A 57,671-nucleotide genomic window follows, 5' to 3' on the forward strand; every position below is an offset into this window, starting at 1 on the left:
GGGTTTGCGGGGACTTCCCGGCCGTGCCGGGCCAAAGACCGCAGCCGGGACAGAGCGGATCGGGCAGGAGGGGGAACGTCCGTATGTGCAGGGTCTTCAGGTCGAGGCGCGACACCTGCGGCAGGGCCCGGTCGGCGGGTCCGGCGGCGGGCGGTACGGCGTCGGGGGTGCCCAGGACCGCGGCGTACAGCGCGGCCACGGCGTCGTGCGTGTGGTCGGTGAGCAGCGGCCACTCCCCCACGGGCCGGGGGCCGTCGGGGCCGCCGGTCTCCAGGGCGTCGCGTTCGCTGCGACTGCGCAGCCGCTGCCAGCGCATCGCGAGGCAGCGTCCGCAGGCGGGCGCGGTGCCGTCGCCGCCCCAGGGGCCGACGAGTACGGCGGAGGCGGTGAGGTGGACGCGTGCCCCGGGCCGGTCGGCGGCCCAGGGGTCGGGGGCGGCGCGGTCGCCGAGGGTGGCGGCGGCGTCGGTGGCGCCGATCGGGACCACCTGGAGGGTGCCGGGGCCCAGACGGTCACCGAGGGCGGACTGCAGCACCGCCCGCGCACGGTCCATCGCATGCGGCAGCGGTGAGGACGGCCGGGGCGGCTGCTGCCGCGTGCCGGTGGTCATGAGGCCTTGGTCCAGCGGAAGGTCCGGAGCGCGACGGCACCGAAGACCAGGGCGAAGACAGCGAGGCCCGTGCAGCCGATCGCGATGTCGGAGGAGTCCCCACGGCCGGTCAGCGCGTGGGACACGGCGTCGTTGAGGTAGCGCAGCGGCATGACCAGGGAGACCTTCTGCAGCCAGAGGGGCATGGCGTCCATCGGGAAGAAGGATCCGGACAGGAAGGCCATGGGCAGCATCAGGAAGTTGGCGACGGCCGCGACGGACTCGGGGGTGTTGGCGAAGGAGCCGATGATCACGCCGAGCAGCAGGAACGTCGTGATGCCCAGGGTCATCACCGGGATCAGCAGGGGCCAGCCGGAGGCGGGCTCCAGGCCGAACAGCGGCAGCATCGCCACACCCACGAAGAGCAGCGACTGGACGAGGCCGACGACGAGGGCGAGGACGTAGCGGGAGCCGATGACGGCGGACAGCGGGGCCGGGGACATCCGGATCAGTCGCAGGATGTCGTCGGTACGCCACTGCATGAGGGTGAACGCGATGCCGAACACGGCGGCGTTCGCCACACCCCAGGAAAGCACGCCGGCAGCGGTGTAGGAGATGTAGGACAGGCCGCTCTGCTCGACGTCCTGGCCGCGGAAGATCAGGCCGAAGACCACGAGGAAGAGGAGCGGGAAGGCGAAGGTGAAGAAGAGGGTCGTGCGGTCGCGGACCTGGGCACGGTAGCCCGCCGCGGTCAGTGCGGTGTACGCGCTCATGCCTGCTGCTCCGATGTCTTTGCGTTCCGGCCGGGGGTCTGCCGGGCCTGGGTGAGGCGGGCGGTGAGGTCGAGGTAGACGTCCTCCAGGCTGGCGGAGCGGGTCTGCACGCCGTCCAGTCCGATGAGGCGGTCGACCGCGCTGAGCACCCGTCCGGAGGTCCGGGTCTCCAGGACGAGGGAGCCGCCCTGGACGGTGACGCGGTCGACGCCGGGTATGGCGGCCGCCGCCTGTTCGTCGAGCCTGCCCAGCGGCAGCAGCAGCCGGCTGGGGGTCTCGGAGGCGTCGACGAGGTTGTGCGGGGAGTCGGTCACGGCGATCGCGCCGTCCACGAGGATGGCGATGCGGTCGCACAGCGCTTCCGCCTCGTCGAGGTGGTGCGTGGTGTAGACGATGGTGCGGCCCTCGGCCTTGAGTCCGCGCAGCACCTCCCACAGGGCGCGGCGGGCCTGCGGGTCGAGGGCGGCGGTCGGCTCGTCCAGGAAGATCAGCTCGGGACCGTGGACGAGCGCGGAGGCGATGGCCAGGCGCTGGCGCTGGCCGCCGGAGAGGCTCTCCACCTGTACGTCGCGGTGTTCGGTCAGCCCCACCGAGTCCAGGGTGGCGTCGACGGTGGCACGGGACACCCCGAAGAGTGCGGCGACCGTGCGCAGGTGTTCGTGCGCGGTCTGCCGCACGAAGAACGCCGAGGACTGCGTCTGCACGCCGAGGCGGGGCAGCAGCGTGGTGTTGCGTGGCCAGGGGGACTCGCCGAAGAGGGCGACCGAGCCTGAGTCGGCCCGGCGCAGCCCCTCCATGATTTCCACCAGGGTGGACTTGCCTGCCCCGTTGGGGCCGAGGAGGCCGAAGAACTCCCCGCGGCGGATCTCCAGGGAGACGTCGTCGACGGCCTGCCGGTCTCCGTACCGCTTGGAGACCCCCACCACTTCGACGGCGGGGGACGGGGTGGTGCCTTCGGGGGGTGTGGCTCGCATGGCCTGTACCTCACTCATATGGTGCGCGGGTCCTTCGGGTCGGGTGGTGGGGCGCGGCCGGCTCATCGGAGCAGCAGCAGGAGGGCCGCCGTGCAGGTGCCGGCCGTGGCGAGGAGGATCAGGGCCGCCGATCCGATCCCGTACGCCATGTAGACGCGGCGGGCCCGCCGGGGGTAGGCGGCAGCGGCCTGGGCCCCGGTCCTGCCCCGACGCAACGCCAGGTACACGCGGGTCTCGGGGGCCAGGTGGGCGATGCCCAGGGCGTGGCCGAGCATGCGATAGCCGTCCAGCGGCGGGAGCGGGACGAGGTTGCTGAGTCCCTGGACGCTGCCGAGCAGCAGCAGACCGGCCAGCAGCGGACGGGTGGGGTCGTCCCCCGGGAGCAGCAGCCACCACAGGGCGAAGGGCAGCAGGAGCAGCAGGTTGACGTAGGCGCCCGCGCCGGCGACCACCTGCTTGGCGCGCCGGCCGGGCAGGAACAGGTAGTTGTCGACCGTGCAGTAGAGCATCGCGGCCGGGAACCTCCAGCGCAGTCCGATCTCGGCGACGTGGCCGCCGTAGTGCTGGGCGGCGACGCCGTGGGCCAGCTCGTGGAGGGTGATGCTGAACCACAGCAGCAGGGCCACCGCGGCCAGTGCGAGGGGTCTGCGGACCAGCTCGACCATGCCGTCGAGCAGTTCACCGGCGTGGAGACCGAGCACCGCCAGCATGGCCAGGACGGCCGCCAGCAGCGGCAGCTGGACGGCGGGGTGGAGCAGCGGCCGCAGGACCCGGTGCAGCCGCGCGGTGGTCGCGTCGGCGTCGGCGACCATCCGCCGGGTACCGCGCCAGAGGGTGCCGGTGCGGGGCGGGGCCGGTGGGGCGGGCGGTGGGTCGGGGGCGCCGGACAGCAGGCCACGCGCGCCGAGGAGCCCGAGCAGCCGGTTCCAGTTGTCCTCGGCGAGGCGGCGGCCGAAGTGGGCGGCGTACGCGGGGCCGATGTCGTCGAGGTTCCGTGTCCCGTCGAGCCGGGCGATGACGAAGTGCTCCTTTGCACCCACCTCGAACGCGGCGCCGCTGCCCGGGTGCTTGATCAGGTGCACGGTGCGGGGGCCGCGCAGCAGGGGCGGGCTCAGCATCACCCCCTCGCGCAGCGCGGGCCGGTAGGCGCGGGCCGCCGCTCGGGCACCTGCCGGTGGTGCGGCGGGCGGGCCGGGGGCGGCCGGCCGGCCGGGGGCGTCGGTCATGCGTGCGCCCCTGTGCCGTCGGGACGGGGCGCGGTTCCGGTCCCGGCGGCATCTGCGTCCCGGAGCACCTGGCCGAGGACGAAGGACAGATAGGCCTCGTCGCGGATCGTCACATGCAGCCGGTTGTTGGTCATGTGCATGTACGGGGACAGCAGCCGGGGCAGGACCGCGGGCACATGGGTGAGCGTCTCCAGCGGGACGGCGTCCTGCTGTTCGGCGCGCTGCTGGCCCGTGTCCTCGCGGGCGGGCCCGTCCCACGCCGGGAAGGCGAGCTCGCCACGGGTGGCCAGGTCCACCACGCGTGCGCGCAGCTCCAGGCAGTGGGCGGCCCAGCCCCGCAGGAACGCGGGCAGCCGCTCCGGCTCGCCCACGGAGACGGCTGCGTGGATCTCGGCGAACCGGCGGCCGAGTGAGGGCGCCATCTCGGCGTAGTTACGCTCGTACTCCTTCGATCCGATGAACCCGGTGCCGGGGAAGGCCCGGTGCCAGAACTCGTAGTAGCCGTCCAGGTAACCGGCGAGGCGGTCCTTCTCCGGCAGGAAGCAGCTCGCCATCACCATCATGAGCTGGGCGGAGGTGCCGAGCAGCACGGTGCGCAGGTGCAGGTTCATGGTGCGGAAGGCGTCCATGACCAGGTCGCTGGAGTGCCGGAAGTGCCATTCGGCGAGCTCGACCCCGGCGGGCCCGCCGTACTTGGCGTACTCGGGGGCGTAGGCCTCGTACGAGAAGGAGTTGTTCGGCCGCAGATTCATCCGGCCGTCCTCACCCATGTACCGGCCGCGGTCCTCCCCGGGGAACTCGATGTCGAACAGGGCGTTGTAGAAGTCCTTGAGGAAGCCCGAGTCCACCTCGTACAGTGCGGGACGGGTACGGAGGAACGCGCCGAGCGCCTCCTCGGTCCTACGGCGCACCTCGGGTGCGGCGGCGGCGCTCGCCGGCCGCAGCCGGAGCCGGACGTGCGGGCCCTCCAGCCAGTAGTTGATGAAGAAGTGGCCGGCCAGCAGCCCTTCCTCCGTGAGCCGGTCCACCAGCGGGCGGACGCAGTCGACCAGCATCGGCCGGGGGCTGGCGGCGTAGAAGACGTGCAGGGCGATCCACTCCCCGTCCGGCCGGCCGGGGGCCGGGTGGGCGGGGCGGGGCGAGGTCAGTTCCGGCATGTCGGGCCATCCTCCGTGCGGGAGCGGAAAGTGAAGGTCTCCACGGCCAGTTCGGCCACATGGCGGCCTCGCGCCGAGGTCAGATGCAGCCCGTCCTCGGCGGGGAGCATCTCGCGCAGGACCACCCGGGTGCCGGGCTCGCGCGCCACGAGGGCGTCGAACGCCGTCAGGGAGAGGTGGCTGGCGAAGTCCACGTAGGCCGGTTTGGCTCCGAGAGCCGCCCGGCCGTCCCGGATCACGGTGGCGAAGACCTGGTCGGGCAGCCGGTGGCTGCGCCGCCAGCGCTGCCAGTCCAGGTACCACTCCTCCTCACCCGTTCCGGGGCGGCGGACCGGGAGCGCCGACGCCTCCGCCGTCCAGCTGCGGCGGCTGATCACGATGTCGCCGTGGCGCACCCGCGGCCGGTGCGTGACGCCGTCCACGGGATCGCTCTCCGGGACGCCGCCCCAGACGTTCGAGGGGGCCATGGTGCTCGGCGAGAGGAGCAGAAGGGTGCGGGGGATCTCCGGCAGGGCCAGGGGCACGAGATAGCCGAGATAGACGGGGATGACCTCGCACTCCAGCCTGCGCGAGCGCAGGACGAGGCGGTCGGCCTTCTCCTCGTGCTCCAGACACAGGTCGTCGAGGTGGATCCGGCTGTCCTCGGGGACGGTGGCCGTCTCGCCGGGGCAGACGATCTGGTAGTCCGTCAGGCGGCCGTGCAGGTTGAGGTTGCTGGTGACCGGTCCGCCGGTCAGCTCCGCGAACACCGCCCCCCGGGGCTGCCGGGCGCGGATCTCCGCACGCAGCAGACCGGAGAGTCCGGGCGCCGCGGGTGCCTCCGCGTCACCGGGGCCGTCGTACACATGGGTGAAGCGGCTGAAGGGGAACGCCACCCCTCCGTAGGAGCGGTTGAGGACGACCAGGGACTCACCGGCGTGGCCCGGGGCGGGACGGGCCAGCTGGATGTGGTGGCTCTGCGCTGTGAAGTCCGGGCTGAGGGGCTCGAGTTCACTGGCTACCGAGGCGAGGAGCTCCTCGGGAAGCCTGATCTCCGCGGATCCGTCCGCCTCCTCCCACAGCGTCCGCATGCCGGTGACGAAACGGCGGCGGGCGTCGTCAAGGGTCCTGAGCGCGGGCTGGCCCAGCCAGTTCTCCTCCGGCACGTAGGTGCCGTCCTCGTCGAAGGCGGCGCGCTTGGAAGTGAAGGAGATGTACTGGTCGAAGAGGTCCTCGTGGAAGTCGTGGACGAGGCCGAGCAGGTCGTCGCACCGGCCGCCGCGCCCGTACCGGGCGACGAAGAAGCCCCGCAGGGTGATGCGCTGGGGCAGCGTCATGTCGAACATCGGCAACACCCCCTCGACCGCTCGCAGTGCCCGCCCCGTCGTACCGGTCAGCACGCCGGGACCACAGACCAGGTCGTCCCCGGCGCTGACGTCCTCGTACAGGAGAGTCTGCGGGAGCGCGGGCTCCGGCGCGGCCAGCTCCCGCTGAGTGGCCAGGAGTTGCTCGCGCAGGGTGCGCAGCAGTGTCCGCCGCTCGTCGACCCCGGCGGCCGGGTACGCCGCCAGGCAGGCGGCCGGACCGTCCAGGCTCCGGGCCACCCGGTCGGCCCAGGGGGCCTCCAGCGCGCGCAGGGCATGCTGGAAGGAGCCCAGCGGGTCCGGGGTGTGCACATCGGTGCGCAGGCAGGGCACCTGCACCATGCCGAGCTGGAGCAGGGCCGCGGCGTAGCGTTCGCACTCGGTGCGTTCGGCGCCGTGCTCGGCCTGCAGCCAGTCGACGAGGTCCCGGTGGCGAAGGTCCGTACGGCCGTCGAAGAAGCCGAGGAGCCGCTCCAGGGTGCCGCTGCTGCGGAGGTAGAAGAGCCGGTCGCGCACCGAGTCGAAGGTGACGGCGGCGCTGTCGTCGCCCGTCGTCACCCACTGCCGGACGTAGCGGATACGGTCCTCGTCGCGGCCCCAGCCGGGGGACAGCACGACGGGCAGGTCCTGGCGGCGTACGGGGTCCGCGAGGATCAGATCGGCCAGCCGGCCGAGGGCGACGACGTTGAGCCGCACATGGCTCGTCCAGTCCTCACCGGTCCGCAGTGCGGTCCGGCCGTCCGCCGGGTCACCGTCGAAGGTGCCCAGGGCGACGGCCGTGAAGGTGCTGAACGGGCTGGTCTTGCACGCCGTCCGGTAGAGGTAGGCGAGCGCGGAACGTTCGATCTTCCGCATCCGTTTGCCGTCGGTGCCGGTGTCGCGCAGATAGGCGTCGAGCCGGCTGTCGAGCGTCGGCGAGGCCAGCAGCAGTCCCGGTCCGAGGCGGTCCCCGGCCAGGAGTGTGCGCAGTTCGCCCCGGGCGGTGCGCAGTTCGGCGGCGAGCAGCCCGGCGCCCCGGTCGCGGAGTTCGGTGAGACCGGCGCGGTCGCGAAGCCATGCGGCGGTCCGGGCGCCGGCCACCTCGTCGAGGCCGGACACCAGGCGTACGGCGGCGGCGGGGTCGGCGGGCAGCCGGTTGTTGAACACCTGGCGGCGCAGCGCGAGCAGCGCCCTGCGGGCGTCGCCACCGACGGCGTCGGCGGCCTCGACGAGGTCGTGCAGCAGATCGCTGAGGGCGGCGCCGCCCGCGAGCAGGCGCTCCTGCCCGTCCAGGACCTCGTCGGCCCAGCGGCGGGTGCGGACGCAGCGCAGACCGTGCACGCTCTCCACGGGCAGTCCGGCGGCACGGAGCACGAAGCGGCGACCCGGCTCCCATGTCACGGCGGGAGGAGGGTCATGGGGCGCGTCGGGACCGGACGAGGCCGGCGTGTGGGATGTCGTGAGTGTCATCGGAAGTCTCCCGGTCAGGCGATCTCGTGGTGGAAGTCGGCGGGCCGGGGGCGCTCGTGACCGAGCGGCATGATCAGCAGGGGGGCCTCGTCACCGTCCTCCAGGCCGAGCTTCTCGACGAACGAGATGTTGTCGAAGCCGAGGGCCACCCCCGCGCCCAGGTCCAGGGCCGCGGCTGCCACGTAGAAGGTCTGCGCGACGGCGCCCGCGGTGCCGACGGCCAGCCGGTAGCCCCGGTCCCCGACCGCGTCCAGGACGGCCGTGGTGCGGACGGTCGGCACGAGGACGACGCCGGCCTGCTCCAGGTTGTAGTTGGCCAGGAAGTAGTTCTCCTGGAGGAACGCCCCCTGCGGGCCGGGCTCGACCAGCCGCAGGTCGCCTACGTCCGGGTCGTAGGCGTACGCGCCCGGCTCGATGCCCGCCACGTGGTTGACGAAGGCGTAGAGCGTGGCCAGCCGTACGGTGCCGGCCGGGTCGGCGTCGCCGCACAGGGACGTCGCCGCACAGGCCGCCAGGACCGCCGAGAGCTGTGCGGGGGTGACCGGGCGGGCCGCGTCGAAGCGGCCGAAGCTGCTGCGCCGCCCGCGCAGCGCCCGGCGTACCGGCATCTCCGGGAAGGCCGGGGCGGGCAGCGCGGCGCGGGTCCCTCCGGCGGGCACCGGGAGGGCCGCCGCGGCGGCGAGGGCTCCGGGGGCGGGGCGGTCCGCGGCACGCTCCACGGTCGCGGTGTGCATGTCGAGCACGGTCGGGAACTCCAGCACCGTGCGGGAGCGCTCGATGTCCCGGTGCCGGACGGCCGGACGGTGCCCCGGGCCGGATGCGGCGGACGGGGGTGCCTGGTGCGCGGGCCCGTCCCAGTGCAGCGGGACGACGGCGAAGATGCCCTCCTCCTCACCGGCCACGCCGAGCAGGCTGTTCAGCCGGGGTTCGTCGAACCACAGCACCGGTGCCGTCCGCAGGCCGCGGGCACCCGCCCAGATCCGCCAGGTCTGGACGAGGGTCCCGAGGTCGGTGGAGACCACGTGGTACGAGAAGCTGTTGTACTTGAACGCGTTCTGCCAGTACTTGACGCCCAGGACCAGGTACTGGTCGGTGTCCAGCGCCTCGGCCGGCGCGTCAGGTCCCAGCGCCTCGCGTACGCGCCCGGAGACATCACCGGCCAGCAGCCGCTGCACGGCGTGACGGTGGACGTCGTAGTAGTGGATGCCCGGGGTCAGCGGCCCGGACGGGCCGGAGACCCAGTAGATGCTGACCGGGTAGAGCCCGCCGCCGCCGGCCGTGCCCCGGGACCAGTTGGCGTGGGTGTAGAACGGCAGGCCGGACAGGTCGCTGTTGGCCTGGACGCCCAGCCGGCGGCCGGTCAGCCCGTAGGAGTCCTTGAGCATCGCGGACAGCAGCGGCACAGTGAATCCGGACGGACGCGCACCGCCGTCCGCGTCGCCCGGGGCCGCCGGGAGCAGCCCGCGGGCGGCCGGGGGGTCGGCGAGGTCGTCGCCGTCCGGCAGGGGGTAGGACTCGACCCCCGGGTAGAACTTTCCCTTGCGGGGGCCGTCGGCCCAGTCGGGGACGAAGTCGGCGGGTTCCATCGGGATCCGGCCGCGGTGCATGACGGCGTTCGCGTACTCGTGGGCGTACCCCATGGGGTCTCCCCTTTCGGATGGGCGGTCGGTACGGACGTCCGTCACGGGAACGGGTGCGGGGCCGGGTTGAGCCCGTCCGCGGTCAGGTCGGTGTCGCGCAGCCCTGCCTCGCGCAACGCGGTACGTGTCCGGGGCATGTGCCGGGCGCGCTGCCGGGACCAGCCGAAGTCGATCGGGACGAGGCCGGGCACCAGCACCTTCACGGTGTGCAGGCCGAGGGCGCGCTGCTCGGGCAGCGTCTGGTCCACGACGACCACGTCGAACCCGGCGGCGGTGACGGCGCCCACCGCACGCAGCAGATCCTCCCGCAGATCAGGACTGACGGGGGCGCCCTGCGCGTCGGGCCACCGCAGGGCGGCGACCTCCACCCTGGGCTGCGGATCCGGCTGCCGCAGCAGGAAGTCGGCGTGCTCGCCCATCTCCGGGACGCCGTAGACCAGCGGGTGGTCGTGGAGGCTGGTGACCTGGTCGAAATCCTTGGCCAGGGAGCGCAGCCGGGTCTCGTCGCGCCGGGTCCGGCCGACGAGGTTGACCGAGTCGGTGGCGATCTCGCAGAGCGCGGAGTCCAGGGCCGACTCCGGGTCGAGCCCGGCGCCCGCACCGAAGCACATGCGGCCGACGCCTCCGTCGAGGCGTTCGGCGACGGCGGTGACGACGGGGACGGGGAAGCTGATCCGGGTGTCGAAGAACCGGGCCCGGTAGCCGTACATGGCGAGACGGTCCACCATGTGCCGGGTGCCGGGGCGGGCGCTGGTCGCCGGGTCGATCTCGGTCAGCGGCACCTGCCCGTACCAGGCGAGCAGGAACGCGTCCCGTTCGATGACCTCCATCAGCCCGAAGTAGACGGCTTCCTCCGAACTGCCGCCGGACGCGCAGCCGTTGGAACTCTCCTGCACGAACCGGTTCTCCAGGCCGGGTGCGTGGTAGTAGGCGAGGATCTCGGGGACCGGGCGCGGCGCGGCGTCGCGCAGCGACCAGCCCCACACCCAGGGGATCTCCCGGTCGGGGGTGAACGGCCGCACCCGGGGGTTGGCCCGGTAGAAGTCCTCGGCGTACAGGCCCGTTTCGCGGGGGTCGACGGCATCCGGGCCGAGGTCGTCCAGGGAGGCCACGAGTCCCGTGGTCCGGCCCCGGGCGCGCATTCCGGCGTAGCGCTCCAGGCCTTCCAGGACGCCGATGCGCAGACTGTGTGCGTAGGTGTCAGCGTGGCCGCCCCAGAAGGTCTCGCGCAGGTAGGCACCGGAGCGGGTCGAGAAGCAGCCGACCGTGGCGGAGGTCGTGGTGGACGCGATGTCGCAGATGACGGACGGTCCGAGCGCGCCCCAGTGCGGGTTGGCGAAAGCGTCCACGGGCAGGTGGTGGTCCTCGACGCGGCGGACCCGGAAGGCTCCCGGCCGGTACTTGGGCGCGGGCAGCAGGGTGAGCGCGGCGCCCTCGGCCGTGTCCGGTCCGGGCGCGCCGCAGGCGGGGCACTCCGGGTCGGGCACCAGCGGGTGACGTCGTACGGTCATGGCGTCCAGGTCCAGCAGGTACACCTCGGGGTAGAGGGATCCGGTGCCCGCCGGCTGTGCTGCCTCCTCGGCGAGGGCCGCCATCAGCGCCGCCACGGCGGTGGCGGCGAAGGGGGTGGCGTAGGGCCAGGGGGCCACCGACCAGGTGTCGGAGCCGAGTTCGAGCCCTTCGCGCAGGGACACGGAGCGGACCCCCTGCCACCGGCGCTCCAGGCAGGTCCCGCACCCCGTGGCCCGCCCTGCGACGGGCCACGGCCCGACCAGCACCTGACGCCCGTACAGGCGGACCGGTACCTGGTCCCCGGGTGCCGCGGGAGCGGTGTACGCGTCCCGGACGCCCAGAGCGCCCACCGTCATGGCGGGGACCGGCCCGGTGCGGACCTCGTCCAGGGCTTCCCGGAGGGCCCCTGCGAAGCGGCGGGAGCACTCCGCCCTCGCGGCCGCCTGCCGGGGCGGGTCCGTCTGTCCGGGCCGCCGGTCCGTGGTCTCAGCGGGCATCGGTGGCCGCCGTGAGCAGGACGCGGACGGTGTGGATCCCGGCGGTGGGCAGGTCCGCGGCGTGCGTCGGGACGACGAGCGCGTCCCGTCCGCCGGCGGCGAGGCGTTCCAGGAGCCGTGTCCAGTCCACGGGCTCCCCCGGCTCCGCCGCGGCGGTCCCCGTGACGGGGATCAGCGCGGCGTCGAGGTCGCGCAGCAGCGGGTCGCCGGTGTCGGGCGCTCCCAGGCCCTCGGCTGCCAGCTGCACCTGGCCGAGCAGGTCGCGCACGGCGTCGACGGCGGCGGCACCGAGGTCCAGGGCTGCGCCCACGGCCCAGTGCGAGGGCGCCTCGTCCCCGCCGGTCCGGGCGAGGACGACGGACGCGCCGGAGTGCGTACGCTCCCCGAGGTCGAACAGGCCGACGGTGATGCCGAGATGGCCTGCGGACCGCAGCAGGAAGGTCACCTCGGGGTCCTCGCCGAAGGCGGAGGGCGGGATCTGCGCCGTGTACCCGGCTCCCCTCACGGCCCGTCGCAGGGCGTCGTGGGCGAGCGCCGACAGCAGGCCCGAGGCGGCGGCCTCCGGAAGGTCCGCCCCCGCGCCCGCACCGGCCCGCGTCGGCTCGAACCGGCGGTCGCGGTTGTCCGGTCCGAACGGGCGTACGGCCCCGGCGGGGACCAGTACCTGTTCCTTCGTCACGAGCGAGGTGGCGAGGGCCCACGCGGTGGTTCCTTCACCGCCGGTGCCGGACGCGATCGTCAGCGCGGCCGGGCGGACGACGGGCAGCCGGCCGGCGAGGCCGGCGAACGTGCTCCCCTCGGGCGCGGGGGCGGCGGGCACCACGTGCTCGGCGTACACGACGGCGGCGGCGTTCAGCGCACGCAGCCGGGCCCCGGCGGTGTGGTGGATGTCGAAGGCACTGATGGTCCGGGTGCCTTCCGGCCCCAGGCCCAGCACGAGGGAGCCCACCTTCAGGGGTGTCTGGATCAGCGGTTCGTCCGCGTACCGGGTGAAGACCCCGGCGTGCGGGCGGACGAGCGCGGAGCGGCGCTCCAGCTCCGCGAGGGGGCCCTGGGCCGCCTCGTCGTCGGGGGCGGTGGCGACCGTCGGAAGGAACGCGGGGCGGGCCGGGGCCGACGCCAGGTCGACCGGCTCCGGCCCGTCCGCGGGAGTGCTGTCGGTGCAGAACGGGCAGCGCGGGTGGGGCAGCAGCGGCTCCGAGGCGACGTCGAAGGACGCCATGTCCTGGATCAGCAGCTGTCCACGGGTCTCGGCCGGCAGCGCACCGGTGACCAGGCGGAACACCTCGTAGCCGAGCAGGTTGCCGAGCATCGCGGCGAGGGGGCCCGCGGGCTGCTCACCCGAGGTCCCGGTGCCCAGCGCCAGGCCGCTCCACAGGTCCGCGGCGGCCGCGCTGTCCCCTGCGCCGCCCAGCCTCAGGGCCGCACAGGACCAGCAGCCCGCCGTATCCGGCGTCATCACCGGCCCGACCACGGCCTTCCGGCCGAACGTCCAGGCGGGGAGCAGCGTCCGGCCCTCCGGCACCCCCTCGCGCAGCAGCGGCAGCACGGTCCCGGGGACGTCGGGGCCGGAGGCGGCCACGACGACGTCGTATCCCTCGTACGCCGCCCAGCCGGGCAGCGCCGAGGCGGCACCCGGGAGCAGGGTCATCTCGACGGGGCAGTCCCGCTCCGCGAGCTCCGCCGCCTCCTGGTGGATCGCCGTGAACTCCTCGGGCGTCACACTTCCGGAGCCGTCCGCGAGAGCGGAGTCGTAGGCGACGGCCGCGCAGCCGTTGCGTATCAGGGACAGCACGCACCAGCGAGCGGCGGGGCCGTCGCCGAGGACGGCGATCCGGGTGGCGCGGAAGCGCGCGAACCTGGCCTCGGCGCCGTCGGCGTAGTGGTCGACGTACGCGATCTGCTGCGCGAAGCGGGCGGCGACGGCGGGCACGGTCACCAGGGGGACGGACGCCTCGTCCGATGCCGGGACCGGACGGGCGAAGCCACGCGCGTAGAGCGCTTTCACGAGTTCGCCCACCATGGCCTTCTGGCGTTCCCCGAACCCCTGGCAGATCTCGTCGACGGATCTGCTGCCGTCCAGGTGCGGGACGAGCAGAGTGGCGAACCGGTAGGCGGACGCGGAGGTGAGCTGGAAGCCGCCGTCGGCGTTGTGGAAGATCACACCGCCGGGTGTCTGGGTGAACAGGACGTCGCGGCGGACCCGGGGCCTGGTTCCGGCGGTCTCTGCGTACGGTGTCGTGGCCATGCGTGCGTCACACCTCTTGGTCTGTGGTCGGACGGGCGGCCCGGGGTCCGGGCCTGTACACGGGGCGGTGCGGGCAGTGCGGGAGCCGGCGGCCGGTCAGCGCAGGGCGGCCGGGGGCCTGTCGCCCGCCGGCCGGCTCTCCTCGCGGCGGGGCGGGCGGAACACGGTGGGCTGGTGCGCGGACCGCGGCACGGCACCGCGGGCGTGCGCCCGCACGAGTTCGTGCATCCGGAAGGCCCCGGGCAGGCCCTCCTCGAGCATGCCCGCGTCGAGGAGCCGCTCCATCACCGCCTCCGCCGTCTCCTCGGGCAGGCCGAGGACATCGGCGGCCCGCCTGGGGGTCAGGGGGTCATGGACCGTCGCCCCCAGCCGCAGGTGGGCGTCGGCCAGCGAGGAGGACAGCCGGTTCAGCGCCTCGTCCAGAATGAGCGGCACGGACATGCGGGGGTCGTCGGCCAGCGTCAGCCGGGCCGGCAGATCGTGCCGCAGCCAGTCCACGCAGTCGGCGATCCGCAGCCGGGGCCTGGTGAGCAGACGGGCGGCGGCGATCCGCAGGGCGAGCGGGAAGTGCCCGCACAGGGTGGCGAGTCGCCGTGCCGCCGACGGCTCGGCACCGATGCGCTCGCCGCCCAGCACGGCGGTCAGCAGCGCGTGCGACTCCTCAGGGTCGAGGGCTCCGAGCCGGAACACGGCGCCGCCGTGGGTGGCGACGAGCGCGGCCAGCCCCATCCTGCTGGTCACGATCGCGGCGCCGCCCGCGTTGGCGGTCAGCAGCGGGCGTACCTGGTCGGGGTGGACGACGTCGTCGAGGACGAGGAGGCGGCCGCGCCCCTCGCCGGGCCGGGCGGGCAGGGCACGGCGCAGTTCCGCGGCGGCCTCCCGTGCCGGGAGCGCGGTGCCGTCCGGGCGGGTCAGTGACAGCAGCAGGCAGCCCTCGGGATAGTGGTCGCCCACCAGGTGCGCCGCGTGCAGGGCCAGGGCCGTCTTGCCGATGCCGGGTGCCCCGGAGAGCACCACGATCGACGGGCCGGAGGTCCGCGCTCCCGTCAACAGGCTCACCAGCGCGCCGACTTCGCTGTCGCGCCCGGTGAAGCAGGGCACCACCGGCAGCGGGGCGGCGGCGGGCGGCGCGGCAGCCGGCTCCCGCGCCGCGCCCCCGGCCGGGTCCTCCGGGGAGGAGTCCCTGAGGGCCGGGAGAGCGGGCGGCGCGAGGGACACGGGGGCGCGTCCCTCGTCGAGGGCACCCAGGTCCTCACCGCGCAGGATCGACCGTTCCAGCCGCTGCAGATCCGCCCGGGGGTCGACGCCCAGCTCCTCCCGGAGGTGCCCTTTGATCCTGCGGTACTCCGCCAGGGCCTCGGTCTGCCGGCCCGTCCGGTACAGGGCCAGCATCAGCTGCTCGGCAAACCGCTCGTGGGCGGGGTATACGCGCGTAACCTCCCAAAGATCGACCAGCGTCTCGCGGCAGCGCCCGTGCTCCAGCTCGATGTCGCAGACCCTCTCCAGCACCCGCAGCCGCTCCTCCGCCAGCCGCGGCACCTCGTCGCGGTGCAGGAGGTCGGACGGGACGTTGGCGAGCAGCGGACCCTGCCACAGCGCGAGGGCGGCCCGCAGCGTGTACAGCTCGGACTCCTCCCCCGACGCGGCCGCACGGTCGACGAGCTGACGGAAGTGCAGCAGGTCGAGCGTCTCGGCGTCCGCCTGGACGCGGTAGCCGCCGGCGACCGCCGTGACGGCCTGGTCCTCGATGCCGTACTTGGCGAAGATCCGGCGCAGCCGCAGGACGCAGCTCTGGAGTGCCGCCTTCGCCGTGGCGGGCTGCTCCTCACCCCACACCACGCCACGCAGGTGGTCGGTGGAGACCACCGAGCCGGGACGGATGAGCAGCGCGGCGAGCAGGGCGGTCGGCTTGGAGGGCGGGAGCACGACCACGTCCCGCCCGTCGGTGATGCTCAGGGGCCCGAGCAGTTGGAATCGCACCGTCGTCCGCCCTTCCTCCCTGTGGTCCTTCACGGCCCGGTCGACTCGCACGGGTGCACGCCTACTGCCAGCCGAAGTCGTGGGGACCGTGGCCGGGCCGGGGCACGTCGGGGCGGGCCGGCGTCTGGGGCGGGCCGGGGACGGTGCGCGAGGCCGAGACGCGCACGTCCGCGGCCGGAGCGGGCACGACGACGAGGGCGACGAAGGCGGAGCCGGTCAGCATCAAGGCCCCGAGGGCCAGACAGGAGGCGCGGTGAGCACGGAGCATGTGAGGAGCCCTTCCAACCATCTGTGGGGATCGGTGGACAGCATGGCGAGTTTTGTACGGAAGTGACGACACGGTGAAGGTCAGACCGGTGGACCGATGAGGCCATGGCCCTTTCCGTCCAGAAAGCTGTCGGAATCCCGCCCGGATCCGCTCCGCCGCACATACAGCTCGCGTACGCCCGCCGTACGGAAATCCCCGCCGCGCCCCGGTTCCGGGCCTCTGCGGTCCCATGCCCGAAGCGGCCCGCCCGTGCCATGATCTTCACGACGCGTCACCGGGGGGCGACGGTCGTTGCCCGCGGCAGTGAGGGGGCCGGGACAGGCACCTCCGTCCTGACCGGGTCTCTCGTACGGATCAGACCGGATCCGGGAACCTGGTGCGTGCAGCCGAAGGCGGAGGACCAAGGCAGCGCAAGGGGGTCCCCCAGCTCAGAGGGCCCCCGTGCTCGAAGCCGGGAGCTCGGGGATGCTGGTGATTGACACGACGCGGCAGAGGTGCGTGCCGGGCCGCGAGCCCGGCATGATCCACACGAGAGGCCCCAGGGGGGACGATGCTCGACCGGTTGGGTCTGGACCCGGTGACGGAGAGGGTGTACCGGGCGATGCTCGGTCGCCCCCGGGCGAATCCGGAGGAGCACCGCGCACGGCTGGGCCTGACCACGGATCAGCTCGACGGGGCCCTCGGCCTGCTGCGCAGACTCTCACTGGTCCGCCCGGCGGCAGGCGGGGACCCGCAGCGGATGCACGTGGTCAATCCCCGTCTGGGCCTGGAGTTGCTGCTGGCCCGCCAGCGGGCCGAACTCGCCGCCCGGAAGCAGCGGGTGGAGGAGGGTGAGGCGGCGGTGGCCGAGCTGCTCAGCGAGTTCACCCCTGCCCACCCCGCGCCCGGCGAGTCACCGGTGGTCCATCTGGACGGCGTGGACCACGTCCGGGACTATCTGACCCGGCTGCACGACGAGGTGGAGGACGAGATCCTCACCTTCGCCACGGGCGGCGCGCAGACCGAGGAGAACATGCGCGCCTCCCGGCCTCTCAACCAACGGCTGCTGGCCCGTGGCGTCCGGATGCGCACGGTCTACCTCGACAGCATCCGCAACCACGCCCCCACGGTGACGCACGTCAAGTGGCTGACGTCGATCGGAGGCGAGATACGCACGGCGCCCTCCCTCAGCACGCGCATGATCATCACCGATCACCGGCTCGCCCTGGTGGCCCTGGACGACCAGGACTCCTCCCTCGGGGCACTCGTCGTCTCGGGGCGAGGGCTCATCGCCGCCCTGGAAGCCCTGTTCGAAAGCGTGTGGGGACATGCCCAGCCGCTCGGCCCGGCCGAGAAGCACGAGGCGCCAACGCTGACACGTCAGCAGGACGAGGCCCTGCGACTGCTGGCGCGGGGATACACGGACGAGGCCATAGCCAAACGTCTCGGCGTCTCCCCACGCACCGCCCGCCGGATCGCCACCGGCCTCATGGGCCATCTCGACGCCCGCAGCCGCTTCCAGGCGGGTGTCCACGCGGTGCAGCAGGGCTATCTGCCGGCCGGGGGCCCGACCCCCTGATCCGCGGACGGCGGGGGCCCGGGGCACAGCCGGCCGGTTCAGTCCGGCAGCGGGACGCGGATGACGGGGTCGAAGGGGTGCTTGTTGAAGCCGGTGCGCAGGTTGCGGCACTCCGGCGCCTTGCACATGAAGAACTCCTCGACGGCCTTGCGGCCCGTGCGGTTCCTGAGCCAGTCCTTCTCGGTGACGGTGAGGGGGCGGTGCTCCTCGTCGGAGCCGCAGGTGTAGCAGTACATCGCGCGAGATGGCATGAAACCTCCTGATACGGGCGTACAGGCCAGTCAGGAGCATACGGATATACGGGGCGGGTCGGACAGTACCTCACCAGCTCGCACACAAGAACGGACCCGTCCCCCACTCGGGGGAACGGGCCCGTGCGGCCGGTCAGTTCGTGTCCGCGCCTCCGAGGCTCTTCAGGAACTTCGCGGCGACAGGACCCGCATCGGCGCCGCCCGAACCGCCGTCCTCCAGCATCACGCACCACGCGAGGTCGCTGTCGCCCTGGTAGCCGATCATCCAGGCGTGGGTGCGCGGCGGCTTCTCCTCGCCGAATTCGGCCGTGCCCGTCTTGGCGTGCGGCTCTCCGGGCAGCGCCGTCAGGGCATGGCCTGCCCCGTACGTCACCGTCGCCCGCATCATCTCGCGCAGCGAGCCGACGACCGCGGGGTCCAGCCGCGCCGTCGCCTCGTGCTTCTTCTTGACCGACTCGGGGACCAGTACCGGCTGCTTGAAGGTCCCCTCCTTCACGGTCGCCGCGATCGAGGCCATCACCAGCGGGGAGGCCTGCACCCGGGCCTGGCCGATCGTGGACGCCGCGAGGTCGTTGTCCGAGGTGCTCACCGGGACCGAGCCGTCGTACGTCGTGTAGCCGACGTCCCAGACACCGCCGATACCGAACGCCTCCGCCGCGTCGTGCAGGGCGGACCCGCCGACCTTGGCCCGGTTCTCCACGAACATGGTGTTGCAGGACTTGGCGAAGGAGTCCCTGAAGGTCGAGCCGGCCGGCAGGGTGAACTGCTTCTGGTTCTCGAACCGCTGTCCGTCGACGTGGGCGAACTTGGGACACTCCACCACGTCGGTGGGCTTCATGCCCGCCTTCAGCATGGCGGCCGCCGTGACCACCTTGAACGTCGAGCCCGGCGGGTACTTCCCGGCCAGGGCACGGTTCAGGCCGCCCGCGGGGCGGTTGGACACGGCCAGGATGCTGCCGGTGGAGGGTGCGACGGCGACGAGCGCCGCGTTCACCTCCAGACCGTCCAAGGCCTCGGCGGCCGCGGTCTGCACCTCGGGGTCGATGGTGGTCTTCACGGGCTTGCCCGGCTTCGCCGTGCTCCTGGTGAGGGAAGCCGTCGCCTGGCCCGACTGCCGGTCGGCGACCACGATCTCGCTGGTGGCCCCCGAACCGCCGCGAAGCTGCTTGTCGTAGCGTGCCTCCAGGCCGAAGGCTCCCTTGCCCTGCTCGTCGACGGAACCGCGCAGCGAGGCGGCCTGCAGGTCGTCGCCGTTGGTGTCCAGTACGGCGGCCCGCTCGGCCACCGCCTTCAGCGCGAGCGTCTGACCGGGCTTCAGCCGGGGGTGGATCGTGGGCGAGTCGAACACGACGGTCCACGCGTCCGCCTTGCGGACCACCGTGGCCTCGGACTCGTAGCGGTAGAGGCCGACCGCCGGAATGCTGAGCTTCGCGGTGTAGGGGACGGTGACGTCGCCCTTGTCGTCCTTCTTGCCGTCCCCCGCCGCCAGCTCCGTCCTCGTCGGCTTGAGGTTGGTCATCACCGAGGTGAGAAGGGATTCCGCGTTCTCCGGCGAGTCGGACAGCGCACCGGCGTCCGCCGGCTTGCCGGCGGCCCAGGCGTCGAGGAACTTCTGCAGCTGAGCGGTGGCGGCCACGATCTCCGGATCCTCGTCCGGACCGCCACCGGACCACGCCTGGTAGCCCCACCAGCCGGCTCCGCCGGCCAGGACGACGGCCGCGGCCACGCCCAGCACGGGCCCCTTGCCCCGACGGCGGGAGTTGCGGTGGTCATGACGTGCCATGCGTTGCAGCGTGGGGTCGGACACTCTGGGTTGTCTCCTCGTCTGGCGCAGACGTCTCTTCTCCCGCGACCGGACCGTCTCCGGTCACCTTCCGACACGCTAACCGCTGCTCGCCGGGGCCGGGCCACCCCGGAGAGTGTGCGGAGAGCGAGTCGAGAGCGGACGGACATGGCGAGACGGCCCGTGGCGCGCCGCCGGAGCGGCGCGCCAGGGGCCGGCCTGGTGCGGCCCGCGCGGGGCGGGCCGCGCCGGTCAGACGCGCGGCGTGAAGGAGATCACGTCACCCGCACGCTCCCCGCCGGACAGCTGCCCGTAGCGGTCGGTGCGGATGTAGACGCGGTGCAGCCACCGGTCCTCCCCGTCCCAGCGCGGGGTGAACGGCGTACGGGCGTGTGTGGTGCGGAAGTTGTCGATGATCAGGACGTCTCCCGGGACCAGGTGCACCGCCTCGGTGCACTCGTCCAGCGCCTTGGAGAGCGCTGCCACGGCCTCCACGTCCCGGGGGTCCTCGGGGGCGAGGAGCTCGCGGTCGTATCCGAGGAGCGGGTCATCGGGACTGCCGTACAGCGGCTTGACCTGGGCTATCGCTCCCGGATCCTCGACGCCGCCGCGGAAGGCGACATCGACGCAGCAGGGCATCTTGCGCTCGAACAGGTGCTCGCGGAACGCGTCGGGCACCAACGGCAGCGCCTTCCGCACCGACCCGACGAGGGTGGCGGCCCGGCGCTCGTGGTCGGCGCGGGAACAGGCGAGCATGACGTAGTTGGGCTGGAGGCTGTGGTACGCCATCTCCGTGTGGAACTCCAGCAGGGTCTCGGAGGTCTCCGAGGAGAGGTGGTGAGCACCGGGCGACGGGTACACGTCGTGGTAGACGGTGCCGCTGCGCAGTTCCGCGTAGCCCGTGTGCAGACCGAGTCTGCGGCCGACGATGCCGAGCATCGCCTCCATGGTGAGCAGCGGGCGGTCCACCGGCGCCGGAGTGGACTCCGGGGTTCGCGGCAGCTGGTCGGCCGCTTCCACGGGCAGTCCGCGCAGCAGCAGGTAGCCGTCCTCGTTACCCCGTTCGTTGAAGGAGTCCAGGGCCTCGGCCACGGACGGCGGCAGGTCGCCGGCGGCGTCCAGGGCGGCGTCCAGGAAGCCACGCAGGTCCTGACGGGGAATCGTGGGCAGCCGGGTGACGAGGTCCAGAAGTTCGTCGCGGAGTGCAGTGCAGTCGATGACGGTCACGCGAGGTTCCTTCCTTTGATGTGAGCGCGGGCGTACTGGAACAGCAGCTCCGCGCCGATCTCGGTCGCCAGGACGGAGGTGATCCCGGCGTGGTCGTACGGGGGCGAGACCTCCATGACGTCGAAGGCGACCGGCCGCAGCTCGCCGACACAGCGCAGCAGGGCCAGGACTTCGCGGGAGGAGAGCCCGCCGGGCGCGGGGGTTCCCGTACCCGGGGCGAAAGCGGGGTCGGCGACGTCGATGTCGACCGAGACGTAGACGGGGCGGTCACCGATGAGCTCCTTGACGAGGGCGTGCATACCGGGGACTCCGGTCTCCACGAACTCGTCGGTGGTGACGATGCGTACGCCCTTTCCGCGGGCGAAGTCCAGCGAGTCGGGCTGGGGGTTGTGGCCCCGGATGCCGATCTGCACGGTGCGCTGCGGGTCGATGAGCCCTTCGTCGATGGCGTGCCGGAAGGGCGTCCCGTGGTGGAACTCCCCGCCGTAGAAGGCGGGGTTGGTGTCGGAGTGCGCGTCCAGGTGGACCACGGCGACGGGGCCGTGCTGCTCGGCCACGGACCGCAGGGCGGCCAGGGTGAGCGAGTGGTCGCCGCCGAGCATCAGGAACGCGGCGTTGTCCTTCAGGAGTTCGCGCAGGTGCCGGTGGGCGGTCTCCATCGCGATGTGCATGTTGAACGGGGTGAGGTCGATGTCCCCGCCGTCCACGCAGTCGATGAGGTCGAAGGTGCCGGGACCCCGGTCGATGCCCACCCCGTGGATCAGTCCGGACTCGCTGCGGATCGCCCGCGGGCCGAAGCGGGCACCCGGCCGGTAGCTGGTTCCCCCGTCGTAGGGGGCGCCGATGACGACGACGTCCCGTCCGCGGGGGTGCGGATCGTGGGGCAGACGCATGAAGGTGGGGATCTGCGCGTAGCGGGGCGAGACCGTGGTGTCGACGCGTTGTTCCACGGCGCTATCCCTCCTCTCGGCCGGTACGGGTGCGGGGGACGGTCTGCGTCACTCGGACTCCTTCAGCCGGTCGGCAACCTGCCGTACCGCGTCGGCGGTGGCCACCTCGGCGGGCGGCAGTCCGTCGACGACCACCCGGTCGAAGATCTCCTGGACGACCAGCCGCTTGGCCCGGTGGATGTCGTCGTCGGGAACGCCCGCGTCCATCAGCAGGAGACTGAAGGACGACGTGGTCCCCGAGCCCTCGTGCACGCCGAGCTTGGGCCGGGTGAGCGTCTCCTCGGGGAGGAGTCCGGTCATGGCCTCGCGAAGGACCCATTTGTCGCGGCCGTATCGCCGCTTGAGTCCGGCCTCCAGCCCGACGAGCAGGTCGAGCACGTCCCGGTCCCAGTAGGGGTGGGTCGACCAGTGGCCCCGGATTCCGGAGAGCACCGGGGTCATCTCGTTGAGCCCGTCGAAGGTGGCCATGTCGAGTGCGACCGCCGTGTCCAGCTGGGGCAGCCGGTCCTCCCGGTGCATGCCCGCCAGCGGGATGTCCGCCCCGTACCCGGTGAGGATGCGCCGGGCCGGGCCGTCGAGCGCCCGGTACAGGGCGGTCAGCGGCAGCAGGTACTCGATGATGTCCGGGTCGACGGACTCCGACGCCCACACGGCGTGCGGGAGCTGGCCGAGCAGGTCCGCCGTGGGAATGGTGATCTCCCGGTGGCGGGAGGCCAGATGGGTGGCCACCACGCCCGCTTCGGCGAACTCGTCCGAGGTGTCGGTGCCCATGGACAGGGTGTCCAGCGGACCCTCGGTGTGTGCCGCCGCCAGTGCGGCGACCCCCGAGGAATCGATTCCTCCGGAGAGCACCACCAGAGGGGTCGTGCCGGCGGTACGGGCCCGGACGGCCCGCTCCAGCGTCTCCCGTACGGCGGTGGTCGCGTCGGACTCGGCCAGGACGCGCCGGGAGACCGGCGGTGTCCAGGTGCGGGTGCACACGGCCGTGCCGGTACGGACGTCGAAGTCCAGCACCGCCCCGGCGGGCACCTGATGGACCCCGGGCACCCGCCGGACCCGGCGCGCCTCGGGGACGGGCCGGCCCGACGGAGGGGTCCGGGCCGCCTCCGCCACGAGCGACTTGATCTCCGTGGCGGCGAGGACCCGGCCGGGCGCCGGCAGGGTGTACAGCGGTACGGAACCGGCGTGGTCGGTGGCCAGGAGGACCCGGTCACCGGTGGCCACGGCCGCCGCGAAGCGGCCGTTGAGCAGCCGGAAGGCATGCAGGTCGTAGACCTTCAGGAGCGCGAGCAGCAGCTGCGCGTCGCCGCCGTCGCCGGCACCGGGCGGGAGGAGGGAGGCGAGCTCCTCCCTGTTGTAGAGCTCGCCGGCCAGGACGAGCACCATGTCCCCGGAGCGGGCCACGGCCCGCTCGGGCGCACCGGAGTGCACGAGTACGGCGTCGAGGGTCTGGGAGCGGAGGGCCTCCGCCACGGGGGCGTGGGACCCTTGGGTCGCGAAGACGGGCGCGAGGGCCTGCCCTCCGCCCGGATGGGCGGAGACCAGGAACCCCGTCGCCGCGGGGAATGTCTGATCCATGATCAGATGCTCAGGGCCCCGAAGCCGCCGGACGTGAAGTCGTAGTTCACCGGCACCTCGATCAGGAACGGACGGCCGAGGCCCGCACCCTTGCGCAGCGCCGCGAGAAGGTCCTCGCGGGTGGCCGCCTTGACCGCCTCGACGCCGTTGGCGCGGGCGAGCTCGGTGAAGTCGACCCCGGTGAACTTCACGGCCGGGTCGTGCGAACGCTGGTGGCCGAGGTTCTGGTAGAGCTCGATCAGACCGTTGGTGTCGTTGTTGACGACCACGGTGACGATCGGCAGGTTCAGCCGGGCGATGGTCTCCAGGTCGGCGCTGTTGGAGTGGAATCCGCCGTCGCCCGCGATGAGGAAGGTGGGCTGGCCGGGGCGGGCCATCTGGGCGCCGATCGCGGCGGGGATGCCGTAGCCGAAGCTGGAGCAGCCGGCCGAGGTGAGGAAGCCGAAGGGCTGGTCGGCCCGGGCGAAGAGCACCCCGTAGTGCCGGAAGAAACCGATGTCGGAGACGATGGTGCCCTCACCGGCCGCCGCGGTCTCCTCCATCACCGTGTTCATGGAGTCCATGACCTGGTGGACCCGCATGCCGTCCTCGTACTCCTCGGGGTCGGCGAGGAACTCGGTGATGCGCTCGCGGAGCGGGGTGATGTCGTGCGGGGTCTTCTTCGGGGTGCCGGCGGTCCCCTTGTCGAGGTGCTCGACGAAGGCGAGCACGTCGGTGACCACGTCGAGGTCGGGGCGGTAGACCCGGGGAATGGGGTTCACCGTCGGGGAGACCCGGACGGTCTTCTTCTCGTCGCCGCGGCTCCACATCGAGGGCCGCAGGTCCTCGGCGTAGTCGTAGCCGAGGGTGACGATGACGTCGGCCGGGCCGAACAGGGTCTCGAGCGCCGGGAAGGACAGGATGCCGTCCATGTACCCGGTCACCGCGCCGTAGTTGAGCGGGTGGCCGTGCGGCAGGACGCCCTTGGCGATGTACGTGGTGATGACGGGGATGTCCAGGCGCTCGGCCAGGGCGCGGATCGCCGGGACCGCTCCGGAGCGGATGGCGGCGGCGCCGACGACGAACACCGGGTGCTCGGCGCCCGCGACCAGGGCCGCGGCCTCGTCGGCCGTCTTCTCCCAGCCGTCCTGGACGGCGCCGACCGGCTTGGACGGGGTCCGTGCCGCCGGGTGGGTCACCGTCGAGTCGATGTCGGTGCCCAGCAGGTCGACGGGGATGGAGATGAAGCTCGGGCCGACCGGCTCGGTCATCGCCGCCGCGACCGCGGAGTCCACCAGGTCGGTGATCTCGTCGGGGCGCTGGAGCTCGACCGCGTACTTGGTCATGGGGCGCATGACCGCGACGGAGTCGAGGCACTGGTGCGTGTCGTTCGGGAAGATGTCGTGCGACTCGGACTGGGCGGCGAGGGCGATGACCGGCGAGCGGTCCAGGATCGACGTCGCCACTCCCGTGGCCAGGTTGGTCATGCCGGGGCCGAGCGTGGCCCAGCAGGCCTGCGGCCTGCCGGTGATGCGGGCCAGGACGTCGGCGGCCACACCGGCGGTGAACTCGTGCCGGGTGAGGACGAAGTCGATTCCCGGAGCCTCGTCGAAGAGGATGGAGGCGGCTTCGCGGCCGACGACACCGAACACCGTCTCCACACCGTGCTCGTGGAGGCGCTTGAGCAGTGCGTGCGCGGCCGTCGGGTTGTTGCTGGGCTTGGTCGATACGCGGGACATGCGGCGTCGTCTCCAGGATGTCGACGGGAAGCGGATTGCCGTCACCGTGCCGGTGCGTTCTCTCCACTGCCTCTCCACCGCCTATCCGACCGCGCTGTACAGGGGCTGAAGGCCGCGCCGAGGCCCGTTCGGCGCTTGCGGACCGCCCCTGTGTGGTGCCTGAATAGGCATACGAAGGAACGCATATGAAAGAAGGCGATCATGACTGAACCGACCACCCGGGACCCCGAGGGCTTCGTCGTGCACACCGCACCGGTCGGGCTGTCCGACGACGGGCGCGACGACTTCACCGTGCTGGCCTCGACCGTTCCCGCGCAGGTCAGTGCGGTGTTCACCAAGTCCCGGTTCTCCGGGCCCAGCGTGGTGCTCAGCCGGGCGGCCGCCGCCGACGGCCGGGCGCGCGGTGTCGTCGTCCTGGCGCGCAACGCGAACGTGGCCACCGGCCCCGAGGGCGACCGCAACGCACGCGAGGTGCGGGACTCGGTGGCCGCGGCGTCGGGGCTCGCCGAGGAGGAGCTGCTGATCGCCTCCACCGGGGTGATCGGTCTGCAGTACCCGATGGAGCAGATCCGCGATCACATCAAGACGCTTTCCTGGCCCTTCCCCGACGGGGGGTTCGACCGTGCGGCCCGGGCGATCATGACCACGGACACCCGGCCCAAGGAGGTCCGGGTGCGGTGCGGCGCGGCGACCCTGGTGGGCATCGCCAAGGGCGTGGGGATGCTGGAGCCCGACATGGCCACCCTGCTGACATTCTTCGCCACGGACGCCGGCCTGGAGCGGGCGGAACAGGACCGGATCTTCCGCAGCGTCATGGACCGCACGTTCAACGCGGTGTCCATCGACACGGACACGTCCACCAGCGACACCGCGGTGCTCTTCGCCAACGGGCTGGCCGGCGCGGTCGATCCGGCGGAGTTCGAGGAGGCGCTGTACGAGGTGGCGCTCGCCCTGGTGAAGAACATCGCCAGTGACGGTGAGGGAGCCAGCAAGCTCATCGAGGTGCAGGTCAGCGGGGCGCGTGACACCGCGCAGGCCAAGCGCGTCGGCAAGACCGTGGTCAACTCCCCGCTGGTCAAGACGGCCGTGCACGGCAGCGACCCCAACTGGGGACGGGTGACGATGGCGATCGGGAAGTGCACCGACGACACCGATATCCTCCAGGAGAACGTCACCGTCCGCTTCGGCGCGACCGAGGTCTATCCGCAGCGCGCCGGAGGCCCCGGGGACGCCGAGCTGCGTGCCTCGGTCGCCGAGCACATGCGCGGCCAGGAGGTCGTGATCGGTATCGGTCTGGGCATCGGCGACGGACAGTTCACCGTCTACGGATGCGACCTGACGGAAGGTTATGTCCGGCTGAACTCCGAGTACACGACCTGATCCCGCCCGCCGCCGCGCCCCGGCCCCGCCACTGACTCAAATGCGTCACCGCACCGCGATCACTCCGTAGGGTGACCGGTGATCAGCACAACGTGAACGAGGTGGCGCATGGGTCAGTTGCGAAGGTCGGTCCTGAGGGGGGCGCTCGGCGCCGGTGCGGCGGGGCTGCTGATCGGCGGGGCGGCCCCCCTGCCCACCGCGCGCCGCCGCGCCGTGCCGTCGAGGACCGCGCTCGGTCTGCGCTGGCTGGGCGTGTCCGGCTGGGAGCTGTCCTTCGCCGGGCGCAGCATCCTGTTCGACCCCTATCTAAGCCGGATGCCGTACGCGGACGGGGCCGGGGCACTCGACAGCACCCTGCCCCTGCGGCTGGACCCGGCCGCCGTCGAGCGGGTGGCCGAGGACGGGCTGAGCGGGGCTCCGGAGCTGATCCTGGTCAGCCACGGGCACTTCGACCACATCGCCGACGTGCCCCAGCTGCTGTCCCGGCCCGGGTGGGGGAACCGGCGCATCCGGACGCTCTGCGACACCACCTCGCGGCACCTGCTGGCCGCGATGGGAACCCCGGCGAAGCGGATGAAGGACGTCATCCCGGTGTACGGGGGCGACCATCTGCAGTTCGACGGGTACAGCGTGGAGGTGTTCCGGAGCCTGCACAGCCGGCAGGAGGACTACACGTCCTTCGCTCCGGGCCACCGGGACTCGGCTCCCGCGCGCCCCCGGACGCTGGGCGATCTGGTGGAGGGCCGGACCCTGGCCTTCCAGGTGGCCGTGGAGGGCGGCCCGACCGTGCTGCTGACCGGCACGAGCAACTTCGCGGAGCGCGAGCTGGTGGGCGCGCGGCCGGATGTGGCGGTGATCGGGATGAGCGGGCACGCGGCCGTCCACGGATATCCGGACCGGCTCCTGTCCGTCCTGGGCGCACCGCCACTGCTGGTACCCGGCCATCACGACGACATGGTGACCCCGCTGGGCGACTCCGGCGTCTCCCGGACGGCCTCGCCGGAGGCCGTGACGACGCTCGCGCGGGCAGCCGCCCGCCAGGAGGCGGCCGGCGGTTCCAGAGTCCTGACGCCCCGCCACCTGAAGGTGATCGACATCACCGGCGAAGCGGGCACATAAGGGCCCGGCGCACGCCCGTGGGACGTGGCTCAAGCAGGACATCGTTTTTCGGCCGCCGGATCGGGGACCGCGAATGCGCCGACCATCAGTCAGTTTCCGCCAACACCGGACTAGACCAACACCCCGGCCGGCCCGGCTGCCGGGCAGCGCGCTCCGTAATCATCCAGGTCCCCGCACCGCCCGCGCCCCGACTCCGTCGGAAGCAATGCCTCCGCACCCCGTGCAACGATCCAGGCCCCGTGCGGTATCGGCCATCCGGACAGCGGCCGGACGGACGGTCACTCCGCGCCAGCAGCGCCCGGTGACTCGTGTCGTTCTTTGCCCTCCGTATACCTGCACCAAAGGCCGTGTTCCCACCATTCCCCCCACTGTCGTGAGTCGGTTTCCGGCCGCACCGATCGAGGAGTCGTTGACGAGGGGGGACGCGCTGATTACTGTCCTGACTCGTCAAGACAGCACCCTGCTACGCGTGTAGCGCCGACAGTTGTCGATCACTGAGGTTCTTTCTGGTTCAGCGCATCCTCATACCACCGCAGCGGAGCTCCGGAATTTCGGAATTGGGGGAATACGTTCGTGGACAGGCAGTACGGGAGAACCCCTTTGGCCAACGTCCAGGTCCGCATACTCGGACCTGTCTCCATGGTATTCAACGGCCGGCAGGTTCCCCTGGCGGGCCAGCGACAGCTCAGGGTTCTGACAGCTCTCGCACTCGTTCCGGGACGCGCAGTCCCCACCTCTCAGCTCATCGGCCATCTCTGGGGGGACCGGCCACCGAGAACAGCACCCGGTCAGCTGCAGACCAGTGTCTGGATGATCCGCAGGGCACTGGCGTCGGTCGGCGCTCCGCAGGAAATCGTCCAGTCGACCGCTTCCGGATACCAACTGGACGCCGACTACTGCGAAATAGACAGCAACACCTTCCGCAGCTCCGTGGCAAACGCAAAGCGACTGCTCCGGAACAACTTGCTGGAGGATGCTCTGGAGCGGCTCAGGGAGGCGCTCGCACTCTGGCGGGGCCCGGCCCTCGCGACAATATCGAGCAGTGATTTGCAGTCCCGGGCGGCCCGTCTGGAAGAGGAACGGGTCGCGGCATTGCAACAGCGTATTTCGCTGGAAATATCGCTCGGCCAGTACGAGGAAGCGATCGGCGAACTGACCGACCTGATCGCGCTCCATCCGCTGCGGGAAGAGCTCTACGCACATCTGATGCTGGCGCTGTACCTCTCCGGCCGGCAGGGGGACGCCCTCGCGGTGTTCCGCAGGGCGCGCAATACCCTCACCGATGAGCTCGGGATCGATCCCGGCCCCAGGCTGACCATGCTGGAAAGGGCGATACTGCGCCAGGACGCCGAGATGCTCACGGCGTCACCGGCGATGTCCCGGTACTGAGGAAGAGTTACTGAGAAAGTTACTGAGGAAACGTTACCGGAGAAACACCACCGGTCGACGGCACAACCGCCGAGGGCACCCGCTCCCCATCCGAGCCGGGTGCGCTCGGCATTTCCGCGTTCGTGAGCGCCGCCTGTCCGCCTATCCGCCGCCTACTCCCGCGAATACGGCGGCGGCCGCTCCGAGCACCGCGGCCTGGACCCCCAGGGCGATCCAGGCCCGGACGGCGAGGACCACCGGCCCGGAGAGCAGCAGGGCACCCAGGCAGACCAGGGCGGCCCGGGACGCCTCGTGTGCCACCGCCGCCCTGTCCGGGGAACCGGTCAGGCCGCCGGAGACCGCCACCCCCAGGAGCAGGACCACGACGAGGACCGCGTCCAGCAGGAGCAGCACCGCGGCCGTGACCGCGTCGGCACGGCGGGAGACCCTCTTCATCGCACCCTTTCGAACAGAGGGCCCTCCCGGGCGGGGAGGGCCCTCGGCTTCGGACGTGACCTGCGGTGGCCCGTGAGGGCCGGGGTCAGAGACCCATGCCCTGCATCGTGCGCTGCAGCGAGTCCGCGTACAGTCGCGCTCCACCGATCTTGGGGTGGAAGGACTGCGCGGACGCGCCGAGTTGCAGGATCGGCCAGTCGATGGCCGGTTCGTCGCTCTCGACCAGGTCCGTCACGATGCCGTGGACCTGTTCCGGATCACCGCAGACGGCCTTGCCCGCGAAGTTCTGTGCGGGGTTGGAGAACCAGACGTTGACGCCCGCGCTCTTGGCATCGTTCGCCGCGCCCTGCATCTCGGTGGCCAGGGTGGCCGCCATGCCGTTCAGCCAGGGCGCCTCCTCGGTGCCGATACCCGGGATGCAGCTCCCCGACCGCTCCAGGAGCGGCGGGTACCCCATCAGGACGATCTTGGCGTTGGGGGCCTTCGCCTTGATCTTCTTCAGTGCGTCGACGATGGCGGGCCTGACCCGTTCCTTGGCGAGGCGTTCGGCCGCCACCCCGATGTCCAGGCCCTGGTAGGCCTCGTCGTCGACCCGGGAGTCGTTGTCCTCGAACGTCTGGTGCTGGCACAGCTCGGGCCAGCCGATGCCGCCGAAGATGCACTTCTGGATGATGTAGGCGAAGCGCGCGTCGTTGCCGCCGATGGACATCGTCACCAGAGTGGTGTTCTGGTCGAGGTATCCCTGGGAGAGCTGCGGGAGTTCGCCGTTCTGCGCGACACTCGCGATGTTGTAGGTACGGGCGCCCGAGCAGGCGACCATGTGGTAGTCCATGGCTGCCGACCGGCTGTCGTCCATGGACCCGATCGAGGCCGAGCGGCCGGGGATGGTGGCCTGCCGGGACCAGGTCTTGCCGGACCGGTGGCAGGAGTTGCGGGCCGAGGGGTTGCTGGGGTCCCGGTAGTTGGTCTCCCGGGAGTAGTCGACCCCGCCGGCCGCAGACGCGCCCTCACCCGAGGAGTACGAGTCGCCCAGCGCGACGACCATGTCCTTGGGCTTCGCCGACAGCGGCTGGAAGCCCACGGCGTCCCATGCCACGTCCTCGGAGCCGTTGCCGTCGGCCGCGTGCGTGGAGAGCGACACCCTCGGGGTGCTGGTGAACTGGAACACCCCCAGGGAGACCCACTTGTTCGACAGCACCCGCTGCGGATGGACCCGGACCGGACTGGTGCTGTTCGTCCCGCTGATGGTGTAGGAGGCCTGCCGGGTGTGCGCGCCGTGGTCGGGGATGTGCACCCAGACCCGGGACCATCCGGTCATGCCGTTGGTGAGGGTCCAGGTGCCGGTCGTGCGCATCCGGGCACCCTCGGTGGTCGCCTGGTTCCTGGTGTGCGAGAACCAGAAGTGGTTGCCGTAGCCGGCCCCGATCTGGTGCGTGTCGATCTTGCCCGGGTAGTTGGTCCCGTCTGCCGTGAAGGTGAATCCGAACGTGCCCGGGGAAGTGGTCGCTCCGCAGCTCCGTCCCGAGGAGCCCGCCGGGGTGACTCCGGAGGCCACGTCGTCGATCACATGGGTGCCCGTGGGCAGTCCGCTGGCGCACCGCGGCGGGTACGCGTTGCCGTCGGGCTGTTCCGGATAGGTGGCGTCGAAGCGGTGCAGCGGGTATCCGCAGGCACCGCCCGCGCAGCTCTTCCAGCTGGTCTTCTTGTTCCACCAGCAGTGCAGGAAGAACTCGTCGGCCGGGTTGTCGAGCTGGCACGCCCCGGTGGTGGAGGTGTCACCCTCCTTGATCTTGCTCGGGTCGCAGTTGTTGGAGGCGTCGCAGAACTGCCCGACGGGCGGCTTGGCGAGCGTCCGCTGGTCCACGGCGGTCCACCAGGCGGCGCGGTAGCCGGGCTGGAAGTCGCCGGGCGCGAACATCGCCGAGATCGGCCGGGCTGCCCAGCCGATCACCTTCTCCTGGTAGGGCCAGTCCTGGGGGTGCGCGGCGTGCGAGTAGTCGTCGGTGCCGGCCGCGCTCTCCAGGAACGGGGTGCGGTTGGCCTTCCACAGGGCGTTGGCCGGGTTGTTGGTGTAGCCGACGCCCCAGTGGCCGCCGTGCGATCCTGCGCTGGACTGCGGGTAGAAGCCGGAGTTGTACGCCCAGAGCGCGAAGAACCAGTTCTCGATGTACTTGGGGCCGCCGTCGTTGACGGTCATGCCGGCGCTGTACGTCTGGTTCCACTTGTCGATGAGGATGTTCACGCCGGCGGCGATGTTGGCCGTGTAGTCGAGGGCGACGGCTTCCTGCTTCTGCACCGACAGTGCCGTCTCCCCCGGCTTCTCATACCCTGCCCTGCGCATCCCGTCGGTCACCTGGACGATGCCGTAACCGCAGTCGGCGTCGGCCCAGTTGATCGCCCACGGATCCGCCGCCTCACCGTCGGAGCTGTGGCTGATGCCGTAGTAGTTCCCGATCAGGCTGTTCGCCGTGACACCCGGTACGGCGAACCTGGTGGCCTGCCACATGTTGGATTCCTGGGCGGTGATGCCCAGCATCACCTGCGCCGGGATGTGGTACCCGTCAGCGGCGTCGGGGCTCCCGTTGGGGTCGCCCGCCAGCGTCTTGAGCGGGAAGAGGGACTGCGGCTGGTAGGCCGACATCCCGGTGTTCTTCCAGTTGGCGGGGCGGGAGACGTGGCTGTTGAGCTTGCCGACGACCGCCTGGTCCACCGCCCACTCGACCTGCCGGGGAGTGGGCTGGAAGGCCTGCTTGCGCACGTCTCCCCGGGGTACGGAGCAGTAGCGCTCGGCCTCGACCGGGTTGGTCGGCGACGCGGTGGCACCCAGGGTGGAGGCGGTGCCGCCGGTGAGGGCCGGGGAGGTCGCGCTGCCCGCTTCCGCCTTGTCGGGCGAGCCGAGGGCGCTGCCGGGCCGGGCGTCCAGGACCACGGTCCTGCCGGTGCCCAGGATCCGGACCTCGGTCCGCGCGGTGCGGGCGGCCGCGGCCTCCTGCGGGGAGATGCGGGAGTCCTTGCCGTCGGCCCAGGTGCTGGTGACGGCGGCCTCGCCGCGGGTCGACAGGACCGCGTCCTTGGCGACGCCGGACGGCATCCGCACCGACGCCGGCAGTGTGCCGGCCCGCTCGGCCTCGCCGGTTACGTACACCGTGCCGGTGCGGGCGGAGCGGGCGAGGTCGAAGCCGGTGAGGGCGCCGGTCGCCAGGCGCTGGGTCGCCGCGGGCTTCCCCGTGCCGCGGAACAGCGCGGCGGGTGCCCGCCTGACCTCGGCCTTCGCGGAGGCGTCGGCCTCGCCGGCCCGCCCGGTGGCCGGCCGGTCGATGAAGACGACCGAGCCGTCCGTGGCGGCCGACAGCTGGAAGGGGACCGCGGAGGTACGGGCGGCGACGCGGACCGTACCCGCGGGGGCCACCTCGACCAGGCGGGAGCCCTGCGCGGCGGCGTATCCGCGGCCGACGGGAACGGCGGAGGTGACCTGACCGGGCAGCTTCAGCGGCTTGTCGGCCCGGCGGGTCGCGGCGTCGACGCCGATGAGGCGGGTCTCGTTGCGCGCGGACGCGTCGTCGGAGAACTGCGAGAAGACGGCCTTCTCGGTGGTGCCGCAGCCGGGCGAGAAGTAGCTGAGGCTCGACCGGACGGAGAGCTTGGTGACCGCACCCGTCGTCAGGTCGACGATCGCGGTGAAGGCGCCGCGGGTCATCAGCTCGGGCTTGTTGGTGAAGGTGCGCGGCGCGTACGTCACCGCGGCCCGCTTGCCGGACGCGGTCACACAGACGTTGCCGATCCAGGTGTCGGTGTCGAAGCCCGGCTCGGAGAGGGTCGCCGCCGTGCGCCACCGGTAGCCGTCCTGGGCCGCGGCGACCATGACGTGGAAGCCGGTGCCGTCGCCCGACGTGGTCCAGGCCAGGTCGTCGGACGTGCGGTAGGAGCTGCCCAGGAGTTCGGCGCGTTCGGCGGCGGGGACGGCCGCCGGACGCTCCACGGGACCGTCCGCCTTCGCGCCCGGCCCGCCTTCTGCCGACCACCCCTGTGCCGCGCCCGGTGGGGGTGTCGGGCTCTTGGCCATCGACACCGCCGGGTAGCCCGACAGCAGCGCCGTGGCTGCGACAATGATGACAGGTGCCTGCCATCTTTTTCTTCTGAGCACGTCTGTGCCTTTCGTCCGGACACGCATGCGCGCATGAGGGGAACGCGAGCCAAGCGGTCCCGCCTCTCTCCTCCCTCTCCGCCCGGTCTCCCGCCGCTATACCGACCCGCGGTCGGCTATGCGCCCCGTCGCCGGCCCTCACCACGGCGGCCGGCGCGACCGCAGAATGTCGCTGAAATCACCGCGAGAAGGGCTGCAGGTACATGGAGACCGAACAGTCGGACACCACGAACACCGGCTTCGACGCCGCCGTCGACGGCGTGGTCGCCCCGACCGACGCTCTGGGCGGCACCCTGCGCCTCGTGCGCACCGACGACTTCGACTCGCTCGACCCCGGCAACACGTACTACGCGTACACCTGGAACTTCCTGCGCCTGATCGGCCGGACCCTGGTCACCTTCGACACCGCCCCGGGCAAGGCCGGGCAGCGGCTGGTGCCGGACCTGGCCGAGTCACTCGGCGAGTCGTCCGACGGCGGACGGACCTGGACCTACCGGCTGCGTCCGGGCCTGCTGTTCGAGGACGGCACCCCGGTCACCTCGGCGGACGTCAAGTACGCGATAGCCAGGAGCAATTACGGGACGGACGTGCTGGGCGTCGGCCCGACGTACTTCCGCCACCTGCTGGGCACCGACTACGGCGGCCCGTGGCGCGAGCCCGAGGCCGACGGTCCCGTCACCCTGGAGACCCCGGACGAACGGACGCTGGTCTTCCGGCTGACCGAGCCGTTCGCCGGCATGGACCTGCTGGCCACGATGCCGAGCACCACGCCGGTCCCCCGGGCCCGGGACACCGGCATCGGCTACCGGCTGGGCCCGGTGGCCACCGGCCCGTACCGGGTGGCCTCCTACGAGCGCGGCAAGCTCGCCGTGCTGGAGCGCAATCCGCACTGGGACCCGGAGACCGACCCGGTACGCAAGCAGCGCGCCGAGCGCATCGAGGTGCACCTGGGTGTGGAGCCGCACGAGGTGGACCGGATGCTGATCTCCGGCGAGGCCCACATCGACCTCGCGGGCTTCGGTGTGCAGCCGGCCGCGCAGGAGCGGATCCTGGCCGACCCGGAGCTGCGGGCCAACGCCGACAACCCGCTGACGGGATTCACCTGGATCTACTGCCTGTCGAGCCGCATCACGCCGTTCGACAACGTGCACTGCCGCCGGGCGGTGCAGTTCGCCACGGACAAGGCCGCCATGCAGGCGGCGTACGGCGGCCCGGTCGGCGGCGACATCGCCACCACCATCCTGCCGCCGACCATCGACGGCTACGCGCCCTTCGACCGCTACCCGGTCGGCGACGCCGGCACCGGGGACCTCGAGGCGGCCCGCGCCGAGCTGGCACTGGCCGGGATGCCGGACGGCTTCGTCACGAAGATCGCGGCCCGCAAGGACCGGCTGAAGGAGTACCGGGCGGCCGAGGCCCTCGCGGCCGGGCTGGCCAGGGTCGGGATCGAGGCCGAGGTGCTGGACTTCCCGTCGGGCGACTACTTCGACCGGTACGGCGGCAGTCCGGAGTACCTGCGCGAGCACGGCATCGGGATCATCATGTTCGGGTGGGGCGCCGACTTCCCCGACGGATACGGCTTCTTCCAGCAGATCGTCGACGGCCGGGCGATCAAGGAGCGCGGCAACCAGAACATGGGCGAGCTGGACGATCCGGAGATCAACGCGCTGCTCGACCAGGGCGCCGTCAGCGGCGACCCGGCGGAACGGGCGGCCATCTGGCACCGCATCGACCGGCTGACCATGGACCACGCGGTGATCGTCCCGTACCTGTACCCGCGGTCCCTGCTGTACCGGCACCCCGACGCCCGCAACGTGCACGTCACCGGGTCGTTCGGGATGTACGACTACGTGGCGCTCGGCGCGCGCTGACGCCGGCCCCGGGGCGGCCGGGGCACAAGGCCCCGCCCGCCCCGGGCGTCGCTCAGCCCCGGCCGGCGGCGGCCGGGCGGGCGGCGCCGGGGCCCGGCTCCGCCCCCCGCCGGGTCCGCCCGGTTCCGGCCCGCAGTCCGCGGTACACGCGGTGCGGGCCGCTCTCGTCCGCCCCGGGACCCGCGTACGCCCCCATGTTCCAGCAGGCGAGGACCGCCTCGTACAGCTCGGCCTCGAAGCCGGCCAGCCGGGTCAGGAACTGCCGGGTGGGCCCGGTCAGGTCGGTCCCCCGGGAGCTGCGCAGCAACAGCCGCGCACCCAGGCGGAGTTCGAGCCGGTGGATGCGCCGGGTGAGGGCCGACTGGCTGATGGAGAGCACAGCCGCGGCCCGGTTGATGCTGCCGTGCTCGGCCACCGCGCGCAGCAGGTGGAGGTCCTCGACGTCGACCTCCGCCGACTCGGCGGGCAGCGCGGGCGGTGTCTCGCTGCTGCGCGCGGCCGCGTCGGCGCGCGCGTCCCGCTCGGCGGTCTGCCGGCGCAACCAGTCGGCCCACCACGGATCGCGCAGCATGTCGCCGTGATGCTCGGCGAACCTGCTCAGATAGCGGCCGGTGAGCAGGGCCGCCAGCTGCTGGGCGAGGGTGTGGGGTACGACGGCCGGGTCGACCAGCAGCCCGGCGGTGCGGCGCGGCCGCTCCACGACGGACCGGCGGACCAGCGAGGGCGCGAAGACGGCGGGGCAGGCCGGTGAGCCGAGCCCGACCGCGTCGCCGAGCCGCAGCATCCCGCGGGCCACGGACGCGCCGGTGACCTGGATCCGGGCGGGCGGGGTGAGACCCGCGCCCTGGTACACGCGGGTCACCAGGACCTCGGCGTTGGGGCCGATCTCGGAGACCCAGTTCTCGCCCTGCAGATCGGCGAGCGAGACCGCTTCCCGGGCGGCCAGCGGGTGGCCGACCGGCAGGGTCACCCAGAGCGGGTCGTCCAGCACGTCGTAGGAGCGGACGGTGCGCTCGACCGAATGGCGCAGGGTGTCCAGGCTCCAGGTGTGCGCGGCGTCGACGCGGTAGCCGGAGAGCTGCTGGAGCACCTGGTGCGGTGCGTCGTGGCTGACCGAGAGGAGGATGCCCAGGCTGTCCGCGGCATCCTCGACGAGGTCTTCCATGAGGGGTTCGGCGGAGGCGATGTTCAGTATCTTCGGGGCGTTCAGCGCCTCCGTGCCGCGCCCGTAGATGTCGGTCTGCACGGCCTGGTCGACCTGCCGGAAGAACCGGCGTCCGGCGACCAGCATCCGGGAGCCCGCCGAGGTAAGCCGCGCGGTGTGGCGGCCGCGCAGCGTCAGCCGCAGACCGGTCGCCCGGTCCAGCCGGTCGAGCTGCCGCTCGGCGGCGCCCGGTCTCAGCCCGGCACGGCGGGCGGCTTCGGCGAGGTCCCCGTACTGTCCGACCGCGTCCAGCAGCAGGAGATCCGGCCGCGCGAACGGCAACTGCGTCAACCGGTCGGGAACAGAGGTCAATTGCATCGCAGAAGGCACTGACAGTTTCCTTTTCGGTTAGAACCGAAGAATGACGCCTCTTCTTCACCTGACGGCCTGTTGCGGCCCAGGTTAGGCAGGCGTTCTCTTCTCTCTCTCCTCACGCGGTGGACGGCGGCCGCGCACAGCACGACGGCGGGTCCCGCGATCGCGGGACCCGCCGTGGGTGTGCGGTACGGAGGCTGTCAGGCCTGGTCGGTGGGGCGGATGAAGATCTCGTTGACCGTCGCGTGCGGGGGCGCCGTCACCGCGTAGAGGACCGCTGCGGCGATGTCCTCGCTCTGCAACTGACGTATCTTGGCGACCCGTTCGGTGATCGCGGCCTTCGACGGGGCGTGGGTGATGTGGTCGCGCAGTTCGGTCTCGACGGTGCCCGGCTCGATGACCACCACACGGACACCGCGCTCGGTGACCTCCTGGCGCAGCCCCTCGCTGAAGCCGTTCACGGCGAACTTGCTGGCGTTGTAGACGGCGCTGCCCCGGCCGACGACACGGGCGGCGATCGACGAGATCTGCACCACCGTGCCGGCGTTCTTCAGCAGCTGCGGGAGCGCCGCGTGCGTCATGTACATCAGACCCATGACGTTGGTGTCCATCATCCGGGTCCAGTCGGTGGTGTCGGCCCCCTCGACCGGTCCGAGCAGCATCAGCCCGGCGTTGTTCACCAGGATGTCGAGCCTGCCGAGCGTGTCGACGGTGGAGCGTACGGCGCCGGCGACGGCCTGCTCGTCGGTGACGTCCAGCGGCAGGACGTGGACGCGGGCGCCGCTCGCCTCCAGCTCGTCACGCAGTGCGTGCAGCCGCTCAGTGCGGCGCGCGGCGAGTGCGACAGCGGCTCCCTCGGCGGCCAGCGCCCGTGCGGTGGCCTCGCCGATTCCCGAGCTGGCTCCCGTGACGAGCGCGACTTTCCCCTGTAGCGACGATGTCATCGTGCCCCGTTCTCTGGCGGTTGGACGGATCACCGGGTGGATGGCCCGCAGCGATCGGTCGACGGTGCGGCGGGGCGACCGTACCAGCCGCGTCGGCACCGGGTGAATCGTTGCCGGGGCCCTGGGTTATGTGCGTCCCGGACCGGTTATGCGCGACGGCTCACCGGAACCGGACGGGCCCGGCCGGGCAAGGCAGATTGTGACCGCTACTTCACGTCGGCACGCCCGTGCAGTGATAGGTGGGACAGAATGACGTACGACGCAGCGTTCCGTGAAGGGGCGGCTCCGCCGTCCTATCCGATGGAGCGCGTCTCCCCGGTCGATCCGCCGCCGCAGCTCGCCAAGATGAGATCGGGCCGGGCCGCGAGCCGGGTGACGATGTGGGACGGCAGCCAGGTGTGGCTGGTGACCGCGCACCCGCATGTCCGCGCGGTGCTCGCCGACCGCAGGTTCACCGCGGTGACCAGCGCCCCCGGATTCCCGATGATGACGCGTACGTCCGTCCTGGTCCGGGACCAGCCGCACACCGCCTCCTTCATCCGCATGGACGACCCCGACCACTCCCGCCTGCGGTCCATGCTCACCCGGGAGTTCCTGCACGGCAGGGCCGAGGCGATGCGCCCCGTGCTGCGGGAGTCGCTGGACGGGATCCTGGCCGGTCTGGTGACCCGCGAACGTCCGGTGGACCTGGTCCGCGGCCTGACGATTCCCGTGCCGTCCCGGGTGATCGCCCTGCTGTTCGGGGTGTCGGCCGAGAGCCGCGAGCTGATCGAGAACCGGGCCGCCGTCCTCATCGACCGCGGCTACGCACCGGCCCAGGTGGCCGCGGCCCGCGACGAACTGGACGGTCTGCTGCGCGACGTGGTCGAGGAGCGGATGCGCGAACCGGGCGACGACCTGGTGAGCCGGCTGGTCGTGGACCAGGTGCGCCCCGGAAATCTGACCGTCGAGGAGCTGGTCCCGATGTGCCGGCTGCTTCTGGTCGCCGGGCACGGTACGACGACGAGCCAGGCCAGCCTGAGCCTGCTGAGCCTGGTGACCGACCGGGGTCTGGCCGACTCCCTGGCCGCCGACCCCGAGCTGCTGCCCAAGGCCGTCGAGGAGCTGCTGCGCTTCCACTCCATCGTGCAGAACGGGCTGGCCCGGGCGGCGCTGGAGGACGTGGAGCTGGACGACGTGACGATCCGGGCCGGCGAGGGCGTGGTGGTGTCCCTCTCCGCGGGCAACCGCGACGAGACGGTGTTCGCCTCCCCCGACACCCTCGACCCGCACCGGGACGCCCGCCGCCATCTGGCGTTCGGCCATGGCATCCACCAGTGCCTGGGGCAGTGGCTCGCCAAGGTCGAGATCGAGGAGATGCTCTCCGCGGTGCTGCGCTGGATGCCGGGGGCCCGGCTCGCGGTCCCGTTCGAGGAGCTGGACTTCCGCCACGAGGTGTCCAGTTACGGACTCGGCGCGCTGCCGGTGACCTGGTGAGCGGCCGGCTGACCGTGGCCGTCGACACCGACGCCTGCTGCGCGATGGGCCGCTGCGCGGCGACCGCCCCGGAGGTCTTCGACCAGGACCCGGACAGCGGCAAGGTGGTCCTCCTGCTCGCCGGGCCCCCGGCCGGGCTGCACGAGACCGTCCGGCTCTGTGCCGAGCTCTGTCCCTGCGCCGCCATCACTGTCACCGAAAACTGATCAGCGGTCGGGAACGGCCGACAAGGAGCGATGATGATCGATCTGCCCGGTTCCGCCGCGCCCGCCCACTCCCCCGGGCCGGGGGCCGAGGCGGCGCTCGCCGGGGACGACACCCCCCTCGGCATCCGGACCCGGTGGGCGGCGGGTCTGCTCACCGCCGCGGGCCTCCCGGACGAGGACCTGGCCGGGCACTTCGTGCCCGTGTTCCTCGCCCGCCACGCCCAGGGCTTCCGGGCCACCCTCGAACAGTGGCGCGAACAGGGCCCGTTCACCGTCGTCGACTACCAGCCGGTCGCCCACAAGGCGTGGGTGACGCTCGCCGGGCCCACCGGTGTCCGCTCCACCCTGTCCCTCACGCTGGACTCCACCGGACTCATCCGGGTCCTGCATCTCGGCCCGGAGGTCGTGACACCCGAGATCCACGACTGGGCCTCGCTGGCCGAGGCGCTGGAGCAGCCGGGGATCACCTGGTCCGCGCTGGCCGCCCGGGTGGAGCGGGGGACGGTGGAGACGCTCTACGCGAAGGACGCGGACCGGCCGATGCCCAACGGGTCCTCGTACAAGCTGTATCTCATGCGTGCCCTGGTGGCCGCCGTCGCGGCGGGCACCGTCCGCTGGGACGACGAGGTGACCGTCACGCCCGAGCTGCGCAGTCTGCCCACCGGCGACATGCAGGAACTGCCCGACGGCACCCGGGTCCCGGTCCGCGAGACCGCGTACAAGATGATCGCGATGAGCGACAACACGGCGGCCGACCTCGTCCAGGACCTGGTGGGCCGGGACGCGGTGGAGCACGCGGTGGTGGCGGCCGGGCACAGTGACCCCTCGTTGCTGCGGCCCTTCCTCACCAGCCACGAGGTCTTCGAACTCGGCTGGGGCGCACCGGAACTGCGGGAGGAGTGGTCCGCCGCGGACGAGGCGGGACGCCGGCGCCTCGTGGAGAGGATCGCGGGTCCGATGACCGTACGGGGTTCGGATCTCGGGCCCACCGTGCACCAGCTGGGACTGGACTGGCACATGAGCGCGTCCGACGTGATGCGGGTCCTCCTGGCCCTCGCAAAGGACGGGACCGAGGACACGAGCGGGGTGGTCGAATCGATCCTGACCGCCTACCCGGGTGTCCCCATCGACGCCGCGCGCTGGCCCAGGGCGGTGTTCAAGGGCGGTTCCTGCCCCGGGGTGATGATGTTCTGCTGGCTGCTGGAGGACCCCGAGGGCGTCCAGTACGTCCTGGTGCTCCAGCAGGCCGCCGACGACCAGAAGCTGATCGGTGACGGCCAGTTCCTGCGCGCTCTCGGCGGCCGGGTCATCGAGTCAGGTCTGCTCGCCGGTACGCGCCGGTGACCCCCCGCGACAAACTCCTGGCCGTGCTCGTGGCCGTGCTGTGGGGGCTGAACTTCCTCGCCGTACGGGTCGGGCTCGACCACTTCCCGCCGTTCTTCCTCGCGGCGCTGCGCTATCTCGTGCTCGCGGTGCCGGTGATCCTGTTCGTCCCGCGCCCCGGGGTGCCGCTGCGCTGGCTGCTGGGGTACGGACTGGGCTTCGGCACGGCGCAGTTCGGGCTGCTGTTCCTCGCGATCGACCGGGGCATGCCGTCGGGGCTGGCCTCCGTGGTGGTGCAGGCGGCGGCGCCGTTCACGGTGCTGCTGGGTGCGCTGCTGCTGAAGGAGCGGGTCTCCGGGCGGCAGCTGGCCGGGATCGGGCTCGCGGTGCTGGGCATGGCGGTGATCGCCGTGGACCGGGCCCGGACGGCCCCGCTCCTGCCGGTGGCGCTGACCGTACTGGCGGCGGTGGGCTGGGCGTTCGGCAATCTCTCCAGCCGGCAGGCCAAGCCGGAGTTCCCGCTGCGCTTCGCCCTCTGGATGGCGGTGATCCCGCCGGTGCCGCTGCTCGCCCTGTCCGCGGTGATGGAGGGGCCGGGCACCGGCTGGCGGGCGCTGGGGACGTCCTTCAGCGCGGAGGGCTGGCCGAGTCTCGCCGCGCTCGTCTACATCGCGGTGCTGGGCAGCGTCGTCGGCTCGGGGATCTGGACGGCGCTGCTGAAGCGCTATCCGGCCGGGGTGGTGGCGCCGTTCTCGATGCTGGTGCCGGTGGTGGGCATGGCGGGCGCCTGGCTGGCGCTGCACGAGCGGCCGACCGGCTGGGCGGTGGCCGGCGGCGTCGCGGTCGTCGGCGGCGTACTGATCGGGACGGGCTGGCTGCCGGGCTTCCTGCGTGACCGCTTCCCGGTCACGGCTGCGGCCCCCCGCCCCGCGACGGAGGGCGGAGGGCCGCAGCCGGCGGCCGGCTCCCGGGAGTCCGGCGGGTCTCAGGAGACGGGTGCCTCCCAGGAGACCCAGCGCTCCTGAGGCACGAAGCCCATGGCCTCGTTGAGGGCGATCATCGGGTGGTTGTCGGCGGCGTTGGCCGTCTCGATCAGCCGCACCGACGGCTCGTACTCGCGCACGTGGGCGAGGTTGGCGAGCTTCAGCAGCCGTCCCAGACGATGGCCCCGGTGGTCCCGGCCCACGACGGTCATGCCCTGGAGGGCGTACCGCGGGTTCCCCGTGGTCTTGGAGACGCTGGTGAATCCGGCAAGCTCGCCGGTCTTCTCGTGGACGACGCCCGCGTGGTAGGCCCGGCGTCCCCGGCCGACCCGCATGCGCTCGAACCGACGGACGTGGCTGGTGCGGATCGCCTCCGGGCTCGTGTCCCAGCTCTCCGGACCGCTGCTGCCCAGCGACTGTCCGAGCTCCGACACGGCGACGGCGAACCGGTCCGGGGTGATGGTGCCCCAGGTCACCAGCCGGTAGCCGGCGGGTACGTCGGGCACCCCGTCGGCCAGCGGGTCGTGCCGGTCCAGGTCGAGCCACTGGTGGATGCCCTCCGGACCGGCCGCGGGCGTGCCGCCCACGGCCGCGGCGAACGCCGCCGGCCCCCCGTCCCTGTCCGGGCCCCCGGGCAGTGCCTCCACCAGGTCCGCGACCAGGGTGGTGCGGCCGTGCCCGGCCGCGAGCTCCCGGGCCCGCCCGGCCAGGGCCCGGCCCACGCCCTGGCGCCGGACCGCCGGGTCGACCAGCAGCTGGTCGACGACGGCGACGGGAGCCCCGTCGGGCAGCACGAGGCGTATCGCGCCGATCAGCTGGCCGTCCCGGTACGCCGCCTCGTCCACCAGGACGGTGCCGGGCGGGGCGAAGCGCACCGAGCCGGTCAGGTCGGCCGCGCAGGGCGGGGCGGCGGACAGCGGGACGTCACCGGCGGACTCGGTGGTCAGCCGGAGCCAGGCGGCGAGCGTGGGCGCGTCGTCAGCGTCCAGCGGGACGAGGCGGAGCTCGTGGGCGATGTCGTTCATGCGGTGTCGTTCTCCCGGTCGGTACGTGTCTCGGCGATACCCATGGCCTGCACGTCGTACAGCCCGAAGGCAGGGTGGACGTAGACGTTGGTGACCTGGGGGTTGCGGTAGTGCAAAGTCTTGTCGTGGACCAGCGGCAGGATCACGGCGTGGTCCATCACCCGGCGCTCCACCTCGCGCCACAGCTCGGCGCGTGCGGTCGGGTCCTCGGTGTGCAGACTCGTGTCGATCAGGGCGTTGATCTCCGGGTCGTCGAGTTCGGCGATGTTCCAGTTGCCGCCGCCGGGCCGGATCAGCCGGCCGTCCACCAGCGGGGCCAGGAAGCCGTACTCGGTGGGGAAGTCGGCGCCCCAGTCGGTGACGATCAGGCCGAGTCCGTGCTTGCGGATGGTCTCGGGCGAGCCCGCTCCCTGGCTGAAGTAGGTGGCCACGTCGAGTTCCTTGACGGTGAGCCGGATGCCGACCCGGGCGACCGACTCGGCGACCGCGTCGGCGACCAGCCGGAACTTCCCGCGCTGGGTGCCGATGACCGCGTCGAAGCCGTCCGGCAGTCCGGCGGCCGCCAGTTCGGCGCGCGCCGCGTCGAGGTCGCCGCGCAGGTCGGGACCGGTCGGGTAGCGGTCCAGTGCCTGGTGGGCGGCGAGGCGCGGCGGAAAGAGCGCGGTGGTCAGGTCACCGCCGGTGACCGGGCCGCCGCGGGCCTCCTGGAGCAGGATCTTGTCGGCCGCGTAGTGCACCGCGCGCCGCACGTGGGGATTGTCGAACGGCGGGATGTGCGGCTGGAGCGAGACGAAGTGCAGGAAGCTCGTCTTGGGGTTGTCGGTACGGGAGCGGAGCACCGGGTCGCCGGCCAGGCGGTTCTGGGCCGCGTGCTGGAGGCCCCGCCCTTCGAGGTTGATGTCGAACTCACCGGCGGTCAGGCGTTCGTCCATCTCGTCCAGGCCCAGCCCGATGGTCAGTTCGACCCGGTCCGGCAGCGCGGGCCGCACGGGGTCGGTGGCGCGGTCCCAGTGCGGATTGCGCTCCAGGTGGAGGTGGGAGCCGGGCCGGTGGTCCGCCACCCGGTACGGGCCGGTGGAGCGGGGGTCCTCGCCGTAGCGCGCGCCGGTGTCGGCGTGGCGGGGCACGGGGGCCACGCACGGCTGGGCCATCAGGTGGTCGAAATCGGAGAAGGGCGTGCGCAGCCGGAAGACGATCGTGCGCGCGTCCGGGGTCCGCACGGCGGGCAGCGCCTCGGGGTCGCCGTCCCGGTAGGGCCCGGCGTACGGGCGTTCCGGGTCGTCGAGCAGCGGCACGAGGTAGGTCGGTCCGCCGGGGAGCACGTCCTGGGCGAAGACGCGCTGGACGGCGTACCGCACGTCGGCGGAGGTCACCGGGGTGCCGTCGTCGAAGCGGAGGCCCTCGCGGAGCCGGTAGGTCCAGGTGCGGTTGCCGTCGCTGGGCACCCCGGGACCCTCGGCCAGGTCGGGGACGGGAGTGAGGCCCGCCGGGCCCGGGTCGGTCGGATATGCCATCAGGGTGCGGTTGAGCAGCCTCTGGAGCAGCCACACCCAGACGTAGTAGGTGCGGGCGGGGTCCAGTGAGTCCACGTCGGCGGAGGAGACCAGGCGCAGGGTTCCGCCGCGTCGCTCCGAGGGGTTCACCATCGCCCCGACGGCCGCGTTCCAGCCCTCGGGCCCCGGGCCCTGTGTGTCGCGGGGGGTCGGGTCGTGCGCGCCGCGCGTCTCGGCGGGGTCGGTGCCGGCACTCATCGTGTGGGGGTCTCCCGTTCTCGTGCGCCGCGTGGGCCGGCGGGGGCGCCGGTACGGGGCAGCCGCAGCAGGTACGAGCGCTGTTCGCTGGACCGGCAGCCGCGGGCCAGTTTGGCCTTGATGCTGCCGATCCCGGCGTGCAGGACGGTGACGCCCTCCTTGGCCGCGGCGTCGAGCACCCGGTAGTAGAGGACGTCGTAGTAGAGCGGCAGCTTGCCCTGGGCCTCGTAGTCGAATCCGGCCCGGTGGCCGAACCACTGCTCGTCACCGCGCGCCCTGGACCGGAGCACCATCCCGAAGCCGATGATGCTGCCGTGCTGCCGTGCGACGGAGACCAGCACGTCCTCGCCCATGACGTCGGAGATCCGGCCGATCATTCCGGCGGAGCCCTCGGCACTGGCCGGATTGCCGTACTTGAGCAGCAGGTTGGCGTCGAGCTCGCCGAGCCGGGGTGCGAGTGCCCGGGTGAGCGGTTCGACGTGCACCTCGACGCCCGCCTCGTTCAGCGCCCGGCGCTCCAGGCGGACCCGGCGGCGCCGGTGGGCGCTCATCCGCTCGACGAACTCGTCGTATCCGCCGGGCGGGATGTCCAGCCAGGCGTAGTGGTCGGAGGTGTGGTGGCGGTAGCCGCGGCTCTCGAGCAGGGCCGCGAGTCCGGTGTCCCGGACGTCGACGTGCGGGAAGCAGACGGAGGCCGCCCCCCGCTCCGCCGCTAGCCCTTCCGCCCTTTCCAGCAGGGCCTCCACATCGGCGTCCGTGGCGTCGGGGGTGGCGAGCGTCCTGGTGCGGCCCAGGTGACGGCCGCCGCAGACCAGGGAGGGCAGCAGGGTGGCCGGATCACCGTCCGCGATGTCGTGCAGCAGCTCCCGCGCCTCGGGGACCTCCTGCTCCACGGCCCGCTCCAGCATGGCGTCGGGGCGGGCGAGCAGCCAGGCCACCGAGGTGTCGGCCCAGGCGGTCACCAGTCCGGCGACGGGGGCACCGCCGCGTTCCCGGACCAGGAAGTCCATCGTGGTGCCGGAGTTGCGCTCCTGGACGGTGAGCCAGCGGGGGGTCTGGAAGAAGTCCTCCACGCCGAGGAGCCCGTTCCAGCCCGCCGCCTCCAGACCGGCCGCGTCCGCCACCGGCCGGACGCCGGGCGGATCGACGGGTTCCGCGGCGGATGCCGGGCCGGGTGTGGTGCCGGATGCCGTGTCCTGGCTCACCGGACCTCTTCCTCGACCACGAAGTCGAGCAGGGCCGCGGCCTTGTCGGCGAGTGCCTGGGCGGTCAGCCGGTCGGGGCCGTTGCAGTACGTGAATCCGACACAGGAGGAGTTGTCCATCCGCTGGAGCAGCGCGTCACCCTTCTCGACGTGCAGCAGCACCTGCACGTTCTCCACCGCCGCCGCCGCTTCCAGCCCGTCGATCCGGGTGAGCACGCCGCGGCGGGTGGGATAGATCATGCGCACCGCGGCGCCTCCGGAGTGGACGACGGGCTCGATCTCCGGGGTCACCCCGATGGTGAGCAGCCAGGCGTCCAGGATGGGGCTGCGGCCCGTGACGTCGGTGACGAGCATGGTCATGCAGCTCGACGGGGTGCGCGGGTTGGCCTCGATGATCCGCCAGCCGGACTCGGTGCGGCGCACCTCGGTGTGGCAGGGGCCGTGCCGGTAGCCGATCATCTCCAGGGTGCTGCGGACCACGGAGTAGAGCTCGTCGCGCTCCTCGTCCTCCAGCGGCACGGGGAAGGTGTGTCCGCACTCGATGTAGGCGGGGTCGCCGAAGAGGTCCTTGGACGTGACGCCGAAGACATGGGTGTACCCGTCGACGGTCATCGTCTCGACGCTGACCTCGACACCCTCGACGTACTGCTCCAGGAGGACGTCCCCGCTCCTCGGCTGGCCGCGCAGGCTGTGCCGTACGGCGGAGAGCTCCTCCCACGCCTCGGTGAGCTGCTCCATGTCGTCGACCCGGCGGACCCCGTAACTGATCGCCTCCGCCGGGGGCTTGGCGATCATGGGGAAGCCGAGCCGGCGGGCAGCCTCGTCGAGCTGGGCCCGGTGGCTCACCAGCACGTGCGGGATGTTGAACGGCTCGTCGCCCAGCGCGATCCGCAGCTGGTCCTTGATGTTGGCGGTGCGTACGGCGGCCGGGTCGGGGCCGGGCAGCCCGAGGCGCCGGGCGGCGTGCGCGGCGAGCTCGGTGTGGTAGTCGGAGAACGAGGTCAGCCCGTCGACCAGGGAGTTCCCGTCCTCGCCGGTGACCACGGACAGCACCGCTTCGAGGTCGGTGGTGTCGACGTCGATCACCCGGTCCACCCGGGCGAGCGGATGACTGTCCCAGTCGTGGCCGTGGGTGTACCAGGACCGGTCGCCGGTCAGCAGCCACACTTCCAGGCCGTGTTCCTGTGCCTGCCGCAGGCCCAGGACGAACGGGTGATTCTGCATGTGCTCGACGATCGCGATCCGCTTCCCGGCGAACTGCGCGTAGTCGGCCAGAGGTGTTGTCATCGGACGCCTCCCGTGGGGTGATGTGGCAATCGACCGGTTCCGGGTTTTCGGGGACCAGTTGAACCGCCGTCCAGGGGGCAGGGCCATGCCTGGGAGGGTCATGCGCATAGGCCATCGGCGAGGCGCATAGGAGCATCGCGGTGGTGTGCGCGGCCCCCGGACACTCCGCGTACGCGCCCACCCAAAGCCATCAGATCCGAACAACTGTGCACAGACCCAGAGATCCACTGCTCAATGCTGCGGGATTCGGGCGATCCGGCCTGTCTGAACTTCACGGGAACTCCAGCGAAATGGCACGTGTGTGGATATCGTGCACCGAGCGAGGGCGCATCCGTCATCCCTGGGATCGGCGGATGCGCCCCGTTTGTGGGGATGCAACTGTGGCTGGGGGGTTCATGGGGCATGTCGAATTACCTGAATCGGATATATCCGGGCCCGCGGGGTTCGCGGGCGCACCACGGCCGCGTACCGCTGCGGCCCGGAACCGCGCGGCGGCTCCGCAGGAGCTGTGGAGGGCCCCGGCCGTGCCGCGTGACCGCGCGGACAGGCCGAGGACGAGGAGGAAGCCGGGACGACGTCTGCCGCTCCTGGTGCTGACGGATCTCCTGGGCCTGGGAGTTCCCGCCTGGCTGGTGCTGCGCGCCGACGATCAGCCGGGACCACTGATCGCCGGAGCGGTGGCCGCGGTGGCCTGGGCGGGGGTGCGCTCGGCGCGCGGCCAATACGCGGCGGCGCGGGACGCCGGCCGGGTCCGGGGGAACCCGTTCGGCGACTGGCTGGTGCTCGTGGGGGTGCTCGCCGTGCTCCTGGCCGTGACGGGCGGGTCCCTGGACCCGGCGACCGCCGTCGCGGCCCTGGTGCCCGGTCTGGCCGTGGCGGTTCTCGGCGGGGCGGCGGTCCGCCGGCTGTCCGCCCGGCGGGGAACGGCCCGGCGGGTGCTGGTGGTCGGCGAGGCGGCGGGCCTGGACCGTGCGGTGGGCCTGCTCAACTCCCGTACGGATCACCCGTACGCGGTGGTGGCGGCGGTTCCGGTGGGGCCGGCGCCGCCGAGCTGCGGGACGCCGGTGCCGGGGCGTCTCGCTCCCGAGCGGGCCGACGACGACGTGTCCACGGTGCTCGGCGGGGCCTTCACCCATGACGCGGATCTGGTGCTCGTCGCGCCCGGCCCGCAGCTCGACGACGACCGGCTGCGCCGGCTGTCGTGGGGCCTGCACGACAGCGGGCTCGCACTCTGTGTGCTCTCGGAGCTGTCGGGGATCGCCGCGGGCCGGGTACGGCCGGCCTCCGCCGCGGGGCTGACCCTGCTGCATGTCGCGCCGCCGCTGCGGCGTGGCGCGCAGGCGGCGCTCAAGACGCTCATGGACCGTGGCGGCGCGGCCCTCGGACTGCTGGTGCTCGCACCGGTGTTCTTCTGCGTCGCGCTGGCGGTGCGGCTCACCTCACCCGGCCCCGTCTTCCATCGGCAGACCCGCCAGGGGCGCCACAACAGGCCGTTCACGATGTGGAAGTTCCGCACGATGGTGGCCGACGCGGAGTCACGCAGGGAGCAGCTCCAGGCTGCGAACGAGAGCGAGGGTCCGATGTTCAAGATGCGTCGCGATCCGCGCGTCACCCGGATCGGCCATGCGCTGCGCCGGACGTCCGTCGACGAGCTCCCGCAGCTCCTCAACGTGCTGCGGGGTGACATGTCCCTGGTAGGTCCGCGCCCTCCGCTGCCGGAGGAGGTCTCGCGCTACGACGAGCGGGAGCTGCGGCGGCTGGTGGTCAGACCGGGGCTGACCGGCCTGTGGCAGGTCAGCGGGCGTTCGGACCTGTCCTGGCAGGAGGCGGTGTCGCTGGACCTCTGGTATGTCGACAACTGGTCGGTGGCCACGGACATGGACCTCCTCGCCCGTACGGTGCGCGCCGTCACCGACGGCCGCGGGGCGTACTGAGAGCGGCGGGGGAACGCGTGCGGGGAGTCCAGGGGCGCCGCGGCCACCGGGCCGGCCCGTCAGCCGCGCGGGGCGAGCTGACCGAGCCACCAGGCGTACGTGCGGGCGATGCCGTCCCGCAGGGGGATCTGCGGCGTGAAGCCGAGGGAGGAGAGGCGGGACACGTCGAGGAGCTTGCGCGGGGTGCCGTCGGGCTTCGAGGTGTCCCAGGTGATGCGACCCTGATATTCCGTCACCTCCCGTACGGTCTCCGCCAGTTCCCTGATCGTGAGGTCCTCTCCGCAGCCGATGTTGACCGGTTCGTCCCCGTCGTAGGACTCCAGCAGCCGTGCGCACGCGGTGGCGAGGTCGTCGACGTGCAGGAATTCGCGGCGGGGGCTGCCGGAGCCCCACAGGGTGACCTCGGGCACCCCGTCCCGCTTCGCCTCGTGGAAGCGGCGGATCAGGGCGGGCAGTACGTGCGAGGACTCCAGGTCGAAGTTGTCCCCGGGGCCGTAGAGATTGGTGGGCATGGCGCTGATGTACGAGGCGCCGTACTGCCGGCGGTACGACTGGACCTGCACGATCCCGGCGATCTTGGCCAGCGCGTAGGCCTCGTTGGTCGGCTCCAGCGGGCCGGTGAGCAGCGCGTCCTCGCGGATCGGCTGCGGGGCGAGCCTGGGGTAGATGCAGGACGAGCCGAGGAAGAGCAGCCGCGCGGTCCCGGCGGCGTGCGCACCCGCGATCAGGCTGAGCTGGATGCGCAGGTTGTCCTCCAGGAACCGCACCGGAAAGGTGCTGTTGGCCATGATCCCGCCCACCTTCGCGGCGGCCATGACCACGGCGTCCGGGCGGACGTCCCGCAGGAACGCCCCGGTCGCCGTCGCATCGCACAGATCGAGCTCCTCCCGGCCGCGGGTGATCACCTCGTGCCCGTCGGTGGTGAGGCGTCGCACCAGCGCCGAGCCGACGAGACCGCGGTGGCCCGCGACGAATATGCGGGCGCCGGAGCGCAGGAGCGGGCGGACGGATTCCTGGGGAGGGCCGGGGAGGTCAGTCGTCATGGCTCGGATTGTGCCAGCCGTACCGCGCCTTGGTGACCTTTTGCCGCAATGCTCTCAGATCAAGATATTTCGGTGAACCAATCGCCCATCGGGCGACCACAGGAGGGGGAGTCATGGCGAAAACCGCGTTCATCACGGGCGTGACCGGTCAGGACGGTTCGTACCTGGCGGAGCTGCTGCTGGAGAAGGGGTACTCGGTCCACGGCCTGATACGCCGTTCGTCCAGCTTCAACACGGAGCGCATCGATCACATCTACCAGGGGCCCGAGGAGGCGGACCGCTCCTTCGTGCTCCATCACGCCGACCTCTCCGACGGTGTCGCGCTCGTGAACCTGCTGCGGGAGATCCGCCCCGACGAGGTCTACAACCTGGGTGCGCAGTCCCATGTCCGGGTCTCGTTCGACGCACCGCTGTACACCGGGGACGTCACCGGGCTCGGCACCATCCGGCTCCTGGAGGCGGTCCGCGCCAGCGGCATCGAGACCCGGATCTACCAGGCGTCGTCCTCCGAGATGTTCGGTGCCAACCCGCCCCCGCAGAACGAGAGAACGCCGTTCCATCCGCGCAGTCCGTACAGCGTGGCCAAGGTCTACTCGTACTGGGCGACGGTCAACTACCGTGAGGCGTACGACATGTTCGCGGTCAACGGGATCCTGTTCAACCACGAGTCCCCTCGCCGCGGCGAGACGTTCGTGACCCGCAAGATCACCCGCGGGGTGGCCCGGATCAAGGCGGGACTCCAGGACCGGCTGCATCTGGGCAACCTCGACGCCGTCCGGGACTGGGGGTACGCCCCCGAGTACGTGGAGGCGATGTGGCGGATGCTCCAGTGCGACACCCCCGACGACTACGTGGTGGCCACCGGCGAGGGGGTCAGCGTCCGGCAGTTCCTCGAGTACGCCTTCGAGCACGCGGGCCTGGACTGGGCGGAGCACGTCCGCTACGACCCGAAGTACGAGCGTCCCAGCGAGGTCGACGCGCTCGTCGGTGACGCGTCCAAGGCCGAGGAACTGCTGGGCTGGAAGCCCGACGTGAAGTCGCGGGAGCTGGCCAGGATCATGGTCGACGCGGACATCCGGCTGCTGGCCGACCAGCTCACGGGAGCGGCCGTGCGGGTGGACCGGTGAGCGGATCCGGACGTCCCGGACGCGCGGGCGGCAGCTTCCGGCCGTTCTCCGGCGCGCTCACCCCCGCCGGTGCCCGGATCCGCGGCAACCGCGCCCGGCTCGCCCTCCGGACGTCGTCGGACCCGAAGCCGAGCCCGGCCGAGAGCCGCAGCACCGTGCCGGTCACCGGCACGTGGACCGTACCGGCGGTCACCCACACCACCCGGCCGGCGCGCGCCGCGTCCGTGCCGGGGACCATCACCGGCGCGTCCCGGGCCTCCACCGGCCATGAGGTGGACCTGGACGCGTCCGCACGGGAGGGGGCCCTGGGCTCCCTCTCATCGATCGCCCCGGCCAGGGGCGGGACGGACAGTCCCCGCGTCTGGCCGAGCGAGGTATCCGCGGCCTGCCGGCCGCAGCTCGTTCTCACCTTCGGAGCTGAATGATGAACGGAAGTACGGGGCGGGGACCCGGGGGACGTGGCCGTGTGCGGGCCGCCTCCGCCGCGCTCTGCCTGTTCGCCGGAGCCCTGACCGCGACCGCGGCCGGGGCCTCCCCGGCGGCGGCGCTGACACCTCCGGTGTCGATCACCGCGGACGATCTCACCACCTGGCAGACCAACGGCATCGTCTGGTCGATGGCCGCCGCGGACAACGGCGTCGTGTACGCCGGCGGCACCTTCTCCACCCTCCGGCCGCCGGACGCGCCGGCCGGCACCTCCGAGCAGCCGGCCGTGAACTTCGCCGCGTTCGACGCGGCGACCGGCGCGCCGACGGGGTGCAGCCTCTCGTTCACGATGACCTCGGGGACCGCCACCGTCAGAGCGCTGGCGCTGTCGCCCGACGGACAGACCCTGTACGCGGGCGGGCAGTTCGGGGCGGTGAACGGGGAGGGCGTCAGCAATGTCGCGGCCATCGACACGGCGACCTGCACCCCGCGCCGGGACTTCAAGATCTCCGTCTCCGCGACGGTACGGGCCCTGGACGCCACCGCGGACACCGTCTACCTGGGCGGTGACTTCAACAGTGTGGGCGGCCAGACCAGGAACAAGTTCGCCGCCGTCACCGCGTCGGGCGCCGGTCTGCTCCCCTGGACGGCCAACGCCGACGAGGTCGCCCGGGCCCTGCAGGTGACGCCCGACGGGCAGCACGTGGCGCTCGGCGGTGACTTCTTCACCGTGAACGGCACCGCCTCGCACGCGCTGGCCGTGGTCGACGCCACCACGGGGGCGCTGACCAAGAGCTACCCGGGATTCATCCCCAGCACCTCCACGGTGCAGGACCTCACGACGGACGCGACCGGCCTCTACACCGCCAACGAGGGCACCGGCGGCGGGGTTTTCGACGGCCGGATCGCCATCGACCTCGACGACTTCCAGCAGCGCTGGCGGGACACCTGCCTGGGAGCGACCCAGGCCGTCCTGGTCCACTCGGGCGTGCTCTACAGCGGAAGCCACGCCCATGACTGCGCCAGCATGGGCGGATTCCCGGACCAGCCGCGCAAGCACCTGCTGGCCCAGTCCGTCGACGATCCGGAGCTGCTGCCCTGGTTCCCGGACACGAACGACGGCATCGGTGAGCCCGTGGGACCCCGGGTGATGGCCCAGACCGACAAGGGGGGCCACCACTACCTCTGGGTCGGCGGGGAGTTCACCACCGTCAACGGCTCCGCGCAGCAGGGTCTGACCAGGTTCGCCGACGGCCCGGACACGGGGGCGCCGTGGGTGCCCAACGTCAGCCTCTCCACGGTCACCCCCGGCCGGATCGACGTCAACTGGCAGGCCAGCTTCGACACGGACGACGGGGAGCTGACCTATCGGATCTACAAGGACGGGGCGAGCACGCCCGTCCACACCACCACGGGGTACTCGCTCTTCTGGGACCGGCCCCAGCTGAGGTGGACCGACACCGATGTGGCGGTGGGCGAGTCCCACTCGTACCGCATCAGCGTGAGCGACGGCACCAACACCAGCGCCAAGTCCCCCGCCCAGGCGGCAACCGTCGCCGCGACGACGGACCGCTACCCGGCCCGGGTGCTGTCCGACGGCGCCTCGCTGTACTGGCGCTACGACGAGGGCGCGTCCACCTTCGCGTCCGACACCACGGGCGGGCTGAACAACGGCTTCCTGCGCAACGGGCCCGCCTACCGGCAGACCCCGGCCGCCGTCGCCGGGGACTCGACCGCGATCGGGTTCGACGGCGCCGGCGAGTACGCCTACAGCAACAGGCGACACCCGCAGCCCACGCGGTTCTCCGTGGAGACCTGGATCAAGACCACCACCGGCCGGGGCGGCAAGATCATCGGCTTCGGCAACCTGACCATGCAGAACAGCACCCGCTTCGACAAGCACGTGTACATGGCCAACGATGGCCGGCTGGTCTTCGGGGTCTACAGCGGCGGCCGCCGCACCATCACCACGACCGGCTCCTTCAACGACGGCACCTGGCACCATGTCGTCGCCACCCAGGGCGCCGGCGGCGTCGCGCTGTACGTCGACGGGCAGCTGCGCGCGTCCAACTTCCTCTACACCGGCAACGAGAACTACCCCGGCTACTGGCGGGTCGGCGGGGACAACCTGAACAACTGGGCCAACCGTCCGACCAGCAATTTCTTCGCCGGGCAGATCGACGAGACGGCCGTGTACCCGACCGCGCTGACCTCTTCCCAGGTCAGCGCGCACTACGCCCTGAGGACGGGTTGATGAGGCATCCGTTCCTGGCCGGCGCCGCCGTCGTCCTCGCGACGGCGGTGCTGGCCGCCTGCGGCTCGTCCGCCGAAGGGAGCGGGGAGGCCACCGCGGGCGGCACGCCGTCCGCGGCGGCAGCCCCCGCGCCCGCCGTCGCCGGGCCGACGGCCGGACCGTCCGGCCCGTCCGGCCCGGAGCCCCGGACGACGGGCGCACCGCCGGAGGAACCCTCCTCGGGGATCACTCCGGCCACGGGCTCCTTCACCAGGAAGCAGAAGGAGTATCTGGCCGGCCGCGTCCCGAAGGGGATGGACCCGGCCGCCGTGCTCCAGAGCGGCCAGGAGACCTGCGACCGGCTCCGCTATCTGGTCAAGGCCGACCGGGACATCGCCGTCGCCGCGGTCCTGACCGGCGAGGTGGCCGACGCGAAGCCGGCCGTGGCCCATCTCTGCCCCCGGTACCAGGACCTGGTGGACGAGGCGGCGCTGGGTTACGCCGACGGCACGCACACCGGCCGGAAGCTGCGCCCGGGCCGCTACCACGCCCCCTCCCCCACCGAGAACTGCGGCTGGCAGCTGACGGGGGCGAGCGGCAAGGCGCTGGGGTCCGGATCCGCCGGCACCGGAAAGCGGGGGGAGCTCACCGTCCCGGAGTCCGCCCGCACGTTCACCTCCACAGGCTGCTACGCCTGGCTGCCCGAAGGAGAGAGAAGTTGAGCAAGCTCCCCATCGCCGTGGCGATCCCCACGAAGAACGAGGGACTGAACATCGCCGAGGCGGTGAAGTCGGTGCTCGGCCACTTCGAGGCGGTCGTCGTCGTGGACTCCCACAGCACGGACGACACGGCGAAGATCGCCGAGGAGTGCGGGGCCGAGGTGGTCACGTACACCTGGGACGGAGGCCATCCGCGCAAGAAGCAGTGGTGCCTGGAGAACGTCCGCACGGACCTGGACTGGATCCTGCTGCTGGACGGCGACGAGCGGATCAGCCCGGGGCTCCTGGCCGAGCTGCGGCAGATCTTCGCCGATCCGGCCGGCCCCGGGCCGGCCGCGTACGACATCCCGCTGGGCTACTGGTTCTCGGGCAAGCGGCTGCGGCACGGCTACACGATCCGCAAGCGGTCCCTGACCGACCGCACCCGCTGCCACTACCCGGAGGTCGGCGACCTCGCCGCGCCCGGGATCGGGGAGGTCGAGGGGCACTACCAGCCGGTGGCGGCGACGGCGGGTTCGCTGAAGAACCCCATCGAGCACCAGGACCTGGACCCGGTCACCGCGTGGTTCGAGCGGCACAACCGGTACTCGGACTGGGAGGCCTGGCTGGAGCACCACCCCGAGGTCAAGGAACAGGTGCGGAAGGTGAAGTCCCGTCAGGGACAGCTCTTCCACAAGGCGCCTTTCAAGCCGCTGGTGTCCTTCGCCTACATGTACCTCTACCGGCGGGGTTTCCTGGACGGGCGGGCCGGCCTGGACTTCGCGCTGGCGATGAGCTTCTACCGCTGGCAGATCGCCCTCAAGTCCCGTGAGGGCAGAACCGGGTGAGGCGTCACCTCCTCCGGCGGACCACGTCCTCGTAGGTCTGCCGGAGGGTGCGGGTGACGGCCTCGATGGTGAAGTGCCCGTTCACCAGGTCCCACGCGGCCTTGCCCGCCTGCTCGCCGGCCTCCGGTTCCAGGAGTTCCAGGACCGCCTGTGCGACCTTCTCCGCGTTGGCGGCGTCCTCGCCGACCCGGCTGTCGATCACCCGGCCCGCACCGGCCTCCGCCACATCGGGGCCGAGACCGCAGGTGCGGGTGATGACGGCGGGGGTACCGACGGACATCGCCTCCAGGACCGAGACACCGAGCGGCTCCTCGATCGACGGGAGGACGTAGACATCGGCCTGCCGTCCGGCGGCCAGCACCTCCTCGTGGCCGAGGGGTCCCACATGGTCCAGCGAGTCCAGCACACCGAGACGGCGGGCCAGTGCGAGGGTGCCGGGCAGGGCTCCGGTGTCCGGGCCCGCCAGCACGAACCGGGCGTCGGGGTACTTCGCCAGGACGGTGGGCATCGCGCCGACGAAGTCCTCGGGGCGCTTGCGCTCCTGGATCCGGGCGAGGAAGAGGACGGTCGGCGGCCTGCCCGGCTCCCGGGCGGGCTTGCGCTCCTGCGGCCGTACGCCGTTGACCAGCCGTACGGTGTTGGTGAGCGCGACCGGGGCGGCGACGGCGTTCACGTCGACGCGTTCCGTCTCCGTCAGGTGCAGCACGGCATCGGCGCGGCGCAGCACCGTGCGGACGCCCAGCAGATCGGTGAGCTGGGCGACCCGCTTCTCGGTCGGGTCGACCATGCCGTGCGTCTGGACGACCAGCGGCGTACGGGTGGCCAGGGCGAGCAGCGCGGCGGGCAGGGTCACCAGGTCGCGCATCAGGTGGACGTGGACGAGGTCGGCACCCCGCATCATGCGGCGCGCGGTGCGCAGCAGGGCGCCCGAGGTGATGCCGCTGACCTCGAACATCGGGAGCAGGTGGCGGGCCTGGAAGAGGTGGACGGGCACGCCTTCGACCTCGTCGGGCAGTGAACCGTCGAAGCCGTCGCCGAGCGCCATGATGCGGGCGTCGTCGCCGTGTGACCGCTGGACCTTCGAAAGATTGAGCGCGACCCTCGTCGGGCCGCCGAACGCATGGTCCGGAGTGTGCAGGGTGACGATGTGCAGGACCTTCACCAGGGTTCCCCTCGACCTCGGACCGACTCTGCACAGACTAGTGCCGCGGGTGCCCGCCGGTTCGTCCTTCCGTGCTGTTCGCGCATGCCGGACGGCCGGTCCATCACCAGTGAATCAATGAATTGCATAATTTCGCAATTTGATACATGCTGTGGTGGTCACCTCCGCGGACAGCCGCGGGCACGACGCCGTACGAGACCCCGGGGCGTCGGGGTGAGGAAGGGAGTCCGCCACCATGCTGGTGCCGCTGTATCAGGCCAAGGCCGAGTTCTTCCGCATGCTGGGGCATCCGGTACGGATACGGGTGCTGGAGCTGCTGCAGAGCGGCCCGATGCCGGTGCGGGAACTGCTCACCGCGATCGAGGTGGAGCCCGCGGCGCTGTCGCAGCAACTGGCGGTGCTGCGCCGCTCGGGCATCGTGAACTCCAAGCGGGAGGGCTCGACCGTGGTGTACGAACTGGCGGGCGGGGACGTGGCGGAGCTGATGCGTGCCGCACGGCGGATTCTGACGGTGATGCTGAGCGGGCAGAACGAACTGCTGGAGGAGCTGAGGGAAGCCGAGGTCTCGCCCCGGTGAGTACGTTCCTCGCCCGGTCCTTGCGCAGGGTGCGCCCGCTGCTGCCGGCCTGGGCCGACTTCGCCGTCATGGCCCGCAGCCCGCGCCGCGACCTGCTGGCCGGGCTCACCGTCGCCATCGTCGCCCTGCCGCTCGCGCTCGGCTTCGGGGTCTCCTCCGGGCTCGGCGCCGAGGCCGGCCTGGCCACCGCCGTCGTCGCGGGTGCGCTGGCCGCGCTGTTCGGGGGCTCCAACCTCCAGGTCTCCGGGCCGACCGGGGCCATGACCGTGGTCCTGGTGCCGATCGTCGCCCAGTACGGGCCGGGCGGGGTGCTGACCGTCGGGCTGATGGCCGGTGTCCTGCTGATCACGCTGGCCGTGCTGAAGGCCGGCCGCTACATACGCTACATTCCGGCGCCGGTGGTGGAGGGTTTCACCCTCGGCATCGCCTGCGTCATCGGTCTGCAGCAGGTCCCGAACGCGCTGGGGGTCGCCCAGCCCGAGGGCGACAAGGTCCTGCTGGTGACCTGGCGGGCGGTCGGGGAGTTCGTGCGGAGCCCGAACTGGACCGCCGTCGCCCTCGCCGTCGGTGTCGCGGCCGTGATGCTGATCGGCGCGCGCCTGCGGCCCGCGATCCCGTTCTCCATCGTCGCCGTGATCGCCGCGACCGTCGTGGCCCAGCTCTTCCACCTGGACGCGGCCGCCCCGATCGGGGACCTGCCCTCCGGGCTGCCCGCCCCCTCGCTGGCGTTCCTGGACCTCTCGGCGCTGGGCTCGCTGCTCGCCCCGGCCGTCGCGGTGGCCGCACTGGCCGCGCTGGAGTCCCTGCTGTCGGCGACGGTCGCGGACGGGATGACGGTGGGCCAGC

At 72.1% G+C, this 57,671-nt stretch carries 44 protein-coding genes (2 of these 44 cut by a window edge); 17 read left to right on the forward strand and 27 right to left on the reverse strand.

Annotated elements, in window-relative coordinates; all coding sequences use genetic code 11:
- From AB0F38_RS14190 to AB0F38_RS14240, 11 genes are all read right to left on the reverse strand, one after another.
- Positions 1 to 610 carry the 5' end (the start) of a TOMM precursor leader peptide-binding protein gene (locus AB0F38_RS14190; RefSeq protein ID WP_361891677.1) on the reverse strand. The gene continues 1,370 nt to the left of window position 1, outside the view, so 610 of the gene's 1,980 nt are visible here — the first part of the coding sequence; it begins with the start codon at positions 608 to 610; the stop codon falls past the left edge of the window.
- Positions 607 to 1,362 (reverse strand): ABC transporter permease, encoded by a 756-nt coding sequence (locus tag AB0F38_RS14195; RefSeq protein WP_361891680.1) that lies wholly within the window; start codon positions 1,360 to 1,362, stop codon positions 607 to 609. The genes AB0F38_RS14190 and AB0F38_RS14195 overlap by 4 nt, the downstream gene beginning before the upstream one ends.
- A complete protein-coding gene (locus tag AB0F38_RS14200) occupies positions 1,359 to 2,354 on the reverse strand; it encodes an ABC transporter ATP-binding protein (RefSeq protein ID WP_361891681.1) in 996 nt (331 codons plus the stop codon). Before AB0F38_RS14200 ends, AB0F38_RS14195 begins: the two co-directional genes overlap by 4 nt.
- Before the next feature lie 44 nt (positions 2,355 to 2,398).
- On the reverse strand, positions 2,399 to 3,454 hold the full coding sequence (locus AB0F38_RS14205) for a peptidase M50 (RefSeq protein ID WP_361892174.1): 1,056 nt from the start codon (positions 3,452 to 3,454) through the stop codon (positions 2,399 to 2,401).
- Positions 3,455 to 3,558: 104 nt separating this feature from the next.
- The gene (locus AB0F38_RS14210; protein ID WP_361891684.1) at positions 3,559 to 4,719 is read right to left on the reverse strand and encodes a lantibiotic dehydratase C-terminal domain-containing protein; all 1,161 of its coding nucleotides are present in this window, start codon (positions 4,717 to 4,719) and stop codon (positions 3,559 to 3,561) included.
- A complete protein-coding gene (locus AB0F38_RS14215) occupies positions 4,707 to 7,442 on the reverse strand; it encodes a lantibiotic dehydratase (protein WP_361891686.1) in 2,736 nt (911 codons plus the stop codon). The genes AB0F38_RS14210 and AB0F38_RS14215 overlap by 13 nt, the downstream gene beginning before the upstream one ends.
- Before the next feature lie 83 nt (positions 7,443 to 7,525).
- The gene (locus AB0F38_RS14220; protein WP_361891688.1) at positions 7,526 to 9,151 is read right to left on the reverse strand and encodes a nitroreductase family protein; all 1,626 of its coding nucleotides are present in this window, start codon (positions 9,149 to 9,151) and stop codon (positions 7,526 to 7,528) included.
- Between the two features lie 41 nt (positions 9,152 to 9,192).
- Positions 9,193 to 11,160, reverse strand: coding sequence for a TOMM precursor leader peptide-binding protein (locus tag AB0F38_RS14225; protein ID WP_361891691.1), 1,968 nt, complete (start codon positions 11,158 to 11,160; stop codon positions 9,193 to 9,195).
- Positions 11,150 to 13,408: a TOMM precursor leader peptide-binding protein gene (locus AB0F38_RS14230; protein WP_361891694.1), complete on the reverse strand. Its 2,259-nt coding sequence runs from the start codon at positions 13,406 to 13,408 to the stop codon at positions 11,150 to 11,152. Before AB0F38_RS14230 ends, AB0F38_RS14225 begins: the two co-directional genes overlap by 11 nt.
- Positions 13,409 to 13,504: 96 nt before the next feature.
- On the reverse strand, positions 13,505 to 15,388 hold the full coding sequence (locus AB0F38_RS14235) for a BTAD domain-containing putative transcriptional regulator (protein ID WP_361891698.1): 1,884 nt from the start codon (positions 15,386 to 15,388) through the stop codon (positions 13,505 to 13,507).
- Between the two features lie 61 nt (positions 15,389 to 15,449).
- Complete coding sequence (locus AB0F38_RS14240; RefSeq protein WP_361891701.1) at positions 15,450 to 15,656, reverse strand: hypothetical protein; 207 nt, start codon at positions 15,654 to 15,656, stop codon at positions 15,450 to 15,452.
- A gap of 550 nt (positions 15,657 to 16,206) precedes the next feature.
- Between AB0F38_RS14240 and AB0F38_RS14245 the strand changes: the two genes are divergently transcribed.
- Positions 16,207 to 17,214, forward strand: a complete 1,008-nt coding sequence (locus tag AB0F38_RS14245; protein ID WP_361891704.1) for a helix-turn-helix transcriptional regulator — start codon at positions 16,207 to 16,209, stop codon at positions 17,212 to 17,214.
- A gap of 38 nt (positions 17,215 to 17,252) precedes the next feature.
- Here AB0F38_RS14245 and AB0F38_RS14250 read toward each other — a convergent pair whose 3' ends face one another.
- The 6 genes from AB0F38_RS14250 to AB0F38_RS14275 all read right to left on the reverse strand — a co-directional run bounded on the left by AB0F38_RS14250 (position 17,253) and on the right by AB0F38_RS14275 (position 24,721).
- On the reverse strand, positions 17,253 to 17,465 hold the full coding sequence (locus tag AB0F38_RS14250) for a hypothetical protein (protein ID WP_361891707.1): 213 nt from the start codon (positions 17,463 to 17,465) through the stop codon (positions 17,253 to 17,255).
- 133 nt (positions 17,466 to 17,598) lie between these two features.
- The gene (locus tag AB0F38_RS14255) at positions 17,599 to 19,248 is read right to left on the reverse strand and encodes a penicillin-binding transpeptidase domain-containing protein (RefSeq protein WP_361891708.1); all 1,650 of its coding nucleotides are present in this window, start codon (positions 19,246 to 19,248) and stop codon (positions 17,599 to 17,601) included.
- 252 nt (positions 19,249 to 19,500) lie between these two features.
- The gene (cs1, locus tag AB0F38_RS14260; RefSeq protein WP_361891710.1) at positions 19,501 to 20,475 is read right to left on the reverse strand and encodes a clavaminate synthase Cs1; all 975 of its coding nucleotides are present in this window, start codon (positions 20,473 to 20,475) and stop codon (positions 19,501 to 19,503) included.
- Positions 20,472 to 21,368 carry an agmatinase gene (speB, locus tag AB0F38_RS14265; RefSeq protein ID WP_361892177.1) on the reverse strand — a complete coding sequence of 299 codons (897 nt, stop codon included), beginning with the start codon at positions 21,366 to 21,368 and terminating at the stop codon, positions 20,472 to 20,474. The genes cs1 and speB overlap by 4 nt, the downstream gene beginning before the upstream one ends.
- A gap of 105 nt (positions 21,369 to 21,473) precedes the next feature.
- Complete coding sequence (locus tag AB0F38_RS14270; protein ID WP_361891713.1) at positions 21,474 to 23,003, reverse strand: asparagine synthase-related protein; 1,530 nt, start codon at positions 23,001 to 23,003, stop codon at positions 21,474 to 21,476.
- Between the two features lie 2 nt (positions 23,004 to 23,005).
- Positions 23,006 to 24,721 (reverse strand): thiamine pyrophosphate-binding protein, encoded by a 1,716-nt coding sequence (locus AB0F38_RS14275; RefSeq protein WP_361891716.1) that lies wholly within the window; start codon positions 24,719 to 24,721, stop codon positions 23,006 to 23,008.
- A gap of 201 nt (positions 24,722 to 24,922) precedes the next feature.
- On the opposite strand from AB0F38_RS14275, the gene argJ reads away from it, so the two are divergent.
- The 3 genes from argJ to AB0F38_RS14290 all read left to right on the forward strand — a co-directional run bounded on the left by argJ (position 24,923) and on the right by AB0F38_RS14290 (position 28,609).
- Entirely contained in the window at positions 24,923 to 26,101 is a 1,179-nt protein-coding gene (gene argJ, locus AB0F38_RS14280) for a bifunctional glutamate N-acetyltransferase/amino-acid acetyltransferase ArgJ (protein WP_361891719.1), read from the forward strand.
- A gap of 108 nt (positions 26,102 to 26,209) precedes the next feature.
- Positions 26,210 to 27,220, forward strand: coding sequence for an MBL fold metallo-hydrolase (locus AB0F38_RS14285; protein ID WP_361891722.1), 1,011 nt, complete (start codon positions 26,210 to 26,212; stop codon positions 27,218 to 27,220).
- A 639-nt stretch (positions 27,221 to 27,859) separates the two neighbouring features.
- On the forward strand, positions 27,860 to 28,609 hold the full coding sequence (locus AB0F38_RS14290; RefSeq protein ID WP_361892180.1) for an AfsR/SARP family transcriptional regulator: 750 nt from the start codon (positions 27,860 to 27,862) through the stop codon (positions 28,607 to 28,609).
- Between the two features lie 141 nt (positions 28,610 to 28,750).
- Here the strand turns inward: AB0F38_RS14290 and AB0F38_RS14295 are convergent, their stop codons facing one another.
- Both AB0F38_RS14295 and AB0F38_RS14300 read right to left on the reverse strand, forming a co-directional pair.
- Positions 28,751 to 29,044, reverse strand: a complete 294-nt coding sequence (locus tag AB0F38_RS14295; protein WP_361891725.1) for a transporter — start codon at positions 29,042 to 29,044, stop codon at positions 28,751 to 28,753.
- An 85-nt stretch (positions 29,045 to 29,129) separates the two neighbouring features.
- A complete protein-coding gene (locus tag AB0F38_RS14300; protein WP_361891728.1) occupies positions 29,130 to 33,023 on the reverse strand; it encodes a NocE in 3,894 nt (1,297 codons plus the stop codon).
- Between the two features lie 368 nt (positions 33,024 to 33,391).
- On the opposite strand from AB0F38_RS14300, the gene AB0F38_RS14305 reads away from it, so the two are divergent.
- Positions 33,392 to 35,059: an ABC transporter substrate-binding protein gene (locus AB0F38_RS14305; protein WP_361891731.1), complete on the forward strand. Its 1,668-nt coding sequence runs from the start codon at positions 33,392 to 33,394 to the stop codon at positions 35,057 to 35,059.
- A gap of 52 nt (positions 35,060 to 35,111) precedes the next feature.
- On the opposite strand, the gene AB0F38_RS14310 is transcribed toward AB0F38_RS14305, so the two are convergent.
- Together AB0F38_RS14310 and AB0F38_RS14315 are read right to left on the reverse strand one after the other, a co-directional pair.
- Entirely contained in the window at positions 35,112 to 36,593 is a 1,482-nt protein-coding gene (locus AB0F38_RS14310) for a LysR family transcriptional regulator (RefSeq protein WP_361891734.1), read from the reverse strand.
- A 185-nt stretch (positions 36,594 to 36,778) separates the two neighbouring features.
- Positions 36,779 to 37,522, reverse strand: coding sequence for an SDR family oxidoreductase (locus AB0F38_RS14315; protein ID WP_361891737.1), 744 nt, complete (start codon positions 37,520 to 37,522; stop codon positions 36,779 to 36,781).
- Between the two features lie 249 nt (positions 37,523 to 37,771).
- Here AB0F38_RS14315 and AB0F38_RS14320 point away from each other — a divergent pair, with 249 nt between their 5' ends.
- Genes AB0F38_RS14320 through AB0F38_RS14335 form a run of 4 tightly spaced genes read left to right on the forward strand, consistent with a single transcriptional unit; the run spans position 37,772 to position 41,552 of the window.
- Positions 37,772 to 38,998, forward strand: a complete 1,227-nt coding sequence (locus tag AB0F38_RS14320) for a cytochrome P450 (RefSeq protein WP_361891740.1) — start codon at positions 37,772 to 37,774, stop codon at positions 38,996 to 38,998.
- An 8-nt stretch (positions 38,999 to 39,006) separates the two neighbouring features.
- The gene (locus AB0F38_RS14325; RefSeq protein WP_361892183.1) at positions 39,007 to 39,204 is read left to right on the forward strand and encodes a ferredoxin; all 198 of its coding nucleotides are present in this window, start codon (positions 39,007 to 39,009) and stop codon (positions 39,202 to 39,204) included.
- A gap of 33 nt (positions 39,205 to 39,237) precedes the next feature.
- Positions 39,238 to 40,548, forward strand: coding sequence for a serine hydrolase (locus AB0F38_RS14330; protein WP_361891743.1), 1,311 nt, complete (start codon positions 39,238 to 39,240; stop codon positions 40,546 to 40,548).
- Positions 40,545 to 41,552: an EamA family transporter gene (locus AB0F38_RS14335; protein WP_361891746.1), complete on the forward strand. Its 1,008-nt coding sequence runs from the start codon at positions 40,545 to 40,547 to the stop codon at positions 41,550 to 41,552. The genes AB0F38_RS14330 and AB0F38_RS14335 overlap by 4 nt, the downstream gene beginning before the upstream one ends.
- Here the strand turns inward: AB0F38_RS14335 and AB0F38_RS14340 are convergent.
- From AB0F38_RS14340 to AB0F38_RS14355, 4 genes are read right to left on the reverse strand one after another with little or no spacing between them, the layout of a single operon-like run.
- Entirely contained in the window at positions 41,513 to 42,535 is a 1,023-nt protein-coding gene (locus AB0F38_RS14340; RefSeq protein WP_361891749.1) for a GNAT family N-acetyltransferase, read from the reverse strand. The two genes, AB0F38_RS14335 and AB0F38_RS14340, sit on opposite strands and share 40 nt — an antisense overlap.
- Positions 42,532 to 44,286, reverse strand: coding sequence for an ABC transporter substrate-binding protein (locus AB0F38_RS14345; protein WP_361891752.1), 1,755 nt, complete (start codon positions 44,284 to 44,286; stop codon positions 42,532 to 42,534). The genes AB0F38_RS14340 and AB0F38_RS14345 overlap by 4 nt, the downstream gene beginning before the upstream one ends.
- Positions 44,283 to 45,491, reverse strand: coding sequence for a peptidogalycan biosysnthesis protein (locus tag AB0F38_RS14350; RefSeq protein ID WP_361891755.1), 1,209 nt, complete (start codon positions 45,489 to 45,491; stop codon positions 44,283 to 44,285). Before AB0F38_RS14350 ends, AB0F38_RS14345 begins: the two co-directional genes overlap by 4 nt.
- Positions 45,488 to 46,777 carry an ATP-grasp domain-containing protein gene (locus tag AB0F38_RS14355; protein ID WP_361891758.1) on the reverse strand — a complete coding sequence of 430 codons (1,290 nt, stop codon included), beginning with the start codon at positions 46,775 to 46,777 and terminating at the stop codon, positions 45,488 to 45,490. The genes AB0F38_RS14350 and AB0F38_RS14355 overlap by 4 nt, the downstream gene beginning before the upstream one ends.
- 395 nt (positions 46,778 to 47,172) lie before the next feature.
- Between AB0F38_RS14355 and AB0F38_RS14360 the strand changes: the two genes are divergently transcribed.
- Positions 47,173 to 48,711 carry a sugar transferase gene (locus tag AB0F38_RS14360; protein ID WP_361891761.1) on the forward strand — a complete coding sequence of 513 codons (1,539 nt, stop codon included), beginning with the start codon at positions 47,173 to 47,175 and terminating at the stop codon, positions 48,709 to 48,711.
- 59 nt (positions 48,712 to 48,770) lie between these two features.
- Here the strand turns inward: AB0F38_RS14360 and AB0F38_RS14365 are convergent, their stop codons facing one another.
- Positions 48,771 to 49,754: a GDP-L-fucose synthase gene (locus AB0F38_RS14365; protein ID WP_361891764.1), complete on the reverse strand. Its 984-nt coding sequence runs from the start codon at positions 49,752 to 49,754 to the stop codon at positions 48,771 to 48,773.
- A gap of 113 nt (positions 49,755 to 49,867) precedes the next feature.
- Here AB0F38_RS14365 and gmd point away from each other — a divergent pair, with 113 nt between their 5' ends.
- The 5 genes from gmd to AB0F38_RS14390 are packed head-to-tail and all read left to right on the forward strand — an operon-like array spanning position 49,868 to position 55,086.
- Positions 49,868 to 50,881, forward strand: coding sequence for a GDP-mannose 4,6-dehydratase (gene gmd / locus AB0F38_RS14370; RefSeq protein ID WP_361891766.1), 1,014 nt, complete (start codon positions 49,868 to 49,870; stop codon positions 50,879 to 50,881).
- Positions 50,878 to 51,306, forward strand: a complete 429-nt coding sequence (locus AB0F38_RS14375; RefSeq protein ID WP_361891769.1) for a hypothetical protein — start codon at positions 50,878 to 50,880, stop codon at positions 51,304 to 51,306. Before gmd ends, AB0F38_RS14375 begins: the two co-directional genes overlap by 4 nt.
- The gene (locus tag AB0F38_RS14380; RefSeq protein ID WP_361891772.1) at positions 51,303 to 53,561 is read left to right on the forward strand and encodes a LamG domain-containing protein; all 2,259 of its coding nucleotides are present in this window, start codon (positions 51,303 to 51,305) and stop codon (positions 53,559 to 53,561) included. The genes AB0F38_RS14375 and AB0F38_RS14380 overlap by 4 nt, the downstream gene beginning before the upstream one ends.
- Positions 53,561 to 54,262: a hypothetical protein gene (locus AB0F38_RS14385; RefSeq protein WP_361891775.1), complete on the forward strand. Its 702-nt coding sequence runs from the start codon at positions 53,561 to 53,563 to the stop codon at positions 54,260 to 54,262. The genes AB0F38_RS14380 and AB0F38_RS14385 overlap by 1 nt, the downstream gene beginning before the upstream one ends.
- The gene (locus tag AB0F38_RS14390; RefSeq protein ID WP_361891778.1) at positions 54,259 to 55,086 is read left to right on the forward strand and encodes a glycosyltransferase family 2 protein; all 828 of its coding nucleotides are present in this window, start codon (positions 54,259 to 54,261) and stop codon (positions 55,084 to 55,086) included. Before AB0F38_RS14385 ends, AB0F38_RS14390 begins: the two co-directional genes overlap by 4 nt.
- Positions 55,087 to 55,090: 4 nt before the next feature.
- Here the strand turns inward: AB0F38_RS14390 and AB0F38_RS14395 are convergent, their stop codons facing one another.
- Entirely contained in the window at positions 55,091 to 56,248 is a 1,158-nt protein-coding gene (locus AB0F38_RS14395) for a glycosyltransferase (protein ID WP_361891780.1), read from the reverse strand.
- A gap of 235 nt (positions 56,249 to 56,483) precedes the next feature.
- Here AB0F38_RS14395 and AB0F38_RS14400 point away from each other — a divergent pair, with 235 nt between their 5' ends.
- A complete protein-coding gene (locus AB0F38_RS14400) occupies positions 56,484 to 56,825 on the forward strand; it encodes a metalloregulator ArsR/SmtB family transcription factor (RefSeq protein ID WP_361891783.1) in 342 nt (113 codons plus the stop codon).
- A protein-coding gene (locus tag AB0F38_RS14405) for a SulP family inorganic anion transporter (protein ID WP_361891786.1) crosses the window boundary here: on the forward strand, positions 56,822 to 57,671 show its start. The gene runs 884 nt beyond the window's last position; the window shows 850 of its 1,734 coding nt (coding positions 1–850); it begins with the start codon at positions 56,822 to 56,824; the stop codon falls past the right edge of the window. Before AB0F38_RS14400 ends, AB0F38_RS14405 begins: the two co-directional genes overlap by 4 nt.

This window comes from Streptomyces sp. NPDC025273, assembly GCF_040638585.1.
Lineage (GTDB): Bacteria > Actinomycetota > Actinomycetes > Streptomycetales > Streptomycetaceae > Streptomyces > Streptomyces cinereorectus.

Coding starts and splice junctions, on each gene's coding strand:
- AB0F38_RS14195 (WP_361891680.1), bottom strand. CDS start 1,362: ATGAGCGCGTACACCGCACTGACCGCGGCGGGCTACCGTGCCCAGGTC.
- AB0F38_RS14200 (WP_361891681.1), bottom strand. CDS start 2,354: ATGAGTGAGGTACAGGCCATGCGAGCCACACCCCCCGAAGGCACCACC.
- AB0F38_RS14205 (WP_361892174.1), bottom strand. CDS start 3,454: ATGCTGAGCCCGCCCCTGCTGCGCGGCCCCCGCACCGTGCACCTGATC.
- AB0F38_RS14210 (WP_361891684.1), bottom strand. CDS start 4,719: ATGCCGGAACTGACCTCGCCCCGCCCCGCCCACCCGGCCCCCGGCCGG.
- AB0F38_RS14220 (WP_361891688.1), bottom strand. CDS start 9,151: ATGGGGTACGCCCACGAGTACGCGAACGCCGTCATGCACCGCGGCCGG.
- AB0F38_RS14225 (WP_361891691.1), bottom strand. CDS start 11,160: ATGCCCGCTGAGACCACGGACCGGCGGCCCGGACAGACGGACCCGCCC.
- AB0F38_RS14230 (WP_361891694.1), bottom strand. CDS start 13,408: ATGGCCACGACACCGTACGCAGAGACCGCCGGAACCAGGCCCCGGGTC.
- AB0F38_RS14240 (WP_361891701.1), bottom strand. CDS start 15,656: ATGCTCCGTGCTCACCGCGCCTCCTGTCTGGCCCTCGGGGCCTTGATG.
- AB0F38_RS14245 (WP_361891704.1), top strand. CDS start 16,207: ATGCTCGACCGGTTGGGTCTGGACCCGGTGACGGAGAGGGTGTACCGG.
- AB0F38_RS14250 (WP_361891707.1), bottom strand. CDS start 17,465: ATGCCATCTCGCGCGATGTACTGCTACACCTGCGGCTCCGACGAGGAG.
- AB0F38_RS14255 (WP_361891708.1), bottom strand. CDS start 19,248: ATGGCACGTCATGACCACCGCAACTCCCGCCGTCGGGGCAAGGGGCCC.
- speB (WP_361892177.1), bottom strand. CDS start 21,368: ATGCGTCTGCCCCACGATCCGCACCCCCGCGGACGGGACGTCGTCGTC.
- AB0F38_RS14270 (WP_361891713.1), bottom strand. CDS start 23,003: ATGGATCAGACATTCCCCGCGGCGACGGGGTTCCTGGTCTCCGCCCAT.
- AB0F38_RS14275 (WP_361891716.1), bottom strand. CDS start 24,721: ATGTCCCGCGTATCGACCAAGCCCAGCAACAACCCGACGGCCGCGCAC.
- argJ (WP_361891719.1), top strand. CDS start 24,923: ATGACTGAACCGACCACCCGGGACCCCGAGGGCTTCGTCGTGCACACC.
- AB0F38_RS14285 (WP_361891722.1), top strand. CDS start 26,210: ATGGGTCAGTTGCGAAGGTCGGTCCTGAGGGGGGCGCTCGGCGCCGGT.
- AB0F38_RS14290 (WP_361892180.1), top strand. CDS start 27,860: ATGGTATTCAACGGCCGGCAGGTTCCCCTGGCGGGCCAGCGACAGCTC.
- AB0F38_RS14295 (WP_361891725.1), bottom strand. CDS start 29,044: ATGAAGAGGGTCTCCCGCCGTGCCGACGCGGTCACGGCCGCGGTGCTG.
- AB0F38_RS14305 (WP_361891731.1), top strand. CDS start 33,392: ATGGAGACCGAACAGTCGGACACCACGAACACCGGCTTCGACGCCGCC.
- AB0F38_RS14315 (WP_361891737.1), bottom strand. CDS start 37,522: ATGACATCGTCGCTACAGGGGAAAGTCGCGCTCGTCACGGGAGCCAGC.
- AB0F38_RS14320 (WP_361891740.1), top strand. CDS start 37,772: ATGACGTACGACGCAGCGTTCCGTGAAGGGGCGGCTCCGCCGTCCTAT.
- AB0F38_RS14330 (WP_361891743.1), top strand. CDS start 39,238: ATGATCGATCTGCCCGGTTCCGCCGCGCCCGCCCACTCCCCCGGGCCG.
- AB0F38_RS14340 (WP_361891749.1), bottom strand. CDS start 42,535: ATGAACGACATCGCCCACGAGCTCCGCCTCGTCCCGCTGGACGCTGAC.
- AB0F38_RS14345 (WP_361891752.1), bottom strand. CDS start 44,286: ATGAGTGCCGGCACCGACCCCGCCGAGACGCGCGGCGCGCACGACCCG.
- AB0F38_RS14355 (WP_361891758.1), bottom strand. CDS start 46,777: ATGACAACACCTCTGGCCGACTACGCGCAGTTCGCCGGGAAGCGGATC.
- AB0F38_RS14360 (WP_361891761.1), top strand. CDS start 47,173: ATGGGGCATGTCGAATTACCTGAATCGGATATATCCGGGCCCGCGGGG.
- AB0F38_RS14365 (WP_361891764.1), bottom strand. CDS start 49,754: ATGACGACTGACCTCCCCGGCCCTCCCCAGGAATCCGTCCGCCCGCTC.
- gmd (WP_361891766.1), top strand. CDS start 49,868: ATGGCGAAAACCGCGTTCATCACGGGCGTGACCGGTCAGGACGGTTCG.
- AB0F38_RS14380 (WP_361891772.1), top strand. CDS start 51,303: ATGATGAACGGAAGTACGGGGCGGGGACCCGGGGGACGTGGCCGTGTG.
- AB0F38_RS14385 (WP_361891775.1), top strand. CDS start 53,561: ATGAGGCATCCGTTCCTGGCCGGCGCCGCCGTCGTCCTCGCGACGGCG.
- AB0F38_RS14400 (WP_361891783.1), top strand. CDS start 56,484: ATGCTGGTGCCGCTGTATCAGGCCAAGGCCGAGTTCTTCCGCATGCTG.